Raw genomic sequence first — 57,671 nt, forward strand, 5'->3', positions numbered from 1 at the left:
ATACCTGCCTGATACAATGTCTTATCTCTTTCGTCTGCAAATCCTGGAAGACCTTAATAGCTGCAACAAACCTGCCTAATACAATGTCTTATCTCCTTTCGCCTGCCAGTCCTGGAAGACCTTAATAGCAGCTTCTGAGGGGAATGCAATAAACGGAATCCGCTTGTCTTCATGGGCGATGCCAATTTCATTGTAAATAAATGAATCATCGAAATCAATATTCGCTGCATCTTCCTTGGTATTGGCATAATACACCCGTTGCGGGCGCGCCCAGTAAATAGCACCGAGACACATGGGGCAAGGTTCACAGGAAGTATAAATCTCGCAGTCGTGCAATTGAAATGTACCCAGTCGCTGACAAGCATCGCGGATGGCAGATACTTCTGCATGGGCAGTAGGGTCGTTGGTACATAGTACCTTGTTCCATCCCCGCCCTACTATTTCATCGCCCCGCACTACAATGGCACCAAAAGGGCCTCCGTCACCATGCTCCATACCTTCGCGGCTTAGGTTAATTGCGATAGACATGAAGTGTTTTTCCCTTTCTCCTATCATATTTTCATTTTTATCAAATTTACATAAAATAAACCATCAAAATTGGAGGCTGCCCGCCTCCATAACCGGCCTGTTATTTTTAAAAGTAGGGCATTGACCAGGGCATGAAACCTGCAGTCAATAATCCTGCAATTATACAACACAAATAAAAGCGGCAACGATCCGGCAACAATTTCAGCACTAGGCAAACCCCCATTGTTGCCTGAAATTATTACAACACTTCTAAAAGCAGTCAATGTTCCGGCAACTATTCCAGCACCAAGCAAACCGCCATTGTTGCCGGCAATTATTACAACACTCCTAAAAGCAGTCAATGATCCGGCCACTATTTCCATCACTCCCCCATTATTGCCCGCAACTATTCCCCTCCCACAAAAAACACAACACAAAAAAACCCGGGCAAAGAATTACCCGGGTATTCGTAACTGTATATCGTCGTATTTGAATAAATGCTTTTTATAAAATTAAGCCGTCACACTCACCTGGTTCCTGATCACCACCACTCCATCAAACACATCTACCAGCACCGGCTTACTCTTATCAATATCCCCTGCCAGTATCTTCTTACTCAACAGGTTTATAATCTCTTTCTGAATCAACCTCTTCAAAGGTCTCGCACCAAACGTAGGGTCATATCCCTGCACCGCCAGGTACTCCAATGCATAGTCAGAGAATTCCAATATCATGCCATTCTGCGCCACCATGTCCTTCAACTGCTGCAACTGAATGTTAATTATTCCTTTAATTTCATTCCTCAGCAATGGCTGGAACATAATCACTTCATCCACACGGTTTAAGAACTCCGGCCTAATCGTCTGCTTCAGCAAATTCATCACTTCCGCCTTCGTACTTTCCACCACATCTTCCCGGTTCCGCTCATCTATCTTCTCAAAATTCTCCTGGATAATATTACTACCCATATTGCTCGTCATGATGATAATGGTGTTCTTAAAGTTCACCACACGCCCCTTATTATCCGTCAGGCGGCCGTCATCCAGCACCTGCAACAGGATATTGAAGACATCCGGGTGCGCTTTCTCTATTTCATCCAGCAATACTACGGAATACGGCTTACGTCTCACCGCTTCGGTCAACTGACCACCCTCATCATAGCCCACATATCCCGGAGGCGCTCCTACCAGTCTGCTTACCGCATGTTTTTCCTGGTATTCACTCATATCAATACGGGTCATCATCGTATCATCGTCAAACAGGTACTCTGCCAGTGCCTTCGCCAGCTCAGTCTTACCTACCCCGGTTGTACCCAGGAAGATAAAGGAACCAATCGGCTTCTTGGGATCCTGCAAACCTGCCCGGCTTCTCCGGATCGCATCGGATACTGCGATGATCGCTTCTTCCTGTCCTACCACACGCTTGTGCAATTCATCCTCCAGTTTCAGCAACTTATCCCTTTCACTCTGCATCATCCGGTGCACCGGGATCCCTGTTGCTTTCGCCACATTCTCCGCAATGTCTTCTGCATCTACCTCTTCTTTCAGCAGGCGCTTATTGTCAGTAGATATGCTATTCAGTTCCTCCGTATATTTCGCTATCAGCTCTTCCTGCTCTTTTACCTTACCATAGCGGATCTCTGCCACTCGTCCATACTCCCCGTTCCTTTCCGCCTGTTCTGCTTCCTGCTTCAGGTTTTCAATCTCCGCCTTTGCATTCTGCAGCTTATCTACAATTTCTTTCTCTGCCTGCCATTTCGCCTTGAAAGTGCTTCTCTGCTCTCCCAGTCTCGCGATTTCCGCGTTCAACTCACGCAGCTTATCTTCATCATTCTCTCTCTTGATCGCTTCCCTTTCTATTTCCAGCTGCCGGATCCTTCTTTCCAGTTCATCCAGCTCTTCCGGCATTGAGTTCATTTCCAGCCTTAATTTCGCTGCACTCTCATCGATCAGGTCAATGGCCTTATCGGGCAGGAAACGGTCTGTAATGTACCTGTGAGACAATTCTACCGCAGCTATAATCGCCTCATCCTTGATTAACACATGGTGATGGCTTTCGTAACGCTCTTTCAAACCACGGAGGATAGATATGGCATCTTCCACTCCCGGCTCATCGACCATTACCTTCTGGAAACGACGTTCCAGGGCTTTATCTTTCTCAAAATACTTCTGATATTCATTCAGGGTAGTCGCACCGATAGCTCTCAATTCGCCGCGTGCCAGGGCTGGTTTCAGGATGTTTGCAGCGTCCATCGCTCCTTCCATCGCACCGGCACCTACCAGGGTATGGATCTCATCGATAAAGAGGATCAGCTGTCCGTCACTTTCTGTCACTTCCTTGATCACCGCTTTCAGCCTTTCTTCGAATTCACCCCTGTACTTGGCACCTGCCATCAGGCTACCCATATCCAGTGCATAAATGATCTTTGACTTCAGGTTGTCAGGCACGTCGCCATTAATGATACGATGTGCCAGCCCTTCTACGATCGCGGTTTTACCAACACCGGGTTCCCCAACTAAAATAGGGTTGTTCTTAGACCTCCTGGAGAGGATATGCAGGGTACGCCTGATCTCCTCGTCACGACCAATCACCGGGTCCAGTTTACCGGCCTGCGCCAGCTCATTCAGGTTCTTCGCATATTTCTGCAAAGAATTGTACTGGTTACCCCCTGTCTGTGAGTTGACCGTACTACCTTTCCGCAGTTCCAAAATAGCTGCTTTCAGCCCTTTTTCAGTCAAACCTGCATCTTTGAGTAGTTTGGCGGTGTCATCGCTGCCACCCAGCAGTCCGAGCAACAGGTGCTCTACGCTCACAAACTCGTCTTTAAATTCTTTGATGCTGGAGCCAGCTCTCAGCATAGCATTGTTCGCGTCACGGCTCAGTACCTGTCCGGCCTCGCCGCTTGCTTTTGCATATTTAGCAATCTGGTCATCTATCTTGGCGGCCAGAAAATTAGTGTTTACATCGTTCTTCTTCAGCAGGTACTCGATCGCACTATCCTCATCATTAAGCAATGCCTTCAGCAAGTGCCCGGTTTCGATGGCCTGCTGCTGGTTATTGAAGGCCAGCTGTTGGGCCTTTTGCAGTATTTCCTGCGATTTAATGGTGAAGTTGTTAAGATTCATATAGTTATAGTTTCTCCTTTTAATTGTATTCATGCTCTTCGCATGTACCAGTTATGTATCAAATCCTGCTCCAAGTATTACAATGCGATATTTTGGCATAAAAAAATGCCCGGGACTGCTTTTTTAACAGCATCCCGGGCATTTGACTGCAATATTTTCAGGTTATTGCTTTACCAGCACCACCCTCGCCCTGTCGGCCTTATATACCGCGTTATTAAACGCCGCAAAGTTCACCCATTCACTGGCCGGGTAGATCCCTGCCTTATTGCAATAGCGCCTTGTAAAGATTACCTGGTTATCCTTCACCTGGATCCCGGACGTATATTCACCGAAGTTACTTTTTACTGTTACAGGCTGAGGTACTGATTCAGGCACATATCCCGCCGGTATAGCAATAGTCACAGTATCGATCTTTATAAAAGGAGAATAGATGTTAACCAATGCCACCCGTGGCTCACTGGTTTCCAATTTGGTAGTGATCTTACTGAGCAGGTTAGGTTCCAGGAACATGCGTTTACCACTCACGCTCGCATAGCTATGTGCCTTGATCTCAATTTCCTCATCCACGGCAGGCACCGCACCGGCTATTTCCTTTGCGTCGTATTTGTTTACATCATAACTCGGCATCAGTTGCTCTTCGCGTAGCTTTTCCAGGATTTTGTCATGAGAGAGGCTATGAATCATTTCCTGCACATAATCCTGCTGCATAGCAGTGGAATGCGTATTGATTTTCACCAGCATATCGCCCGTCTCTGCTACAGTCGCACTGATCCTGCGCACTCTCAGGTTCTGGTCCATGCCATAGGTAGGGGTGCGGGCCAGTATACTACCATGATCCGCTACAACCAACACAGGCCTGCCTGCAGTAAAGCTGCTCAGGTACCCCGCCGGCAAAGAATTGCTGGTACATTCCAGCCAGGTGGTATCGCCCTTGCCAGGTACACAGGCGATCATATGGTTGAACTGCGTGGAAGGAAAATCTTCCACCAGCTGCGTATTTGTATCGCCCGCCTGCACCAGAACATAGTTCGCCGGTACACCCGCTTCCTTCAGCAGGGCGACCATATAATTTGAAAGTGCCTTACAGTCACCATAACCTTTGGTGGCTACAGAATTGGCATCGTAGGTCTGCAAACCGCCAATACCCAGTGTGATCAGGATGTAACGGGTATGCTGCTGCAGGTAGCGGTAAAGAATCTCTATTTTTTCTTTGTCTGGTTTTCCATCTGTCAGTTCATGCACCGTTTTTTTGATATTATCCGGGAGCACATCCCGCCCCTGGTTCAGGGTATAGATAAAGTGCCCCAGCTCTTCCCAGCTGTTCATCGTGCCTTTGTAATCCTGCATCTCAAAGTTGGAAGGTGCCAGCATCACCGTTGTGGTCCTGTCATAATCTTCCGGCACAAAACTCTCCTCCGGCATAGCTGCCATATTTTTCACCTCCCAGGTATAAGTGCGGCTATCCTTCTCACTGGCTACCACCGGCTCCCCATTGTAACGAAAGGCCTTATAACGCAGCTTATAATCGGCAGGTACGGTCACCACCAGTTTTGATTGTTCTACGGCATAATTCTCATCTTCCTGCGGCATCCAGTCTGGCAGGTAAAACGCATGGTTGTATCTTACTTCCGTCTCTACCTCTACCGTATACGGGTATACCTTGTAACCGAAACGGTAAAATTTATACCGGGTGTCTGACATCAGGGCCTGGTCGCCCGTGCCACTCACATCAGAGACATCGCTCTGTTTCATTCTGGCCACCTCAAAGCCCAGGGGATCTATCAGCCGGCCCTTGATTGAGCGTACGTCTCTCAGCTTATTATAGAACTCGTGGATGCCAGCATATTTATCACCCTTGGCATCCAGCACGGTGATGACATAATGCCGGCTCACCCGTACTTCGCCGGGATTGACGAGTTTTACAGTCAGCTCTTCCATGCGTTTTACGGCATGTGCTTTCTCTTTTAGTTTTTCAGGTATAGTAAAGGCCGGGTATTCCGGATCCTTTGCCTGCGAAGGCAGCAGGTATCCCATGAAGAAAAGGGCCAGCCCGGGGATTTTATAGAACTTCATTATGCTTTCTTTTTCAGTACAATTTGTTCGGATTGTTTTTTCATGATCATATCAATGGTGAGCCCAAAGGTTTTACGCAGCGTCATTATGCTTTCTTTTTCAGCACAATTTGTTCGGATTGTTTTTTTATGACCATATAAATCGTGAGCCCAAAGGTTTTACGCAACGCCATTATGCTTTCTTTTTCAGCACAATTTGTTCGGATTGTTTTTTCACGATCATATCAAAGAAATCGCGAAGGGTAGAATAGTCTTCAGAAGTAAACACCGCCTTATTCAGCTTGATCCTGGAACGGAACTGCACCGTACCTTCGCTTTGCTGGATCAGGTATTGAAACAGGCCTTCTTCCTCATTCAGTTTTACCATGGTCGACTTAGGCAGTTCTTCTACCTGGTAGCCTTCAGGTACGATCAGGTTCAGGGTATACATTTCGTCTATCAGGTACGGCATCTCCACAGGATAACGACGCTCCAGTGACTTGAATGGGTTGCTCTTATAGGCTTCGGACAGCATAGGGTTGATGTATAACATACCTGCATCGTCCGGACTCATTTCAAAATCATACTTTACCTGCACCGGGATCTCGTAATCTTCTACATCGATTATTTCTCCATTGGATACGGTAGTTTCCATATTAAACCCTTTTGCCAGTGGTTTAAAGTACGCATCCTTGCCGTTCTTCACGATATCAGCCCTCACCTTGCAGGATTCATAATAAGTAGGCTTCTGCGAGAAAGAACCCTTGATCTTACCACTATCGCCCATCAGCATCACGTAAGTGCTCTTTGCTTCCACCAGGGTATTCGGGTCCATGTTGATTGGAATCACGTCCGGTGAAAGGATCCTTGCATGACCATTGTAGGCATTATAATCCAGGCGACCAAAGCCCAGGTAGGGTTCAGATGCATCCATGAAATACCAGGAAGAATCCGTATTCAGTGCAGCAATGGTATAGTTAAAGCGCCCTACCAGCGGGTACATTTCGTAGGTCACACCATTTTCACGGGTACTCAGGATCACAGGGTGTGCATTCAGCCCGGCCTTGCGCAGCATAGCCACGAGCAACAGGTTGATGTCCGCGTCGTTCCCGTTGTGAGAAGTGAAGGTGGTCTTCAGTGACTTGGACAAATACATGTCGTCGTGACTGGTACAGGTGAAATTACTTCTTACATAATTGTAGATGCGGCGTGCCTTTGCTGTATCATTGCTGACACCCTTCGTCAGCTCCTCCACCTTGTCGCTCAGGAAAGGATTGTTTTTGCTCAGGCCTTCCCCGAAAAATTCTTCCTTATTCAGTTCTTCCGCCAGTTTGAACCAGGTCCCCAATACCGGTTTCACAGGCTGGTCAGGATACCTGTAGGCAGACAGCTGGAACTGGATCATAGATACGTGGTTCCAGATGCTGGTAGTGAATTCTTCTTCGCGCAATGCAGGGATGTTCTCAGCTTCCCACTTATAATTAGTGGTGTTGGAATTGATGTTGTAGAACTGGGTATGTCCTGTTTTACCACCATAGGAATTCTCTTCTTCATAAGCGATGGTAAAGGATTGATGCCCCCCGGACTTATTCTCTTTGATAGGCACATACCCGGACCGGAGAAAGATGTATTCGTAAAACTCCGGCAGGACTACCTCATACCTGCTATATAAAGTAGGATATTCGGTATCCTGGAACTGCCAGGAATGCAGGTGTATTTTGTAAGGGGTTACGATCGTGTAAGTGTACTCAATAATACTTCCTTCTTTCACGGCAGGCAGGGTAAACTTCTGGATCACCCGCCCTTTTTTATCAATTTTATCTGTGAAAATACTTTTACTGTCCATCTTCGTCTCTACCACCTGGGTCCCTTCCAGGTTATAGGTAGTAGCTTTGATGTCTTTCAGTTTAATTTCGTCCGTCTCCCCCTTGTAGTAAGGAATTTTAATCGTGGCAGCTTCATAGCCGTTTTTGTCGACAATTTTGATGCGGGTATGGCGTTTGAACTGTAATACGATGCCGTTAGTTCTGTCCGATTCGAATGTTGTTTCGCCGATATCCGAAATGATCACTGCGTGGGCCCCAGTGTCTTGCTCAAAACCAGTTTTGCTGAAATCTTTTGGATCAACCCTCCCAAATTTTATTTTTTCCTGGGAAAACGTACTCAATGACAATAGACAGCCCAGGATAAGGGCGATGGGGAACGCTCCGACTTGTTGTGGTCGCATACTTTAGGTAGTAAAGGTAATAGGTTATAATTTACATATTGAAGATAGATAAAAAGCCAAATTTCCATAAAAATCATTTTTCTTTAACTTGCGGTTAACATGCAATCGGTAGAAACACATACAGCCTTCATTAAGGCCCAGGCAGCGGATTTGGGATTTGATCACTGTGGAATAGCGCGTGCTGTACAGCTGGACGATGATGCCAGGAGACTGGAACAGTGGCTACACAAGGGTATGCATGGGAACATGAAGTACATGGAGAATCATTTTGACAAGCGCATTGACCCCCGAAAACTGGTAGACAATGCGCAGTCGGTAATCACCCTCCTGTTAAATTACTATCCTTCGGAACAACAGGTTCCGGATGCTCCCAGGATCTCCAAATACGCTTATGGAAAAGATTATCATGAAGTAATAAAGGCAAAACTGAATACACTCCTGGTCAGGATGCAGGAGACTATCGGCGAAGTGAGCGGACGGGGCTTTGTGGATTCAGCCCCTGTGTTGGAAAGGGCCTGGGCACAAAGAAGTGGATTGGGTTGGTTGGGTAAGAATGGGAACCTCATCCACAAGCAGGCGGGGTCTTTCTTTTTTATTGCGACGCTGATTACGGACATTCCGCTGGTTTATGATGGTCCCGTGGGGGATTATTGCGGTTCCTGTACAAAATGCCTGGATGCTTGTCCTACGGGGGCCCTGGTGGCACCGGGAGTGGTGGATGGGAGTCGATGTATTTCTTACTATACGATAGAACTGAAGGAATTGCTGATTCCTGAGCAAATGCAGGGTCAGTTTGATAATTGGATGTTTGGGTGTGATACCTGCCAGGATGTATGCCCCTGGAACAGGTTTTCGAAGCCGAATAAAACGGTGGAGTTTACGCCGATACCGGAGATTTTGAATTTTTCTACCAGGGATTGGGAGGAGTTGACGGAGGAGGAGTTTAAGAGAATTTTTAAGCATTCGCCTATGAAACGATCGAAATTTGCAGGAATCAGGAGGAATCTGAACTTTTTGGAGTATTGAGGTGCTTTATTCCCCCCTTTTCCGTACATTGTATGACTTGCCAACAAACTCACTCTATCGGGGGTTACTAAAAAGAGTCTTATTGTATTATGGAAGAAGTACAGGTTTTAACTGCTCCGGGTTTGAACGGATCAGGCCCGCAACACTGGCAGACCATCTGGGAGAATTTGCCAGGTTTTAAGAGAATAGAACAGAACAACTGGGATCAACCCGAACTAAAAGACTGGATCAAAAACATTGAGGATGCCGTTGCCAAGGCAGGGCCTGATGTGGTGATTGCAGCACATTCTTTGGGATGCCTGGCCCTGGCTCACTGGGCACAGCATACGAAATTGAAGATCAGGGGAGCATTGCTGGTGGCACCGCCAGATGCGGATCGAACGGATTTTCCTACGGTGGCCAGGAGTTTTGCACCGGCACCTTTACAACCTTTACCTTTTAAGAGTATAGTGGTATCCAGCACGAATGATCAGTATGCGAGTTTGCAAAGGCAGAAGACGTATGCGGAATCATGGGGAAGCCGGTTTGTGAACCTGGGGGAAGCGGGGCATATTAATGCGGAGAGTAACCTGGGGGAATGGGAGAATGGGCAAACCCTGGTGGAGGAGTTGGTGCGGAATTGGGGAACGCTGTAGCCGTTTTCTTTTTATAATTATTTGATTCACTTACGGAAAAAATTGAAAGGCTGGAAGATTCCAGCCTTTGGTATTCCACGTCATCTATGGCGTTATGCCAATTTTTTTATTTCAGGCCTGTAAAAGGTGATTTTTGCCTTTCATCAGCAGGGCATTCTGCTTTTCAGTAGCAGGTACTTCTGCCCTTTCAATGACAAACTATTCCTGCCCTTTCAACAGCAGCTTATTTCTGCCCTTTCAACAGGTAAATCGCATCATTCCATCTCAGCTCATTCCTGAACTGATACAAATCAGTATTCTTCCCAATCTTCACATATTCAATACCCGCCATGTCGGCAAAGTCCTGCATATGTGCACTACCCAGGTTCTGGCTATACACCGTATGGTGCGCCCCGCCCGCCTGGATCCACGCTGCACATCCGGTACGCATATCCGGCAATGGTTTCCACAACACTCTTGCTACCGGCAGCTTAGGCAGTTCAGCCACAGGCTTCACAGCTTCCACTTCATTCACCAGCAAACGGAAACGGTTACCCAGGTCAATCAATGACGCATTGATCGCCGGACCTGCATCCACATTGAACACCAGCCTTACAGGATCAGCTTTACCTCCGATGCCCAATGGATGGATCTCACAGCTTGGCTTACCATCCGCAATTGAAGAACAGATCTCCAGCATATGCGCACCCAGTACCAGCCTGTTAGACGGATCGAAATGGTAGGTATAATCTTCCATGAAGGAATTACCACCAGGCAGACCAGCGCCCATTACTTTTGCTGCTCTTACCAGTGCCGCAGTCTTCCAGTCGCCTTCACCACCAAAGCCGTAACCATCCGCCATCAAACGTTGAACCGCGATACCTGGCAATTGCACCAGGCCATGCAGATCCTGGAATGTATCGGTGAATCCTTTGAAATTACCATCTTCCAGGAATGCACGAAGACCGAGTTCGATCTTTGCTGCATCGCGCAGGGAAGCATGTTGTGCCGCACCTTTTACCAGGGTCGCACCCAGTTTATAGACTTCAGCATATTCAGCCACCAGTTTGTCAACGGCAGCATCAGATACCTGGTTCACGAAAGCAACCAAATCGCCGATGCCATAACCATTTACGGAATAGCCGAATTGTAATTCCGCTTCTACCTTGTCACCTTCGGTCACAGCTACTTCGCGCATATTGTCGCCAATACGGGCAAATTTAGCCCCCTGCCAGTCGAACCAGCCGGCAGCCGCCCTGAGCCATGTAGCCAGTTCGCCAATAACTTCAGGATCCTGCCAATGACCGGCTATTACCTTGCGCTCAATGCGCATGCGGGACATTATAAAACCGAACTCCCTGTCACCATGAGCGGATTGGTTCAGGTTCATGAAGTCCATATCGATTTCACCCCATGGAATGTCCCGGTTGAATTGGGTATGGAGGTGTAATAAAGGACGTTGTAAAGATTTCAGTCCCCTGATCCACATTTTGGCAGGAGAGAAAGTATGCATCCAGGCGATGACACCGATACAGTTTTTAGCGGCATTAGCTTCCTGGCAGATGGCATAGATTTCTTCGGGGGTTTTTACAGTAGGCTTGAATACGATCTTAACGGGAATGTTCGGATCAGCGTCCAGCGCGGCTGCAATGGCTTGTGAGTGGGCAGCTACCTGCTGCAGGGTCTCTTCTCCATAGAGGTGCTGGCTACCGGTCACGAACCAGGCTTCAAGTTGCTTCAACTGTATCATATGCTATTGAATTTTTTGTGATTAGTATTGTTAGGTTTTCCTTTTTCTGGATTGGCCAACGGATAAAGTGAGTTTGTCTGCTTTCGGATTTACCCATAACACTGTGTGTTTATATTCTTTCGGGTTTGACCTTAGCACTAGTTTTTTTCATTAGCTAAAAATGCAGATCCCTAATGAAAACCACTTTCAACCTGCCAATTCCATTTCATTTTTTACTGCTGCCCATAATAAGAATCCGGACCATGCTTCCGCTCAAAATGCTTCTTAATCAATGAATCCTTCAAACGCGGACATGCCGGCCGGATCGTTTCCGTCAGGTAAGCCATTCTTGCCACCTCTTCCAGCACAGCCGCATTATACACCGCCTTGTCCGCAGTCTTTCCCCACGTAAAAGGCGCATGGTTCCCCACCAAAATCATCTCAATCTCCTCATAAGACAGCTTCCGCTCATTCAGGCAATTCATAATCTGGAAACCCGTCTCGTGCTCATAATTCCCCTTGATCATATCATCATGCATAGGCGGTGCACAAGGCACATCGCATGTCAGATGATCTGCATGGGTGGTTCCATAAATTGGAATATCCCTTTGTGCCTGTGCCCAGGCAGTAGCGTATGTAGAGTGCGTGTGTACAATACCGCCTACATGCGCCCAGTGCTTATAAAGGACCGCATGGGTTTTGGTATCCGACGATGGTCTTCCGTTGTTCGTGACATTGTTTGCATCGAAATCGACAATCACCATTTTCTCCGGTGAGAGCAGGTCGTAAGGCACCCCGCTCGGTTTGATGGCAAATACCCCGGCATTGTGGTCAGCAACGCTGACATTACCAAAGGTGAAGAGCACCAGTCCTAAGGCTGGAAGCTGCATGTTTGCGAGGTAAGCCTGCTCCTGGAGTTCCTTGTATGGATGGCTCATTTGTATAGTTTTTCGGTGAACGCTCCTATTTCCTTAAATTTCTCATACCTGTTTGCATAATAGGGTACATGCTGCTCCCTTGGGAACCAGGTCGTCTCAAAACCTGAAGTCATCGCTGCCTGTGCCGCATCAATATCGGGATGCACCCCTGCTGCTACCGCTGCAAACATCGCCGCACCCAGTGCACATGCATTTTCACTATTCACAATACGGATCGGCCTGTTCATCACATCGGCCAGTACCTGCATCGCATAGCCTGACTTCTTCGCCACCCCGCCCAGTGCAATCACTTCCCGGATAGGAATACCTTCATTCACAAATCGCTCGGCAATTGCCTTGGCACCAAAAGCGGCTGCTTCTACCAGGGTCTTGAACAGCTGTACAGCATCAGTACCCAGGTGTAAGCCTGTAATCGTACTCTTCACAGTATGATTCGCATCCGGAGTACGGCGGCCATTGAACCAGTCCATCGCTATCGGATCATTATCACGCAGGGGCAGTTGTTCTGCCTGTTTGGACAGGTAAGCCAACAATTTTCCTTCCACCCCGGCCAGCTTATCTTTTTCTTCCGGCATCAGGTCATATAGTGGTCCCATTACGAGTTTGCGGAGCCATGCAAAGATGTCACCGTAGGCAGACTGTCCAGCCTCCAAACCAAGCATGTCAGGTACCACGGAGCCATCTACCTGGCCGCAGATTCCTTTTACCAGTTTATCACTGGTTTCTTCCAGCGGCGCGATCAGGATGTCGCAGGTGCTGGTGCCTATCACCTTACAGAGAGAGTAAGGGCGGATCCCACCTCCTACCGCACCCATATGAGCGTCGAAGGCACCGGTACCGATCACCACATCAGCAGGCAGGCCCAGTTTGGCTGCCCATTCAGCACTGATAGTACCTGCAGGCACAGTAGCATCTACCGTGTCAGTATACATCTGGTCGTATTTATCGAGAACAGGGTTCAGTTTGTTGAGGAAATCCTTAGGCGGCAGCCCATTCCAGCTGGCATTCCACATTGCTTTATGGCCTGCTGCACAACGGCTGCGCAGTAAGGTGTGGATGCTGTCATTGCCGGTGAGCAGGGCCGGTATCCAGTCACAATGCTCTACCCAGGCAGCAGCAGCTGTTTTGACGGCAGGGTCTTCCTGTACCACATGCAGGATCTTGGCCCAAAACCATTCACTACTATAGATACCACCGCTGTAAGCAGTATAATCTTTGCCATTGCTATGAGCGATGTCATTGATCAGGGCCGCTTCAGCATTGGCCGTATGGTCTTTCCAGAGTACGAACATGGCGTTCGGGTTTTCTTCAAAACCAGGTAAAAGAGCCAGAGGGGTACCATGTACATCGACAGGACCGGGGGTAGAACCGGTCGTATCCACGGCGATGCCTTTCACCTTTGCGGCGGTGCCGGCATGGCATTGTTTCAGGGCATCTTTGATACTGTTTTCCAGCCCTTCCAGGTAATCTTTAGGGTGCTGGCGGTACTGCTGGATGCTGGGGTCACAATAAAGTCCCTGCTTCCAGCGGGGGTAAAAATACACGGCACTGCCGGCTTCCTGACCGGTCTGCGTATCTACAACAAGGGAGCGGACTGAGTCGGTGCCGAAGTCGACACCTATAACATATGAATGTTCCATAACGATCGGCCCTTTCCAACAGCTGGTGGCAGCGGAAAGTTGGTTTAAATTGAAAAATGATTTATTACTTTATTGTCAGTTTGACATTTATAAAACGTGGCAAAAAAAGACGATATGAGGGAGGCTCATAAACGTCATTTTTTGTGAATGAAAAGATTTTTGTCCTGAGGTACCGGTGGAACGGTGTACAGCTACTTGTTTAAGAGCAGGGCTGGATTCCCTGGTGGTCACCACTCCAACTCCTTCACTGAATGACCTGCAATTACCTACTTAAGATTTCCCGGATCGGAAACGAAGTTGAGGAAGGCGTGGAATTTGGCGCTGTACTTTCTCTTATCCAGCTTGTAATAGAATGCTCCCCTTTTGGAAGTAGCCCTCTCTTTCTCTTTTTGTTTAATCAGCAAACCCGTGGACAATACTTTTCGGCTGAAATTCCTTTTATCAAAGCCGGCATCATATACCGCTTCAAAGAGAATCTGCAGCTGTGGAATGGTAAACTTGGCCGGCAGCAACTCGAACAACAGCGGATGGATAGCTGCTTTGTATCGTAAGCGTGCCAGTGCTTCGGATACCATCTGTGCATGGTCAAAGATCAATTTCGGTGCCTCTTTCAGAGGGAACCATTCTGCCTTGTACTCCTCACTCAGTTGTTGTTTGTACTGGTTGATGTCGATCAAAGCATAATAGGCTACAGACAAGGTTCGCTCCGCCGGATCGCGGTCAGGGCCGCCATAAGCACTCAACTGCTCCATGAAGACGCCATCCAGTCCTGTCAGTTTGGTCAGTGTACGGGTCGCCGCCTCTTCAAGGCCTTCATCCGTCTGTACAAAACCGCCCATCAGGCTCCACTTTCCTTTTTCCGGTTCAAATCCACGCTTGATAAGCAAAAGCTTAAGATCCTGTCCGTCAAAACCGAAAATTATACAGTCTACTGCTATCAGCATCCGGGTTTGCCGGGAATAACGTGTCATATTTTCCTGGTGTTTAATTCCGCTAATATAAAACTCCCGGTTGATATTCCCAGCATTTAGTGATATTGATAGCTGTAATATAGATGCAATATAGAAAATTAAATGTCAATTTTACAATTATTTTTATCAACTTTTTTTAGGCTAATCATTTTAGCTACTACAGGGCGTTTGGGGGAAATTCAAAATGCTTTTGTGCTAAATGCACAACGCTTTTGCCGGGAAGCAAAAGCGTTGTGATGATAGTCATGGTATTTTTTTACAGCGCCGCAGGCGAAAGTTCCGTATAGTCGCTTATGAACCTGATAATGTTTGTATAGCCCGCAAACTCCTCCTTCGTATGCATTGTCGTGATCACAACCGCCTTCATACCCGCATTCTGAGCCGCTTCCACCCCCTTTGGCGCATCTTCAAATACGATACAATCCTCCGGCTGTACGCCCATCCTTTCCGCCGCCTTCAAAAAAGTCTCCGGATGAGGCTTGCTGTCCACCACATCATCGGCCGTTATAATTGTCTTAAAATACTCCCTTATGTGCAGATTATCAAGGGTGAAGTCTACATTGAATGGGATCGCTGCCGTACCGATCCCCATGGGAATTCCCAGCTCGCGGGCCTGGTCCAGAAATGCCTGCAATCCCGGTATCAGGCTGAGGTGTGGGCGGTAGGCCTCCTGGTAACGGCGTTCCTTCTCGATTGCCAGTTGATCCATTTGCTCGTCTGTAAATTTGCCCCTGCCAAAAATACGGATCAGTACTTCCTGGTTTTTGCCATACATTTCCCTTTTTACGGCCTCACGCGAAAGGCCCGCGCCAAGGTCGTCATTGAGGATGTTGTACCAGCCATGTACATGATACTCCATATCATCTATCATTGTGCCGTTCATATCGAAGATAAATGCCCGTTTCATATTCGTTCTTTGCCGCAAATGTAGAAAAATAAAAGCCGGGATTTATCGGCAAACGCTGTTTACTGATAAATCCCGGCCAGTTCAGGGATTAGGGCATCCTCCCGATGCCATCATCCATTATTAGTGATTTCAGGCTAAGCCTACCACCACCGCGGATCCCCCGCCGACCCCTTCCCCGCAAAGCCACTATCCTTTATTCCAAAATTCCCCTTACCCGGATCCTTCCATAAATCTGTCACCGTACCCCCGTACACCGTCAACCCCGGAATCGCATTCCCCGCCACCACATAGTCCGAAGTATTGTAACTGCTACTCACGTTTATCAGCGTCGCCGCATTCGCCCTGATACCCCTCACCGCCGTATTGCCGCTATTACTCCTGCCTGCCCCGATGATACAACTCTTCACAGTGATCCCCGCCGCCACATTATTCGTTGCCGACTGACTATAATCCACCAGGTAAGCTGATCCCCCACCCTGCGGTGCCTCATTAAACGTACAGTTACTCAACACCACGGCATTCGAATTCTGCTTACTCGTCACCACCTTCTCCAGCTTATACAAAGTACTATTCCGAATCGTAATATTCTGCACCGCGCACGCCACATTATCTACATTCAGCACCCCATAATTCGAAATACTGTCTACTACACAATTATTCACCACGAAGTCATTCACCTGCGTACCACCCGTCGCACCCGTCTGCAACCTTACCACTCCCCTGAAGATCTCCACATGACAGCCCTCAAACAATATCTTCCCGATCGTCGCCACATTGCCTGCATTGATCACATACCTGGCCGCATAATCATTACTTCTCAATGTCAGTCCCCTGAACACGATAGAATCTATCACACTCCCCGCCGTCACGTTGAAATTGTTTGTAAAATAGATCAATGGCAGCTGCGTATTAAAACTATTCTCACTCACAAACGATACCGCCTTCCCTATCTCCATCGCCAGGTCGATATGATAGGTCTCCCCTCTTTTCAGGATGATGATACTCCCTGCTCCCACTTTGGGCAGTGTATCCCGCAATATAGAAGGCAGCCCTGTGATGCCTGTCAGGTCTATCACATTCGGCCCGGTAGCCACTCCCGCCTTCGTTGTAAAGGTCAGGATTCCCTTGCTCTGCTCCCCCTTAAAAATCTCTACCGTGTATGTCGTCAAAGGCTGCAGGGAGTCTACCTGCAACTTAGCAGCCAGGCTCTGCTCCGCACTCAGGCCTATCGTACGCTCTACACCCCCGGTCATAAATACCAGTTTCGTCAGCCCTTCTGTGGGCTTCCATAAAAGGATGACAGACTTATCGATGAGATTACTATCGGCAATCGGCAGCAACAACTGCTCTCCCGTAAGAGTAAAGCCCCTGCTATATACCCAGTTCGATGAACTGGCCGTATCCTTACCATCGGTCCGCACACGGGCATAATACTTTTTGCGGGCCAGCAGGTAATGATCAGAAATTCGGATACCCGTAGTATCTGTCGTGAATGTATGCGCCGTAGTGGCAAACGTTGAATCCTGCGATATCGCTACTGTATAAGTCACCGCCGTTCCCGCGGTAAACAATGCCGCCTTCCAGCTCAGTGTCGCCAGGGTATCTATCGTAGTGACCGCAATTTCTCCCGAAGGCATGAACTGCCTGGACAAACTCAGTTCATCTTCTTTCTTCTTACAGGCCAACAGGCTGATGAACAGGAAAACTATTACATAACGCATATGAATCATTTTAGTAGCCTTGATTTTGTACCAGCTTGTAATTGGCATTCAGGGCATCCGTAGGAATAGGAAGCAGTTCTTTTTTATTGGGCTCAAAGTAAATAGCATAACCCTTTCTGGCCCCCGTCAGGTAGTCTTCATTCACCGCCATCCGCCAGTTTTTGACACTATAGCCGCCAGGCGCAGTGGATGTACCCAATCCGGGTTCAAACAAGACCTGGGATGCCGGTCCGCCATACAGGTCAAGTGTCTGTGTCTCATCCACTGAATTGGCCAGGTTATACGCCGCCGCTTTTGCATAGAGGTATAAGGGTACATTGGCATACCTGCCTTCGCCATTCATAAACTGTCTCAATTTATCCCTTGTCTCTGTTATTTTGGTCGCCAGCAGGTTCCAGCGGATCAGGTCATACTTCCTGATACCTTCCCCGCCAAACTCCAGCAGGCGCTCATGTACGATGGCATCAAAGAAGCCCTGCTTATCCACGGGCATAGCAGGCAGTCTGTCCAGGTGCCCCACATAGGCTCTTTTCTGCACCTGGAGCAATGCATCCTGCGCCTTAGCAGAAGGAGCTTCATTGAGTTCATTGTCTGCCTCCGCGTACATCAGCAGGATATCGGAAAAGCGCAGGATCGGCCAGTTGATCGCCAGGTTCTGCGAAGTACCGGTGATGCTTGTCCAGGAACGGCGATACTTACCATCCGTCAGGGCACCGGCTGCAACCCCGATTTTCTGACTATTCGCGTCTATTTCAAAAATATTGATCGTTACATCCCTGCGGCAATCCCCGATGGAATCAAATTCATAGAAGTACACGGGCAATGCATTGATACCACCACCACCGCCACCAAAGCGGGAAGAGGTATGATGCTTTAGCCCATTGTAGTAACCCAGCTTACTATCCGTACTCGCATTCCCTCCATAAGCCCCGATCTCAAAGATCAGTTCATGGGCATCATCTGTACGTGTAGCCGAATGCAGGGTCTTAAAGATATTTTCATAGACAGGATTCAGTGCATGCTGCTCAGGATGCGCCATGATATCCGCACATTCATCATAGGCTATCTGGTAAAACTTTTTATAGTCATCCCTTCTTGCCATCACATGCGGATTCGTGCGCAGGGAATAGCCGCCTGCCGCCAGGGCAATCCTGGCCCTGATGCCTTTTACCGCAGCTTTGGTAAGCCGCAGATTCTGATCGGGAGATGCCGTTCTCCAGGGCACTAATTCCTCCGCCACTGCCAGGTCATCGAGCAATTGCAGGTAGATGGAATCCTTGTCTGTTCTGGCCAGGTACATATCTGTCAGATCCGCGGCAGGCACCAGTTGCGCAGGCAGGTCACCCCAGTTACGCAGCGCCTCAAAATAAAACTGTGCCCGCAGGGTCAGGGCTTCTCCATACATCTTCTTCATCTGTGCCTGCTCTGAGGCACTGCCACCTGTATACAAGGGTGACAGTGGGATATATTTGATACAAACATTCGCACGCTCGATCCCTTTGAACAGCTGGTTGAAAGGATTGGGCAGGTCACTGTTGCCCGCGCTGGCACCATAGGTACTGATGCCCCTTCTGTCGTCCGGACTGTAATCACCGGATGTTTTGAAATCGTCGGCTGACTGCGGGAACAAACAGGAAATACGATTACCATACCCATTGTCCCCGATCAGCATGGCATAGACCCCAATCACGGCGGAATTGGTGTTGGATACACTGGTAAACACCGCATCCTGCGATATGGTAGAAGGGTTCTCGATTGTAAGGAATTTTTTGCAGGCACTAAAGGTGCTGGCAAAAAAGAATAGTATGATGAAAGAACGTATGTACGTATACATGTGCAATGAGATTAATTCATTAAAAAGAAACATTGACACCCCCCAGAATGAAACGGCTTCTGGGATAAGCGGCATAATCCACACCCGGGGTCAGCGGGTTTGTACGCCGGGTATTTGCCTCCGGATCATAGCCTGAATACTTCGTGAATGTATAGAGGTTATTCACGGTCGCATACACCCTGAAGCGGGAGAAAACATGTGTTCTCTTCAGCAATGATGGTGGCAGCGAATACCCAATGGTCAGGTTACTGATCCTGATAAAAGAGCCATCTTCAATGGCATAGGAATGCAGGAAGTAGTTACCTGCCGGTGCTGACCAGTACTTCGTATCCTTGTTCAGGGCTTTCAGTGCATCCGGATCCGTTACCATAGTGCCGTTATCATCATACCATTTCCAGGCATCCTTCATTTCCCGGAGCAGGTTATTGTCCTTGTATTGATAAGTGGTGGTAAACTCGATCTTATTTGCATTGTAGACTTTGTTGCCATAAGAGAAGTTCACGAACACACTCAGGTCAAATCCTCTCCAGGTAAACTGCTGGTTAAACCCGCCAAAAAACTTTGGCTGGGCATTGCCCAACACCTTCCTGTCATTGAGGCCAACGGCCATAGCGGTATCTTTGGTGAGCTTTTTCAGTTTCAGATCGCCGGGTTGTACTTCACGACTCCCCAGGGCTACGGCACTGGTGTTGGGCACATCTGATTTCAGGGTATAATGGCTGGTAGCCGCATCGTAATTGAAGTCGTCTACCTTGTAGTAGCCATCGCTGACATAGCCATAGAATTGCCCGATGGGTTGTCCTACTTCTACGAGGAAGTCGTTCAGACTATTCACCCAACCGGATTGTGCATAGTAGGATTTCAATGGTGCGCCGGTAGGATCTGTACCCAGGCTCACGATTTTATTTCTATTTGCCGCAATGTTGAAAGAAACATTGTAGGTCATTTTCTTCCTGTTGATCACAACTGCTGCCACCTGCAATTCAATTCCTTTGTTCTGCGTTTTCCCGATGTTCTGAATCTGGCTGCTATAGCCCGTTGTAGGTGGGATCTGTACACCCAGCAGCAGGTCGCGGGTATTGTTGTAATAGTAATCAAGCGATGCACTGATCCTGCTGTCGAGTATCGCGAAGTCAAGGCCTATGTTGCGGGATACAGTCGTTTCCCATTTCAGTTTCGGATTGGCGAGAGACAGTGGTGCGGTACCGGGTGTGACAGATTCATCAAATGCATAGGAACTGGTGCTGGTACCATACATAGTTTTGAACAGGTCTTCCGTAATGCGGTTATTACCGGCAGTACCCAGGGTAGCACGTAGTTTCAGGTCGGACAACCAGTGGATGTTCCGCATAAAATCTTCCTGGGTCACACGCCAGGCCAGGGCAACAGAAGGGAAGGCGGCAAAGCCGTTTTCATAACTAAAACGGGAAGAACCATCATAACGCAAGGTGAGTGTAGCCAGGTACCTGTTGTTATACCCGTAGTTTGCCCTGCCAAAGAAGGAGATCAGCCTGTTTTGCGTCAGGCTTGTAGTGGGCGGATCCTGTATTTGTCCGGTAGGCGGCGTGGCTTTCTGGATACCTGCAAAAGCCTGGTCAGGTGTGAGGTCTACGGGAATCCATTTCACAGTAGTGCTCTGGGTATTCCCTTTCAGCATATATATTTCCTGGCCTGCCAATAGGTCCACCTGGTGTTTATTATTGAAGTTCTTACTGTAGGTAAGGGTATTGGAGTTGGTAAGGGTGGTGGTCTCTCCGGCGGCAAGAGTGACCACCGGCATATCAGCATTGGAACGTGCTATTGAAGTAACGTAGCCATTGTAGGTATTGGTGCGGGTGCCTGTGCTTGTGAAACCGACCACACTGCGGAAGTTCAATCCATCCAGGATGGTAAAGTTCATATACCCGTTCAGGTTAGCATCGTTCCGGTAATCATATTTCAGTTCATTGTGCGCGAGTAATACGGGATTTGTCAGGTTCGTGAGATTGGCATATTCCGGGTCGAATACATCCACCACATCTTCATCGCCGGGAGCAATGAAAGGTTTATAACGCACCGCATTGCGAAGGCGGTTCGTACCCTGGGAACCGGTATTACTGGTACCTACCCCATCTACGCGCTGGCGGCTGTAACGGGTAGTGATGCCGACCTTCAGGCGTTTGCTGGCGGTATGGTCAAAACGGAATGCAACCATGGTGCGGCGATAACCTGACTCCAGCATGATCCCGTCTTCAGCAGTGTTGTTCAGCGTAAGGTTAAAGGAACTGGTTTTATTACCACCGCTTACTGCTACCGTATGTGTATTGTTCGTGGCATTACGGCCAAATACTTCCTGCTGCCAGTTCGTAGCCGGTACCTGTTTGTAAAGTTCCAGGTCGTCCCAGCGGCCATATTTATCCCTGAAGGAATTCTTTGTATCGTCATCGGTCTGGTAGTTGTACAGTTTGTACTGGTACTTTACAAAGTCGTACGGAGATAAAACAGGCAGTTCATTGACTATGTTGCGCACGCCCATATAGCCGTCATAGCTCACACGGGTAGGCATGTCTTTACCTCCTTTGGTGGTGATGATCACCACGCCGTTCGCCCCCCGGGCACCGTAGATGGCGGTAGATGCGGCATCCTTGAGCACATCGATACTTTGTATTTCTGTGGGGGATAGTAAGGACAAGGCATTTTCAACCTGGATCCCATCAACGATGTAGAGGGGAGAATTGTCTTGTGTGATAGAGCCGCCGCCCCTGACACGGATCAGGATATCTGCGCCGGGCCGGCCTTCGGTAGTGGTGACCTGCACGCCTGCGAGGCGGCCTGACAGTGCTTCGGCAACGGTATTGGCTGGAACATCTTTCAGTTCCTTCTGTGCATTGATGCTCGAAGCGGAACCGGTAAAGTTACTCCTGGATACAGATCCATAGCCTACCACCACGACCTCGTTCATGTTGGTATTGGCGAGTTGCAATTGTGCCTTCACGGTGTTGGAAGGAGAAGCGTTCACTGTGAGTGTCTGGTAACCTACAAAAGTAAATACCAGGGAGACCGTTTGCCCCTTGGGTACCTTGAGGTGAAACTGTCCGTCAGCATCAGTCTGGGTACCGGTATTGGTATCTTTAATACGGACGGTCACTCCCGGCAGTTTATCGCCGGATTCTTTGCTGGTGACAGTACCAGAGATCTGATTCGACTGGGCAAACACCTCCATACATCCCAGGAGGACGGTCATGAAGAATAATAATCCTTTCATAAGTGGAATTCAATGTTTAGAATCTTTTAACTATTTCATAGACGTGTGCTTGTGGTTGATATTACAATCGGAGAAAATCGGGTAACTGCTACAAAAATGTCCCTCCTTATTGTTCATGCTCCTTCAACAATTTTAACGGCTAATTTTCTAATGAACAACTAATTGTGCGTGTTTATTTACGCAATCGTTCCCGGAACCCGGGTGGCAGGGAATACCCTGGCAGACCTTCCTTTCCCTTACCTCAATTTGTTATCCAAAACAACATTTCAAGTTCATCATAAGTACACCACAAGTACACTTGCATATCAATTCGATATTGAGGTGCACTTATAGTGAAGTACTAGTACTTAATAAATGCTCTATTGGAGAAAAAGAGCTTAGCAAGTTGACCCGAATAATGTAAATTGTTGTATACACTTAAAAATTGTTTGTTATGGCCATCATTAAAGACAATATCCTCTTCTACGCCGTCAGCGGTTCGCTGGGCGATCAGATCACGATTTACAAAAGGAACGGGCAGATTATCATGGCCAAAAAACGTGGCCGCACGAATAAGAAGCCAACAGCAAAACAGCTGGAAGCACGGTATAAGATGCAGGTAGCTGCTGCCTATGCAAAAGAAATGCTGCAGGATCCTGAACTGAAAGCCTATTATGCATCCAAAGCAGGTCCGGGCCAGAATGCCTATAACATGGCGATCAAGGATGCATATAATGCTCCCGAAGTGCAAAATCTTCGCATAGAAGATACCACTATAATAGTGACTGCGAAAAATGACTTCAGAGTAGCTGAAGTGACCGTGCGTATAGCAGATGCCGAAGGCGTGATCCTGGAAAGCGGAAAGGCCGTCCTGGGCAGGAATGGTGTGGATTGGTATTATAAAGCGGCCGCTTTGCCGGCCGGAGGCCTGGTAGTGGCAACGGCGGTAGACCTGGCTGGAAATGAGACCCTGCGGGAAGTAAAATTGGAATAGACTACAGCAGCATCATACAGCGCCTCCTTTAAAATTTTTACAAGTCTCCTTTTTGCGGATTTACATAAGCTTTTTTGCGAAAAACACCATCGCAATGCGGCATGTACGTGTCCTTAAAGATCACAGTTATCAACGAAAGGAATAAGAACATTTCTGAAAAGGGAATTCACCACCGGGAATGAACACTCTTTTCAGAATAAAAAAAAGGTCGAATGAATTCGACCTTCGTATATCATAGTTCACGTTATTGAATAGCTGTAATCTGCAAAAATTACTGAGAGTTCATACAGCTTGTAGAGACCATTTAAAACTTACCAGAAGCGGATGTACAGCGCACTCAGGATCAGCAATGTCATGACAATCAATACGATTGTAGACGGTGCTAATTTGAACATAGCTGTATCAAGCTGGAAGGCCTTCGGATTGATCCTTGGTCCTGCCAGGCTCATTGCCACCATCACCACAAGCGTAAAGAAGAATGCCCAGCCCATACAAATCTGGAAAGGAATTTCATATACGCCTTTGCTGTTCAGGAACGCAGTATACAACCACGTTTCATGACCAAACCACTCCGCTGCATAGTTATTGAAAACGATGGAAAGTACAAACCCGGTCACGATACCTGCTACTGCCGCTGCACCAGTCGTGCGCTTCCAGAACATCCCCAGCAGGAACATCGCGAATACACCCGGGCTGATAAAACCCGTGTACTTCTGGATAAAGGTAAAACCACCAGCACCACCGATCCCCAGGAGGTCATTCCATGTAAAGGCAATGGCCAGCAGCATGGCAGCCACGATCGTGAGACGACCTGTCCATACCAGCTTTTTCTCATCGGCTTCTTTATTGATATATTTCTTGTAAATATCCAGTGTAAAGATCGTGGAAATACTATTCGCCTTACCCGCCAGTGACGCTACGATAGCAGCTGTCAACGCAGCGAGGGACAAGCCTTTCAGGCCATTCGGCAGGAATGTCAGTACTGCGGAATAAGCATTGTCTGCATTGAACTGACCCCCCGGGGCCATTTCGCCCTGCAGCCCTCCGTTCTTGTATAATACATAAGCGGCGATACCAGGCAACATTACAATCACAGGCATCATCAGTTTCATGAGCCCCGCAAAGAGAATACCATTGCGGGCAGTCTTCAGGTCCGCACCCAACGCTCTCTGCGTGATGTATTGGTTACAACCCCAGTAGTTCAGGTTAATGATCCACTGACCCGCAAAGTAAATCGTGATACCTGGCAACAAAAGATAGCGGTTGATGTACTCCTGTGAGGCACCGGGACCAGGCTTCTTAAGAATCATCTCGAAGTGATCAGGTGAATCCTTCATGAGCGCATTAAAGCCAGCCAGTGCATCCTTGCCAAGTCCAAAGTGCTCACTTACCATCGTGAGTGCCAGCCAGGTTGTAGCCAGGCCACCAATGATGAGCACAATCACCTGGATTACATCTGTATACCCGATCACTTTCATACCACCTAAGGTGATCACCAGTGCAAATACAGCAAGGGCCACCATGATGATGTGGAAATGCTCAGCACCCACCAGGTTGTTGATGGCCAGCGCACCGAGGAAGAGAATAGATGTCAGGTTGACAAATATATAAAGGAACAACCAGAATACAGCCATAATCAGTGCCACCGTTTCATTATAACGGGTTTTGAGAAACTGTGGCATGGTGTAAATCTTGTTTTTCAGGTAAACGGGAATAAACCAGACCGCCACGATAATGAGGGCTACGGCTGCAATCCATTCATAGGCAGAGACGGCGATGCCGACAGAGAAGCCGTTGCCACTCATACCAATGAATTGTTCTGCTGAAATGTTAGAGGCAATGAGGGAAGCGCCTATGGCCCACCAGGTGAGCGATCCTTCGGCCAGGAAGAAGTCTTTCGTACTCATGGTGGCCTTCTTCTTCCGGAGGTAAATCCAGTAACCATAAGAAGCGACTACCAGAAAATAGACTACAAAAATGATATAGTCAATGTTGGCTAGTTTATTCATATTATGTGGAATGTTACGGTGTCTTGTTTCACAACGGGTAATCTTTCATCGGTGAGCAAGATAGTAATAATTGTCAATTTTACATTTAAAAATAGAAATATTTTTTCTCCGGTATAATTTTAACCCCCGAATGATCTGATTTTGTCCCTCCTGTTTTTTTTATAAATTACATCCTTATGCGCCAATTATTAAAGAATTATAGCAGCATCCTGCTTTTGCTGGGAGGGATTATTACCGGTAGCATCATGGGACTCACCCTTGGCAGGCAGGTACTGATCCTGAAGCCCATCGGAGATATTTTCCTCAACCTGATCTTTATCGCAGTGGTACCCCTGGTATTTTTTGCCATTAGTGCAGCGATCGCCAATATCGACCCGGGCCAGAAACTGGGGAAGATAATGTCGGCTATGGGACTGGTATTTCTCTCTACTATATTAATATCTGCCTTCTTTACCATTGTCGTGATCTGGTTCTTTCCCCTGGAAGCAGTGGTGACGGTACCTGGTTCCCTGCCAGACCTGAAGGATGCGGGTAACTGGGGGGATCAGCTGGTGCGCCTGCTGACCACGGAAGAGTTCTTTTCCCTGTTGTCGAGGAAGAACATGCTGCCATTGCTCATATTTGCAGCTATTACGGGCTTTGCGGCCCTTAAAGCAGGTGATGCAGGTGAACCATTCAGGAAGTTCCTGGGCTCTGCCAATGCGGTTATGAAGAGCTTCCTGGACATCATTATGGTAATGGCTCCATTGGGACTGGGCGTTTACTTCGCCTGCCAGATTGCCGAGCTGGGACCGCAGTTATTTATTACCTATGCCAGTTCCATGAAGATCTACTATGGGTTTGGTATCGTATACTTTGCGGTCGGGTTTACGCTCTATGCTTTTATAGCGGGTGGATGGAAAGGAATTCTTTTTTTCTGGAGATATAATATTGTGCCGACCCTGACTGCCCTGGGGTCTTGCAGCAGTATTGCCACGATACCGGCCAACCTGGAGGCGGGGAAGAAAATCGGGGTACCGGAGGCGATTAATAACGTGGTGGTACCGCTGGGTGCGACCCTGCATAAAGATGGATCGAGTATTTCGTCTATTGTGAAGATCGGCGTAGTGTTTGCCCTGTTTGGCAGAGATTTTTCAGGGCTGGATACCGTCCTGTTGGCGCTGGGCATTACGGTGATCGTGAGTATCGTGGAGGGAGGGGTGCCAAATGGTGGTTATATCGGGGAGCTGCTTGTCATGTCTGTATATGGATTCCCGGTAGCAGCCCTGCCCGCGGTGATGATCGTGGGAACCCTGGTAGATCCGCTGGCTACGGTGCTGAATGCCACGGGTGATACAGTGGCGGCGATGCTGGTGACCAGGGTGTTGAAAGGGAAGAAATGGATGGACGAAGGGGAGATAAAAAAAGAAATTCCTGCCTGATCAGGTAGATAAGCAGGCAGGAATGATCTCAGGTACCAGGAAAGAATCAGACCAGGGATCAGACATGCCCTGAAGATTTCTTTCCTGGAAAAATTTATGGTTACATCATGGATCCAGCGGATCATTGGGATCCTCCTGCCATGCCTTTTCATCCGGCAGGAACCTGTTCGTCGTTTCGTCCAGTCTTTCCAATGACTTATAAGGCACATACCCTATTTCTTTAACAAACCGCGGTGCCATCTTCTCAATCATCAGCGACTGCATCGGATCGGTTATAATCAGTCCCGGTTTGTTAGCCGGCATATTAAACAAATACATCAGCCTTTCTGTATTCCGGATATTCGTGGTCGTATGCCTCGCATGTGGTTCTATAATGATCGCACTATCCGGGATGCCCAGTTTAGTCATCAGGTACTTCTTCATTTCCACCGCTTCGCAGAAGGGTGTCTTGTACGGATGTACGTGTCCACCTGATACTACGATATAGGGTGCCAGCTTATTATTATAGGCTTCCACCGCCATTTTACAACGATACACACCTGTACTGTCCATACTCTGGCCTTTCTTACCAGGACCTGCCCCAGGCACCAGGATCACACTATACTTATATGCATTCCAGTAAATCAGGCGCGAACTTTTAAAAGCCGCCGCATTACTACCTGCATACAATGGTTCATAGCGGGTAGCTTCATCCCTGCCATTTACTTCCAGTGCTGTCAGTGCTGCCTGCAATGGCTGGCGATAAAATGCACCGCCTACATTGCGCTGTACACCTGTTTTCACTTTTGGCAGGTCAGATGGTAGCAGGGAGGCACTGTCTATCGCTGCATAACGGGGCCGCTCACCCTGTAAGTACACCTCATAAATGTGGTTCATACCTGCCACCACATCGCCCCATACTTTACGGATATACGTCGTATCATTGTCCTCATTGTATACCGGGTAGCGGTTCACAACTTTAAGGCGTTGTACCATTTCAGTCATCTCGCTGTTGCTGCCCGCCAGCCGTACAAACTCATCTCCCACCCTGCTGATCTCGTCAGGTGTCCATTCCAGCGCCCTGCCTATACAAGCCGCATCTGTACAGGTACCGAGTGCTGATTGTAAGCGGCTGGCTCTTTCTGCAGCGATAGTATTGAATACTGCATCTTTCTGGACAATATCATGCGGTTCTCCTTTCCTTTCCAGCAGGTAAAGAAAGTAAAAAGACTTCCTGATTTGAACCTGCTGTGTAGCTGTAAATGCGAGGCCGGCCGGCACGCTGGTCCTGGTTTTCGCTACCGGCTTGTGATAATGTTTGCTCTTGTGTTGTGCAAAGGTCATTGTGGCGGCCAGGAGCCCTGTGCAGAGGCCCGTGGCAAAGATCTTTCTGTTCAATTTCATTTTATTTCCTTTCCATTTTTCCAAATTGCGATGATACTGCGTGTAGCCTTGATATCCTCTGCAGGATTGCCATCGAGTACCATAAAATCTGCTTTATTTCCTGGTTGTAAAGTTCCTTCATGGTGTGCGCCGTCCAGGAGTTTTTGTCCATTGGCAGTTGCACAGGTAATTACTTTTAGCGGACTTAGTCCGGCTTCGGCCATCAGCTGCAATTCCAGGTGTTCGGAGAAGCCCTGTGCCCGGGTAGGCTGTGCACCGGAATCCGTACCCATGCAAATAGGAATGCCTGCACTATCCAATTTACGCAAATTGGCAGATGCAATCCTGAAGGCTTTTATTTTTTTGTCCCTGTCTTTATCATTTTTCTGGGGCATATTTTTTAATTCATCGTATACACCGGGTTCGAGGGAGTTGATAAAAAAAGGATCATTGATCCAGTCAGGCACCTCCGTGCCGTAAGCAAAATTGTACCTGTCTAAGGAGAGCGTGGGAATGTAGAAGGTACCTTTTTCTTTCATCAGGGTGATGAATGCATCATCTACTTCCTGGTCGCGGATACTGTGTGCCAGCAGGTCGATGCCATTCGCGACGAGGTCCCGGGCATCCTGGAGATAATAGACGTGTGCCGCTACTTTAATACCGTGGGCATGCGCTGATTCGATGATGGCTTTATAAAGATCAGGTGTCACTTTAGGATTGCCGTCTACCCAGATCTTCACGAAATCAGGGTGAAGGGCTGCCAGCTGTTCCATAGCGGCAGTGGCCGCTTCAGGGGTGAGGGGTCTTTGTATATGCTTGCCAAATGCGCCGGGAGGTACGCCACCGTTAGCCCCGAAACCGTAGCCGGCTGTGTAGATGGTGGCACCCGGGATGATCCCTTTTTGCGAGGAGTCGCGGAGGGGCCAGATCAATGGCTGATCGGTTCCCATGCTCAACACGGCACCGATGCCGTAGTGAAGATATTGTTCCAGCTGCCGTTTTACATTTTCTTCCGTGTAATTATTGGCGCTAGCTGTATTTCCTTTTATTAGTCCGAGGTGCCCGTGGGCATTGATCAGCAGTGGCATGACCGTTTTACCGTTCATGTTAACGCGCCTGGCATTCTTAGGCAGGTGTTTGGTATCAGGAAAAGAGATCACCTTATCTGCCTGGATGACCATATTGGCGTGTTGGCGTACAGCCGCGCCACTGCCGTCAATTAGTGTGATATCTTTCAATACCGTCAGGGAGCCTTGCTGCGCGAAAACTAAGCAGCTTTGAAAGATCGTCCCCATGGCCAACAACAGATAATTCTTCATTCAATATGGTTTGCAGTATTGCAAACTACGAACTATCAGTTAAAAATTGCGACCGCTGCGGACTGAATTTGATGAAAGGCATGTGCAAGGTCTGCCAGCAGGTCCTCCGGCTCCTCCAATCCAACGCTCAAACGGATGAGGCTATCCGCTACACCAGCGGCTCTTCTCTTCTCGTCAGGGATGGATTTGTGGGTCATAGCAGCCGGATGACATAACAAACTTTTAACACCACCAAGGCTTTCAGCGAGTTTGAAGTACTTAGTGCCGGTTACGAATCTTTGTGCGGCTTCCGCTGTGTCATTTTTCAGGGTAAAAGAAACGATGCCTCCAAAACCTTTCGACTGCTTTATTGCAATGTCGTGGTGAGGATGTGATGAAAGGCCGGGATAAAATACCTTGTCAACGAGGGGGTGCTGCTCCAGGAACAAGGCTATCTCCCTGGCGTTGGCACAATGCTGGCGCACACGGAGGTGAAGGGTTTCAATGCCACGAATGAGCAGGAAACTGTCGAATGGAGAGAGGATGGCACCACAGGCATTCTGGTAAAATTTAATTTCAGCGCCCAATGCCGGTTCTTTGGTCACAACAACACCGGCTATGAGATCGCTGTGACCACCCAGGTACTTGGTGGCGCTGTGAATTACGATGTCTGCGCCCAGGGCCAGTGGCTGCTGCAATACGGGTGTGCCGAAAGTATTGTCTACTGCAAAAAGGATCTTGTGTGCCCTGGCAAGTTGTGCTATGGCACCTATATCCGAGATCTTTAAAGTTGGATTGGTAGGCGTTTCCAGCCAGATCAGTTTCGTAGCAGGTGTGATGGCATCCAGCACATTTTGCACATCGCTCGTGTCTACATAGGTGACGTTGATACCGAATTTCCTGTACACCTTATCGAAGAGGCGGAAAGCACCACCATAAATGTCATCTACAGCAATGATCTCATCTCCGGACTGCAAAAGTTTCAGGACCGCATCGATGGCTGCGAGGCCACTGCTAAAGGCGATGCCGGTGCTGCCGCCTTCCAGGCCGGCTACGATCTTTTCCAATGTTTCACGGGTTGGGTTGTTGGTACGGGCATAGTCGTAACCTTTGTTTACTCCGGGTGCATCCTGCACGAAGGTAGAGGTCTGGTAGATTGGAACAGCAATAGCACCTGTTAATGGATCTACCGGAATGGAATGGAGAAGGTTGGTGATGTTACTCATCGGTTTGTTTTTTAGTTGATGAAGAAATTGGTAAACAGGGTTCTTGTGGAAGCTTATCAGAGAGGAGGGGACATAAAAAAACTCACCTGGATAGTCAGGTGAGTTTAAAAGTATATTGAGTAATATCGATCAAATCTACTGACTTATCTTTCCTGGTGTTGAGCCAGGATGGATGTAGCACCTTTCTTGTCTGGTGGAACAAGATGGTTGCTAAGGCTTCGCAGGGCCATTTCCCTCTGCCTTTCTTGATAAGGTATCTTAAAGAACTGTTGCAAAGATATGGCGGTTTATTCTGGAATTCCAAATATTTGTAGCGAAAAATTCTTCATTTACCTTCAACCAAAGATGAATTTTTCAGCCTGGCTCAGGTCTGCAGCCGGCTTCAGCTAATTGTTGGGAATTTTACTAAGTTTTATTTGCTTTACTGAACACCGTTCAGTAAGTTTGCATCGTAAAGAATTTAATTATGGGCATTTCTGACAGGAAAGAAAGGGAAAAGCAGGAGATGCGGAAGTTGATTATCAACGCCGCTATGGAGATGTTCGTCAAAGACGGATATGAGAAGACTTCCATCCGGAATATAGCTGAAAAGATTGAGTACTCTCCTGCTACCATATATCTCTATTACAAGGATAAGGACGAATTGTTTTATGAAATCCAGCGGGAGGCTTTCGACCAGCTGCATGCCTACTTCGAGGCCAATGTTCTTTCTTCCGACCCGGTTGAACGCCTCCGGGAATTGCTGAAAGCCTATATTGAATACGGCATTGCAAATCCGGACCTCTATGACCTGATGTTTATTCTCCGCTCACCTATGAAAGCTGTGCAGGACAATGATTATTGGGAAAATTGCCATAATGCCTACCAATTCCTGCATGATACGGTGGGTGCAGCCAAAGACCAGCTACGCTTCGCAGATCCTGCCAACGCCGGGATGATCCTTTGGAGTTTAGGTCACGGCATTATCTCTCTCACTATTCGTGGCAGAATGAAAGTGACCAGGTTAAGCGAAGGTGAACAGGCAGACCTTGTCCAGGAAGCATTACAGGAATTGATGCAAATAATTCAAAAATAACTTGTCTGTGTCAATTTTATAGTTGACACAGGCAAACTAGCCACGCTTTTTCACTGACACTCAAGGTGTCTTTTTTTATACCACTTTACTAAACAGTGTTCATTATGTCAACACACATTAAAAAAAGACTTTTGTTCATTATAGCTGTCCTGGGCGCATCTTTCCGCCTTTCCGCCCAGGATACGCTGCTTGAACACTACATCCGGGAAGCATTTACACGCAACCAGGGGCTGCAGCAGCGCAACTTCCAGCTGGACAAATCGCTCTATGCATTGCAGGAAGCCAAATCACTCTTTTACCCCAGTGTAAGCCTGGTGGGTGATTATACCCGGGCAGACGGAGGCCGTACCATCGACATTCCTATCGGCGACCTGCTGAACAATGTATACTCGAGTCTGAACCAGCTCACGGGGACGAACAACTTCCCGCAGTTGAAAAATCAGTCTGTACTCCTGAACCCCGACAATTTTTACGATGCCAAACTGCACACTACCCTCCCACTCATCAACACTGAAATCTGGTATGCCAATAAAATCCGCAGGGAAAATATCTCTTTGCAGGAGGCAGCCGTGCATGTGTACAAACGCAAACTGGTGAAGGATCTCAAAACTGCCTATTACCAGTACTACCAGAGCTGCCGCGCTGTAGAGATCTATCATGCTGCGATGCTGCTGGTGGATGAAAACATCCGGGTAAATAAGAGTTTCATTGCAAACGGAGTGACCAATACAACTGCCCTGACACGGTCACAGGCAGAACAACAGAAGATTATCACCAACATCACCAGTGCCGAAAATCAGCGCACATTGGCGAAGGCCTATTTTAATTTCCTGCTCAATAAACCCCTGAATGATACGATCCTGCTGGACAGCGCCACTTTTGCAGGTGCTTCCCTCCTGCCCCTGGCGGATACAGGTACTGTTTCAAAGAGAGAAGAATTGACACAGCTGGAACAGCAGAGAAAAATAGCGACCCTGCAATACAAGCAGTCCAGTTCTTACCTGGTACCGAAACTCAGTACTTTCCTGGACCTGGGTTCACAGGGCTTCAACTTTGCCGTGGATAACAAGAGTCGTTATTACCTGTGGGGAGTACACCTGCAATGGGACATCTTTACGGCCGGCCAGCAAAAGCACAGGGCGCAGCAGGCTGCGATGGAAATAAAGACGGTGGATGCGGCTTATGCAGAGACTTATAGTGCTTTGCAGTTTGCACTGACTACGGCTTATAATAATTATCATACTGCTGTGGCCAATTACCAGAACGCACAAACGCAATTGGGACTTTCTGAAAAGTATTACCGCGATCAGTTTAAAGTATACAAAGCCGGTCAGCTCCTTTACCTGGAACTGCTGGATGCTCAAAATCAATTAACAAATGCACGTCTGCAGGTGGCTGTTGCTTTTGCAGGGGTACAAACTTCTATGGCCGACATTGAATTACAGGCGGCTGCTTACCAGTTATAATAGGTAGTTATGGCCTTCACTGTTGTCGGAACCTTCGGGGTTGACATGATGACACGGGCCGCTACTTACCAGTTACAATAACAATATTAAACGTAGAAATATGAAAACTATTCACGCCATCTTATTGCTCCCTTTTCTCGCTGTCTTCGTCGCCTCCTGTGGAGATAACAAAGCGGCTGAAAACAAAACTGCTACTGAAATCATTCCTGTAAAACTCCTGCCTTTGAATAACCAAAGCCCGGGTGTAGCTACGATAGCCGTTTCAGGACAATTTACTACAGACGACGAAACCATGCTTTCTTTTAAAACAGGTGGGATCATTCAAAGCCTGCTTGTGAAAGAAGGCGATGCCATCAGGACGGGGCAATTACTCGCCACCCTCAACCTTACTGAGATCAATGCACAGGTCACACAGGCACAACTGGGCTTTGAAAAAGCACAGCGCGATTACAACCGTGTACTGCATTTATACCAGGATAGCGTAGCTACACTGGAACAATTGCAGAATGCGAAAACAGGGATGAGCATTGCAGAAGAACAGTATAAATCAGCTGAGTTCAACCGCAGTCATTCACAGATCCGTGCAACTTCTAATGGCTATGTATTGCGCAAGCTGGCCAGCGAAGGGCAACTGGTGCAGGCAGGTACCCCGGTTTTCGAAACGAATGGTGCACAGTCTGGCAACTGGTTGCTACGCGTAGATCTGAGTAATAAACAATGGGCAGCTATTAGGCAGCAGGATAAGGCAAGCGTTGAAATTGAATCGGTGGCCGGGAAGACTTTTGAAGGTGTTGTAGTGCGGAAGACGGAAGGATTGAACCAGAGTTCCGGCACTTTCAGGGCGGATATCAGGCTGACAGGTGCGAAGCCGGATGCCATTGCCTATGGTATGTTTGGGAAAGCAGTGATTCAGACAGGGAATACTAACGGTATTGGAAGGGGCGCCGGTACTTCTGCAAAAGTTAATGATGCTGCTGCAAAAGGTAATAGCAAAAGTGCACCTGTTGCTTCAAACGGAGCCGACATCCCAACAGGTAATAAGGGTCCCTGGGCCATTCCCTACGATGCACTCATGGAAGGCGACGGCAGCACCGGTTATGTATTCGTCACCAACGACAACAAAACAGCAAAGAAAATAACCGTCACTATCGGCGGTATGGAGAAAGGCCAGGTAATCGTCACCCAGGGTCTGGAAGATGCCCACGCACTTATTATTTCCGGCAGTGCTTATCTCACTGATGGCAGTCCGATCAGTGTAAAATAAGTTTAACCGTTTCAAATTCAGCACATGAAAATTTCAACATATGCGGTAAAGAATTACCAGTTCACCCTGGTCATCTTTATCATGATCATCACACTGGGCATCACGACCATCTTCAATATGCCCCGTTCCGAAGACCCGGAAATGCATGCCCCTACTTACTCGGTAGTGGTAGTTTACCCCGGTACCAGTCCAAAAGATATGGAAGACCTGGTCGTGGATCCACTGGAAAAAGAACTCTATGCACAGGAGAATGTAAAAAGACTTCGTACCTCTATCGGCGATGGGCTGGCCGTGATCAGGGTTGAATATAAATACAGCAGCGATGTGAATGAAAAGTACCAGGAAGTGCTGCGCGTGGTAAATGGTAAACGCGGGGAGCTGCCGGAAAATATACGCATTGACGTGATGCGCTTTCAACCCAGTGATGTGAACATTCTGCAACTGGGCCTGGTATCAGAAAATGCGCCGATGGATAAACTGCAATATTATGCAGAGAAACTACAGGATGAACTGGAACGCCTGAAAGAGCTGAAGAATGTAGAGATCCATGGAGTGCCTGACAGGCAGGTGCGCATTGAACTCCAGATGGAGAAGATTGCACAGATGGGCATCTCTGTCAATAGTGTGATCAGCAGTTTACAGGGTGAGATGGCTAATATACCTGGTGGTAGTATTGATGCCGGTAACCGTACTTACAACATCAAGAGTAGTGGCAGCTACAAATCCCTGGACGAGATCAGGAATACGGTGATCAATGTGAACAGCAATAAAAATATTTTCCTGAGAGATATTGCGAATGTATACTATGGATTTAACGATGAAACCTATGCTACCCGCCTGAATGCACACCGCTGCGTATTCCTGGTGGCTGCACAGAAAGAAGGTGAAAACATCAGTAAGACGGAGAAAGTGTATAGTCCGGTGATAGCGCAATTTAAGAAAACCCTGCCTGCGAATATAGACCTGGTGCAAAATTTTGACCAGGCAGAAAATGTAAACCGGCGACTGAGCGGATTGGGGGAAGACTTTATTATTGCGATCCTCCTGGTTGCTGTCACCCTGCTCCCACTGGGTTTCAGGCCGGCGCTGATCGTGATGATCTCTATACCATTGTCATTGTCCATCGGGATTATATTGCTGAATGTATTTGGGTATAACCTGAACCAGCTGAGCATCGTAGGTTTGGTGGTGGCCCTGGGTTTGCTGGTGGATGATAGTATTGTGGTGGTTGAGAACATAGAACGATGGATGCTGGAGGGGCATAACCGGATGGAAGCAACATTGAAGGCCACCAAACAGATTGGATTGGCAGTGATCGGGTGTACGGCCGCATTGATTATTGCATTTATGCCGCTGGTCTTTATGCCTGAAGGTTCTGGTGATTTCATCAGGGGTTTACCATTGGCGGTGATTTTTAGTGTTCTGGCCTCTATGCTTGTCTCCCTGACTATTATTCCATTCTTAAGCAGCAAGTTACTGAAAACGCATACAGGTCATCCGGATGGTAATATCTTTATGCGTGCCCTGAAACGTGTGATTCATGGAAGTTACAGTAAACTCCTGGATGCTGCGCTGAAGCGCCCTGTGATGACAGTAGCCGCCACCGTGATCATCTTTGGCGGAGCGATCTACCTTTTTAAAGTGATTGGATTTAGTTTATTCCCGGCTTCGGAGAAGCCCCAATTCCTGATCAATATTACAACACCGGCACAGTCGAACCTGCCCTATACGCATACCATTGCACTTGAAATAGAGAAGGTATTGAAGACGGAGAAAGATGTAGCGTATTTCTCTACGAACATAGGCAGGGGAAATCCCAGGGTGTATTACAACATCATCCAGGAGCACGAAAGGAGTGATTATGCGCAGATCTTTGTGCAGTTGAAACCCGAGACGGCTCCTGATAAAAAGCTGGAACTGATTGATAAGTTACGTAAGCAATGGACCCCGTATCCCGGTGCGAAGGTGGAGGTAAAGAACTTTGAGCAGGGTCCTGCATTACCGGCACCGGTGGAGATCAGGTTGTTCGGCGATAACCTGGATACCCTGAGAGAACTGGCAGGCCGTGCAGAAGAGCTGTTGAGAAAGACACCGGGCACTATATATGTAGACAATCCGGTGAAGTTACTGAAGAGTGATATCAGGGTGGTGATCAATAAGGAGAAGGCGCAGCAGCTGGGTGTACCGAGTCTGAATATAGACCGTACGGTAAGACTGGCGGTAGCGGGGCTCAACCTGGGGCACTATGCAGATAATAATGATAATGATTACGACATTTTGCTCACGAGAAATAAGACTGGCCGGCCTACGATGGATGTGTTTAATAGCCTGTATGTGAATGCGAATGACGGAAAGGCTATTCCACTGAGCCAGGTGGCGGATTTGAAGCTGGAGAATTCACCTATCAGTATCAGTCACCAGGAGAAAAGAAGAGTAGTATCTGTGACGGCTTTTGTGGACAAGGGTGTGTTGTTGGATAAGGTGCTGAATGATGTGATAGCGAAGATGGATGCGATGCCGAAACCGAGGGGCTATTCTTATGAGATGGGTGGAGAGATTGAGTCCAGGAAGGATTCGTTTGGAGATTTTACCAGTATTATCATCCTGACGGTGTTTATGTTTATAGCGGTGTTGATATTGGAGTTCAGGACGTTTAAGAGCACTTTTATCGTATTGTCCGTGATCCCGCTGGGGGTCGTTGGTGCGGCCGTGGCGTTGTGGATGACGGGGAATACTTTGTCTTTTGTGGCGATCATCGGGATGATTGCGCTGGCAGGGATTGAGGTGAAGAATACGATCCTGCTGGTAGACTTTACGAACCAGCTGCGGGAGCAGGGAAAATCGCTGGATGAGGCGATCCGTGAGGCGGGTGAGATCAGGTTTCTGCCGATAGTGCTGACATCGCTGACGGCGATTGGTGGCTTGATTCCGATTGCGGTGAGTACGAATCCATTGATTGCGCCGCTGGCGATTGTGTTGATTGGCGGGTTGATTAGTTCGACGTTGTTGTCGAGGATTGTGACACCGGTGGTGTATAAGTTAATGTATTAAATGATTGAAGGCCCTTCGTATGAGGGGCCTTCAATCATTTAAAAACTATTTTACGGCTTCCAGCCAACTGCTGGCCATCAGCTCCGCCCCGGCCAGGCTGGGGTGTACCCCATCCCCTGTCCAATAGCTTCCCGGGGCAGACTTCTGCGCTTTATCAATAATGTCCTGATACGGAATAAATACCGCCTCATACTTGCCGGCTATCTCTCTGGCAGCTGCACGATAATCATTAAAAGCCGGGAACCATTTATCATCCACCGCTTTCACATGGTTTACAGCAAAAGGCTCCCCTATGATCAGCTGTACATTTGGTAATTTCTGCTTCGTACGATCCAGGAGGGCTGTAAAGTCATCTTTATAGGTCTTAATGGTGCCGGTATACCCGCCTGTCAGGGTATGCCAGTAGTCATTAACACCAATGAGAATACTGAGTACATCCGGCTGCAGGTTCAGGCAGTCGGCATCCCAGCGTTCTGCCAGCTGGTAAACTTTATTGCCGCTGATGCCCCTGTTGTAGATCTTCAGGTTACGATCAGGAAATTGTTTCAGGAGGGCGGCAGCAGCCAGAAATGCGTACCCGGTACCCAATGCACCGCCATGGTTTGCTTCCGCCTGATCTCTTTTACGGCCGGCATCGGTGATTGAATCGCCCTGGAACAGGATAACGGCATCCTTTTTCAGGGTGATTTTTTTGGCTCTTTCACTATGAGCAGCGGCAAAGGACATATCAGGGAGTGCGGCTACCGCCAGGGTTCCAAGTGATAAGTTACGGAGAAACTTTCTCCGGGGAGAATGAGTGGATTGTTCCATGGAATTTTTAAGTTAATAGTATATACATTGCAGTTAGAAGGGTCTGAGGACCTGTGGAATAAAACTAAGGAATTATTTAAATAAAAGGAAACGGGGAGTAGGAATGGTAAGGGGCGGGTAGGGAAAAAACAACCCTGGCCAGGGAAAATGCCTTTGGGTACTACTAAAAATGCCGCCCAGGAATGGGCGGCAAGCTAGTTATCTATCCTATGAAAACCTGTGTATTAATATCTTTGCTTATTAATTTTTAAGCGCGGGGTTACACAGTACTATGCAGAGCCTGGTATAAAGGGGAATAGGGCATTTCGCCTTTCATTCCCAAATCTGCCGCAGTTGCCTTGGTACCAAATACACATACCAAGGCTTTGCGAGAGTTTGGCTTTATTATGGATATGGCTCTCCGGTTACAATGCCTGTCATATTCCATCTCTTTCACTTTAATATCCTTTCCCGGAAATTAAACCAATGATATAAGACATAAATTTTATACCTTATTGATATTAATTTTTACACTGAATATAACTAGTTTTAAATGCGTTATGCATTTGCTGCTGTAAAGATGGCTAATGTTGGCGGCACGACTATATTTATTGGCATGCTTTTTTATAAAATGAGTAAGGACACACATATTTCTAGGTGCTAACACTTATTTTAAGCGCCGGCCACAGCTGAACACGCAAAAGGGGCGGTTATTTGACGCATATTTACGTGCAGGTCAGCCGTTGGAACCCACACCTATCTTCTTGAAAAACCCCACAAGGAAAAAGACATTATTATTAGACTAAAAAAAAATGAGTATGGTCATTAGTACATTACCTGCAACTTTGGAGAAAGGAACCAACAATCATTCATCGCTTTCACCAATCAGAGAGGGAAATTTTATTCAATTCAAAAGTGGTATCTGTCAGTCCCATTAAACCACGTCAGCAGGAGATATGCGTTCTTATGAGAACTAGCGAACACACAGGCCGGATGCAGAGAACACAGGCCTAACGAGAACGTATAAACCAGCTCAAACCAAATTGAATGAAAGCACCGATCTATAAAATTTTACTTTTAGAGGAAGACACTGCTTTAATCCGTAAAATCCAGCAGCTGCTAACCCTACACAACTACGACCTGATTACCAGTACGACTCCTGAAGAAGGGATGTACATGAGCCGTCAGTTTAAACCAGACCTCATAGTATGTGGCGTGAAACTGAGAGGTGGCAGTGGCTACCATTTTCTCATGGAACTGCGAAATGACCCCACACTGCAGCATCTGCCCTTAATTCTGATCAGTGGCAAAGAAGGTAAGGAAGACATGCGCATGGGCATGAACCTGGGCGCAGACGATTTTCTGACCAAGCCTTTTAAGAGCAAGGAATTGCTCATGAGCATCAAATCGAGGATCACAAGGTTTACGGTTTTCAACCTGCAACAGCGGGAGAAGAAGCACACGACTATTGTGTCTATGCCTGTAGTTGCCCCGGAGATACACAGCAAACTGAGTAAAACAGAACTGCGCATTATGCAGATGATCGCAGAAGGATTGAGCACTAAAGAGATTGCACAGGCACTCAACATCAGTATTAAGACAGTGGAAAATCACCGACACAACATCTCCAAAAAGCTGAACCTGACAGGGCATAATTCCCTGATCAAGTATGCTATCCGTAATCTGCAACAGCAATACCGGATCCTGAGTTAGTGCGAAGGGTATTGATTCAATTTGCATTTATTCCAAAAAAAATCAGCCGATCTTTCATGCATGCGGCATTAAAGATCGGCGATCAAAAAAGTGGCTTAAATAAGCAGGTATGAGTGAGTACCTTTTATTTTAACTGAATCTATAATTGTCTGGCAAACAATTATTTCTTCAGTTTCAGGTGCAATACGTCTTTGTCGTAGTAATGATCTACATCTCCAATGATCTGTAGTGTTTCAAGGAAGTAATCGAGGGTCTGTGCTTTTTCCAGTCCGCCGGTAAATTTCTTGCCAGCGAGGGAAGGGTCGTCGAACACCACTTTCACACCATACCAACGCTCTATAACAGCAGCGATATGTTCTAAAGATGTGTTGTGGAAGACATAAAGGCCCCGCATCCATGCCAATACTTCGTCAGTGTCGAAATTGTCTACGCTGACCTTGTTGCCGGCAGTAAATGCGACTTCCTGGCCGGGTTTCAGGGTTACTTCCTTGTCACCGGATTTTGTCAGCACCTTCCCCGTCACCAGGGAGGTAGTGGTCACGTCTTTGTTGTATGCATTGACATTGAAGCTGGTACCGAGTACGGTAATGTCAGTATGTGCAGTGTGTACGATGAATGGCTGTCCATCTTTCTTTGCTACATTGAAGTAGCCCTCGCCTTCCAGGTAGACTTCTCTTTTATCGCCATTAAAGGCAAAGGGGAAGCGGAGTCTGGAGGTGGCATTCAGCCACACTTCAGTACCGTCTGAGAGGGCGAGTTTATAATCCATTTTGGGGGGCACCGTCAGGGTATTGAAGCCCTCTCCCATTTTTGCATTGGCGGAATATTGTAATTGTTTGGCACCGGCGCTGAGCTGTACGTCGCCCGCAGCGATTTGCTGACTGGGTTGATTGTATGGCAGGGCTACGGTCGTACCATTGGCCAGCTGCAGTTGCAAGCCGGGTGCCCGATTGCCCGTATTGGTAGTGGCCAGTGGCAGCGGGGCATCTTTTTCCCAGATCCCGGAACGCCAGATGACACTGATGGCCAGGGCTGCCAGTACTATAATGGCTGCTGCCATCATCAGGGTGCGGTTCATCTTTACCCTGCGGGAACGTATGGTGAGTTGGCTTTTGACATTGTTCCAGGCGGCGTTTTCATCAATTTGCTGCCAGAAAGCGTCTTCTCCGGGAGTGATGTAACTATGCCGCAGGGCCTGCCACATCAGGGCAATCTCTTCGTGAGTGTCGATGAGACTAACTACCCAGGCATCATCTGCTTCGCTGATTGTACCGTTTCGTTTTTCCAACAGGAGCTGGTAAATATGCTCGTGGTTCTCGATCATCATATAATTCCTTGTTAAATAAGACGGTTGGCTTCCGCACGTGAATTTCTACTGCAATCTATTGCATCGAAGCTACGTTTATCTGTTTGATAATTAAGTTAACTACCAGTTAATGATTTGAGATAACAAGTTGTTTTTCTTACGCTTATTCAAATGCACTCCATACTATTTTCTCAAATTTGAGTATTATTTTAACAAAATAATTGTGATTCCTTTGCTTTAATAATACCCGGAAATGAAAAAGTCGCTCCTGCCAGGTGGCAAAAGCGACTTTCAAATCAGAAGTATAAAAACTAGTATTTAGAATCCGGACGGTTTTCAGGTGCCTTACCGAAATCATAATTAGGCTTTGGGCCCATTGTGATTTTCAAAACGCCCCCTTTCACTATATCTGCATGGCGGATATAGCTGTTCTTATATGCTTTACCATTCAGCGTAACACTTTGGATATAAATATTCTCAGCGCTGTTATGGATCGTCTGCACGGTAAAAGTTTTACCAGCGGCCAGTTTCAGTACGGCTTTGTCAAACAGGGGGCTACCCAGTACATAAATCCCTTTTGCGGGATTTACGGGATAGAAACCCAGGGAAGACATCACATACCAGGAGGACATAGCACCGCAATCTTCATTACCAGCCAGGCCTTCCGGCGTAGTGGTATAGAATTCATTAATAACCTGTCTTACTTTTTCAGCTGTCTTCCATTGCTTGCCAGCGTAAGTGTAGAGGTAAGTCACGTGGTGGCTTGGCTCATTTCCATGGGCATACATACCGATCAGACCAGAGATGTCGCTGCTTGCTTTATCACCCATGTCACCTTTTGCAGTGAAGAGGCTATCCAGTTTTAATGTAAACGGTTCATCGCCTCCCAGCAGTTTAATTAAGCCTTCCGGGTCCTGGGGTACCAGCCAGGTATACTGCCAGGCATTACCTTCTGTAAAGTCACCGAATTCATGGATAGAATTGAAGGGATCGAAAGGAGATTTCCAGCTACCGTCATCCATTCTTGGACGCACAAAGCGCACGGACGGGTCAAAGTAGTTCTTATAGAAAGCAGCTCTTTTAGAGAAGTATTCGAAATCTTCCGTACGGCCCAGTTTCTTTGCCATTGCTGCGATACACCAGTCATCGATCGCATATTCCATCGCTTTGGATACGGATTCTTTCTCATGTTCTGAGGAGATATAGCCTTTTGCCTTGATATCCTTCATACCATAATCATCCCTGGTAGCGGAGGCTTTCATGGCTTCGAAGGCTTCGTTCGGGTCAAAACCAGTGTATCCCTTCAGGTAAGCATCTGCAATGAAAGGCACGGCATGATAACCCACCATACAATCAGTTTCATTGCCTGCCAGGTGCCATACGGGCAGTTTGCCCTGTTGCCTGTAGATAGCCAGCATGGTATTGACAAAACTACTTACACGCTCAGGCTGCAGCAATGTATACATTGGCATATCTGAACGGTAGATGTCCCAGAGAGAGAAGACGGTGTAGTTGTTAAAGCCGGGATTGGCATATTCTTTCTTGTCTGTACCACGGTAGGCACCATTGTGATCATTGAACAATGAAGGCGCGATCATGGTATGATATAATGAAGTATAGAAGATTGTCTTGGCGGAGTCGTTCCTGGTGCTCAGGCTCACTTTAGACAGTTCTGTATTCCATTTTTCAGTAGCGGCCTTGTTGACCGTTGCGAAATCCCATCCTGGAATTTCTGCTTTGATATTCTCCAGGGCATTTTCGCTGCTTACAGGTGAGATGCCTACTTTCAGCAGGACGGTGCCGGGTGCTTTATCAAAGGTAATCACCCCTTTCACCTGTTGGCCTTTGAGAGCGGTGCCTTTCTGCAGGTCATTGCCATCGTACACGCTAAAGTTCTTCAGCGGCACATTACTTTTGATGGCGAACCAGAGGCGCTGGTCTACAGCCCATCCTTTCGAATAGCGGTAACCTTCCAGGGTATAATCATCTTTTTTGGAAATGTAGGTTTCAACGGGTGCGTCCCAGCCGATACCTTCTTTCAGGTCTACAATGATATGCCCTTCCTGGTTGGCAGGGAAGGTATATTTATGAAAACCTACTCTTTCAGAAGCGGTCAGTTCTACCTTGATCTTGTAATCTTCCAGGGTTACAGCGTAGTAGCCTGGTTTGGCAGTTTCATGTGCGTGTGTGTAATGCGAGCCATAACCGCTGGTTGGATCTTCCTGTGTCCCGTGGTTCGTACGTACCTTACCGGTATAGGGCATGATCAGTACATCTCCCAGGTCACCGATACCGGTACCGCTAAGGTGTGTCTGCGAAAAGCCGATCAATACGCTGTCGGAATAGTGGTAGCCGGAGCACCAATCCCAACCTTTTACAATATTGTTTGGGCCGACCTGTACTGCACCGAAAGGTACGTTTGCCCCAACAAATACGTGCCCGTGGCCGCCCGATCCGATGTATGGATCCACATAATCCACTGGTTTGTAAACTTTAGTGCCTGTAACACCTGTCTTTTTTGATTGACCGTTTAATTGAATGCCGGTAGCCAGCAATGCTGCTGCCAACATTGGGTAATGCATGAGTCCCAATTTCATATCTCGAAATCCTTTAGAATTCCCAAGATACGTTGCTCCTATCAGAAAGTAAAGCCCGGTGAAAATGACATCAGTCAGGGTTAATATGTTACAAATAAATGATATTCAGGCAATCCATTAGGGCTACTTACTATTTCCGATAATTTAATAATCGGCTAAAATCCTTGACCATCAAGAAATACGGTCCCTGAATTCGGCCATTTTTACATACATCCGGGGATAAAGGCTGCAAAAAAGACACTTTCGCGGGGTATTTTAAAATATTAATACTATCTTTACTATATTTAAGTTAATATATAATAATATCTTTTAAATTGAGATATTCTATATTTTTAGCGCAGGCCAAATATCCTATGAGATGAAAGCAATTTTACTCATTTTACTTCCTTTATTATTGTGTGTAAGCAGTGTAAACGCCCAAATTCCTAATACGGGTATTACGGGTTTACAGGGTATGAACTATCAGGCGGTACTGAGAAAGACCAGTACGCAGGGTGTAGCAGCGAACCAATCTGTACTGATTAAGTTCTCTATTTCCGCTCAATCTGGTGGTACTCCTGTATACGAGGAGGTACAGTCTACTGTAAGTTCCCAGCAGGGTATTATTTCTGCTGTAATAGGTAAGGGAACGGTTGTGACCGGGTCATGGAGTGCAATACCCTGGAGCAGTGGCTATGTTTGGTTGCAGGCTTATGCGGATATGACGCAGACGGGTGCTTACGAGGTAATTGGTAACCCTGTACAGATGTTTGCCGTACCCTATGCCATGTATGCAGCGAATGGCGGAGGCAGTGGCTCCGGCGGTACAGGAACAGGAACCGGCACCGGCATCAGCTGGAAAGGTACGCTGACAACGGCACCTGTCACTGCTATCACGGGTGATGCTTATTATAATAGTACTGACAAAAAATCTTATATCTACGATAGTCTGGGGGTATGGCAGATCATGACACAGGATGGTTATGGTATTAGCTGGCTGGGGGAGTTTACGACTGATCCTGCTACCCCGGTTCAGAACCAGGCTTATTACAATTCTGCCGACAGGAAGTCCTATATTTTTGATGGTACTGCATGGCAGATTATGAGCCAGGATGGAAGCGGGATGACCTGGCTGGGCCAGTTTACGACCGATCCTGTTGGTCCTTCTGTAAACCAGGCTTATTATAACATGACGGACAGGAAGTCTTATATCTATGATGGTACTGCATGGCAGATCATGGCCCAGGATGGTAATACGCTTGTGTGGCTGGGAACACTTACTACTGCTCCTGCGACTCCTGCTGTTAATGACGCTTATTACAATTCTACTGATAAAAAATCTTATATCTACGATGGCACTGCATGGCAGGTCATGGCACAGGATGGTAATATGCTTAAGTGGCTGGGAACACTTACTACTGCTCCTGCGACTCCTGCTGTTAATGACGCTTATTATAATTCTACTGATAAAAAATCTTACATCTACGATGGCACTGCATGGCAGGTGCTCACGGAAGATGGTTTGCAGGGTGTAGGTATATCCTGGTTAGGCTCTTTTGCTACTGCACCGGCCACGCCTACCCTGAACCAGGCTTATTACAATACCACTGACCGTGCTGCCTATATTTATGATGGCACAGCATGGCAGATCCTGGCAGAAGGTGGTACCGGCTGGACATTGAAGACGCTGGATTACGAAACTTCCGGTCTCCTGGGTCTTGCTACTACAGCCAGTCCGGATACACTGAAAGCGACGAAGAAGGTATGGTTGACGACAGGTAATACAGGAACGAACAGTAACTCTGAATTCATTGGTACCCTGGATACAGCTGCTTTTGCTATCAAAACAAATGGTAATGGTACACAACAGGAAAGAATGCACTTTACCAAGACTGCGAGGATCTTTGTGAATGGTAGTGCGGATACAGCATCTTCCCAGGGGCAGGCGGTATTTACGGTATTTGGTGGAGGTGCACCGCTGGCACTGAATCCAAGTGAACCAAGTACTGACCACGCGATTAACGGTTATAACTCTAACAGTACTGCTGCTATCTATGGCCGTAACTATAGTAATGGTTATGGTATACAGGGGGTATCATCCGCAGGTGCCGGCGTATACGGCTGGTCCAACACGAAGAGTTCATTGCCGATAAAAGGTGAAAACTACTCCAGTTCAGGGGGCTACGGGATCTTTGGATCTTCCCGCTCTCCCTATTTATATAATGGCGCGAGCTACGGTGCAGGTGTGATTGGCTGGTCCCAGAGTACATCGGGTATTGGTTTGATGGGAATCGGGAACAACCTGGATTATACAAATGGCAGCCTGTTGCAGGGCCCTACAAACGGTGCAGGTGTACTAGGCAACGGTCTGAACTACGGTGTGGTAGGTATTGGAGGGGTTTCCAATACTACGCTGGGGGTGGGTGTAGCAGGTGGTGGTAATAATATGCCTGTCGTTGCGCCTGCTTCAGGTGGTGCGGGTGTATCAGGTGTAGGCTATATTGGTGTAACGGGTTATGGTAAGAGTACCGGTAACTCTGGTGGTGATGCCGGTCGCTGGGGCGCTTATTTTGAAAGCCGTTATAACAGTACGCCGATCGGTTATATTTATATAGCGGGTCAGTCCACTGCAGGTACCTTTGTTGGTTTTGCCACAACAGGTACGAAGTCCACCATTGTAAAAGATGAAACAGGTACAGGCAGAATGCTGTATTGTCCGGAGGCACCGGAAGTGCTGTTCCAGGACTATGGTACTGGTGAACTGACAGATGGTAAGGCGCACATTGATCTCGATAAATTATTGACCCAGCATATTCGTGTAGATGCAAAGCACCCGCTGAAGGTCTTTATCCAGCTGGAAGGCGATTGTAATGGTGTATTTGTGACTAACAAATCAGCGAGTGGGTTTGATGTAAAGGAATTACAAAATGGTAAATCAAATGTTGCTTTCACCTGGCAGATTGTGGCCAGCAGGGCGGATGAAGTGAGTGCTACGGGCAGTCAGCTGAATTACTCAGATCAGCGCTTTGCAGTAGCGCCGGGCGCGCTGCCAACGATCGAAGATGTAAGGCCAGGAGTTGATTCTGCAATAGCAGCGGAAGATGCGGCAGCGGCGGCAGCGGCAGCCAAGGCTGATGCAAGAGAAGCTGCGGAGGCGAAAGTAGCAGCAGGAAAAAAAGTGGCACTGAAGACAGCAGAAGCCACCATTGTAAACAAAGCATTTTCCAACCTCCAGTTCGCAAGTGCGAAAGCAGAGATAGCTAAAAGTTCATTGTCATCCATGGACAAGCTGGCTACGCTGCTGAAGACTCATCCTGAATGGCATGTGACACTGAGCGGTCATACAGACAACGAGGGAACCCCGGCATTTAACCAGACACTTTCAGAAAAAAGAAGCGAAGCGGTAAAGACCTACCTGACCTCAAAAGGAGTGATTGCAGATCATATCACGACTATCGGTTACGGACAAACTAAACCCCTGAGCACAGAAAATACCCAGGTTGCCAAAGAGAAGAACCGACGCGTAGAAATCGCAATTTATTCAGAAAGACCTTAGGAATGATAAATCTGAGAAGAACCATATTTGCAGGCCTGCTAATGACTGCCATGATGATGGTAGCGGGGCTGTCGTATGGGCAGACAGCTACGGATACGACCCCTGTAACAACCGTCAACTGGCAGACCAAGCAATATACGATCAGTTCTGCCGGAGAGGCTTTGCTGGTCCAGGGTGCTTTTTACATTGCTTACAATATAGGTGAGCCTATCATTTTTGCAGATAGTAGTCTGAACTATGCACTCTGGTTTGGTTTTGAACAACCATTGGGCGATACGATTGCTTACAAGAAGGATGATATGACGATTTATCCCAATCCTGCCTATACGAGTACAGCCACAGTGAAGTATGTGATGAGTGATGGCAACGGGAGTTCGGGGATTTCGAAGATTGATATCAGGATTGTGAATCTGTCTGGTCAGCTGATGTTTACAGATTCGCAGACGGTGGATGAAAAGGAAAGTATTTTTGTTTACCAGTTTGATACAGAAAAATACAACCCAGGTATATATGTAGTCACCCTGTTTATGGATACAGGGATCAAAGCCAGCCGAAAATTTGTACGAGTGAGATTATAAAGAATATGCCTTATCTTAAAGGTATGAAAAAGATAATTCCACTCTGCCTGCTGGCAATTGTTATGATGACCCGTATTCGCGCCATTGCCCAAGAAAAAAGCCCGGTACTGAACCATATCGCTGTATATGTATATGATCTTGAAAAAACCACTGCATTCTATCGGGATATACTCCGGATAGATACGATTCCAGAACCTTTTCATGACGGTAAACATTCCTGGTTTAAGATCGGCGAGCATAGCCAGCTACACCTGATTCGGGGAGCTGCGGCGGTGACTGTGCATGATAAAAACGGGCATTTGTGTTTTAGTGTGCCGGATATGGCGGCTTTTGTAGGCAGGTTGCATGCGAATAAGATTCCGTTTGAGAGCTGGCAGGGTGTGGCGGATACACCGACTAAGCGGGTGGATGGTGTGCAGCAGGTGTATTTTAAGGATCCGGAGGGGAACTGGATAGAGGTGAATGATGATAAGTATTGAGGGGGTGTTGGTTTTATTGAGGGAGTTGGTTTTATTGAGGAGAGTTGGTTTTATTGAGGGAGAGTTGGTTTTATGAGGGAGAGTTGGTTTTATGAGGGAGAGTTGGTTTTATGAGGGAGAGTTGGTTTTATGAGGGAGAGTTTTCTATTGAGGGAGGATTGGTTTTGGGAAAAGGGAATTGATGGAAGCCTGAGTAGGACTCAGGCTTATTGGAGAGTTGGTTACGCAGGCTTGTTCAGGGATTAATTTCCCAGAATTGTTCCGCAGTTGGTTACTCAGGCTTGTCCGGGAATTTCGAAGGGGTTGATATCGTTCTTTTGTTTGACACCTTCTTCCAGCACAGCGCGTGTTTTAGGCAGGCAATAAGGATGATTGTCCCGCAGGAAAACAAGCATCTTTTCCCTGATATCACAACGGAGATCAAAGGCCTTCCCTGAACTGTTGGCACTTACCAGGAAGCGGACTTCAATCACCCGGTCTTTAATATCAGTCACCTGTACGGCCTTCACTCTTCTATCCCATAGCGGATGGGTTTTGAGAATCCTGTCAAACTCCTCCCGCATGGCATCGAAAGGTGCAGTATGATCCAGGTATAGAAAAGCGGTGCCAAGGATGGCGGAACCTGTGCGGGTCCAGTTCTGGAAAGGCTTTTCAATAAAATAATTAATGGGCAGAATCAGTTTACGCTGGTCCCAGATCCCGAGTACGACGTAGGTAAGGGTAATCTCTTCTACCCTGCCCCACTCCCCTTCCACGACCAGTACATCGTCGATACGAATGGGTTGCGTAAAAGCGATCTGCATGCCGGCGAGAAAATTGGACAGGGAACGTTGGGCGGCAAAACCGATGATGATACCGCTGACCCCTACACCGGTGAGTAAACCGGCACCGATCTTCCGGAGATTGTCGAAACTGAGTAGTACTGCACAAAGTGTGAGAACTAAAATGGTGCTAACGGCGAATTTACGGACGAACTGTAATTGGGTCCTTAATTTACGCTCGCGGAGATTGTCTTCCTTACTCAGATCGTAGCTGTGGTACATATAGTCTTCAAAGACTTTGACCAGGCCGGTGAGTGTAAATCCGAAGGCAATGATGAGGCAGATTTCAGCTGTTTTATTGAGGAAGTTCATGGGTTTCCGGGAGAGCTCCATGAAAGGAAGAACCATATTAAAAACCAGCAATGGTAGCAAATAATTCACAGCCAGGCCCAGGCGGTTAAGGATGGAACGGATTAAAGAATAGCTGGTATTTTTCCTTGTCGTCAGGCGAAGAATAAATGCCAATAAGTATTTGATAATCAGCCCAGTAATGAGTGCCGAGGCACCCAGCAAAATATTCCATAAAAATGGAGGCAGGTTAAGGTTTCTCTGTAAAACATCGAGCATGGTCACGTAGTTTGTCATGAAAAGCCTAATTTCCCGCAAAGAACATACCGGGATGAGCCGGGATAGCCGGGCCAATTTAGGTGCTTATAATCTGAGGTAGCCGTTCATACCGGGATGAGCCGGGATATTCGGGTCAATTTTGGTGCTTATAATCTGAGGTAGCCGTTCATACCGGGATGAGCCGGGATATTCGGGCCAATTTTAGTGCTTATAATCTGAGGTAGCCTTTCATACCGGGACGAGCCGGGATCTTCGGGTCAATTTAGGTGCTTATAATCTGAAGTAGCCTTTCATACCGGGACGAGCCGGGATATTCGGGCCAATTTTTGGTGCTTAACCTGAGGTAGCCTTTCATACCGGGATGAGCCGGGATATTCGGGTCAATTTTGGTGCTTATAACCTGAGGTAGCCGTTTTTGGCCGGATTGTGCTATCTTTAAGAAATATTTAATTATTTTAAACAGTACATCGCTTTGTATTTTGATGAATTTGACCTGGATGACAGGGTACTAGACGGAATTGACGCAATGGGATATACCACAGCAACGCCTGTACAGGAAAAAGTTATACCCCCCATAATTGCCGGTAAGGATATCCTTGCCTGCGCACAAACAGGCACTGGTAAAACTGCCGCTTTCCTGCTCCCCATTATTCATAGGCTCCTTACCGAGCATCACGATAACCATAAGATCAATTCCCTGATTATTGTTCCTACCAGAGAACTGGCGGTACAGATCGCGCAGACGCTGGAAGGGATGTCATATTTTACCAATATCAGCTCTATTGCTGTGTATGGAGGTAGTAATGGTGCATTGTTCTCCGCCGAAAAGAAGGCTTTGACTTCCGGGGTAGACATGGTGATTTGTACGCCTGGTCGTATGATTGCGCACCTGAACATGGGGTATGTGAAACTGGATGCAGTAAAATACCTGGTTTTGGATGAAGCTGACCGTATGCTGGACATGGGTTTTAGTGATGACATCATTAAGATCACCTCTTTCCTGCCCAGGCAGCGACAGAACCTGTTGTTTTCTGCAACTATGCCAGATAAGATCCGCAAATTGGCTTTGAAGATCCTGCATCAGCCGGAGGAGATCAATATTGCGATTTCCAAACCACCGGAGAAGATCGTGCAGGAAGCTTTCGTGGTGTATGAAGAGCAGAAACCTGCCCTGATCAAGGCTTTGCTGAAGCAGAAACAGTTTGAGAATATCATTATCTTCTGTTCCAGAAAGCAGAATGTGAAGCAGCTGACGTATGAGTTGCAGAAGGCTAAGTTTACAGTAGAACAGATTCACTCAGACCTGGAGCAGGATAAGAGAGAGCAGGTACTGATGGATTTTAAGTCGAAGAAGCTGAAGATCCTGGTGGCAACGGATATTTTGAGCAGGGGCATCGATATTGAAGATATCAACCTGGTGATCAATTATGATGTGCCGAATGATGCGGAGGATTATATTCATAGGATCGGACGTACGGCAAGGGCTGCTACGGATGGTACAGCTTATACTATTATATCAGAGAAGGAGCAACGCAAGTTTGCCAGGATTGAGGAAGTACTGGGTAAATCAGTGACGAAAGCAGTGGTGCCTGAGGAATTGGGCCCGGTACCGGAGTATACGGCGAAGCCCGGAGGTGGTGGAAAGAAGCGGCCTGGAGGGTATAAGCACAGAAATAATAATAACAATAATAAGAGTAAGTATAGTAATAATAAGCGCTAGGCTTAATGACAAGATATAGGGAAAGGCCCTGGTCAGACGACCAGGGCCTTCTTTTTTTTCCATTTTTTGGAAAAACTTCTAAAATAGAGACCTTTTTCAGGGTGTGCCAATTTACAAATCCGCCACCATGGCCGCTTTCAGCCGTGCCATTTTTTTGGTCTCAAAATGGTTTCTACTAAATCAAACGGCAACAAAATGGCAACAAAAACAGACAGCAAAATATACGTCGTAGATGATGATCCATTTTACCTGGCGACTTACGATAAGCATCTGAGAGCACAGGGTTATACCAACATCTCCTGTTTTCTTTCAGGTAAGGATTTCCTGGAGCAGCTGGCAGATGAGCCTGAGATTGTAATCCTGGATCATGACCTTGGTGATATGACTGGCCTGGATGTGCTGAAAGAAATCAAACGGTTCAACACTAACATCTTTGTCATCTTTGCCAGTGCAAGACAGCAGCCCGACATCGCGACTGCTTCCCTGAAAAACGGTGCATTTGATTACATTATGAAGGACGATAATGTCCTGGAGCATATTACCTCTACCCTTAGCAAGCTGTTCGTAGTGCAGGATTACCTGAAGAAGAAAAAACGTAATAACCGCTTCTTCTTTTTCTTTAGCCTGATTGTAGCGACACTAATGATAGTAAGCTTTCTTCACGACATGTTAAGTCATTAATACTATGTTCTATTTAACTACCTAACCTACGATTGCTTACACCTAAGGTCCTTTTATCCCTATACCTGTAGAACTTATTTATAAATCACGCAACACATGAAAAAGATTATAGCAGTTCATTTATCAAACGACCGGAGTGGCCACACACTGATCTTCCGCGAATCGCTGGAAGCATTGGCTGAGAAGGGAATGGATATCCATTTGATCACGAACGGCAATGCACATACACCAGGATACCTGACCGATTTATCGGACATACAGTATCACTACATAAATTATATAGAACGGGGGAACAAAACGCGTTTATTCTTCAGCTTCCTGCTGGCGCAGATGAGTATCTTCTTCAAGGTGCTTTGGTTGAGTAAAAAGGGGGACAAGGTATATGTAAATACTTTACAACCTTTTGGGGCCGCATGGGCCAGCAGGCTGAAGGGAGCGCACCTGACCTATCACATTCATGAGACGGCGATACAGCCGGCAGCATTTGGAAAGGTGATGCTGAAAAGTGCACAGTTGATGGCAAACCAGGTCGTATATGCTTCGAGGTTTGTACAGTCTCAGTTTGAATTTAAGAAAGCCGAGAAAAGAGTGATACATAGTTGTCTGCCGAGTTCATTTGTACAGGAAGCGATCTTACATGCGAATCATGGCAGTCGCAAGACGATACTCATGGTGGCTGGCCTGGAAGAGGAAAGCGGTGTGGATGAATTGATTGAGCTGGCGATTGCGATGCCTAAGATGAAGTTTGAACTGATCATTAAGGCTACATATAAAGAAATTGCAGATCATTTTAAAGGTCTGAGGGTACCGAATAATTTGATGATTTATGATACACAGCTGAATATGCACCCATTTTATCAACGTGCGGCTGTGGTACTGAACCTGTCTCATGCGTCACATTACCAGGAGACGTTTGACATCAGTATTCTCCAGGCGATGAGTTATGGCCGTCCGGTAATTGTACCGCTGGCTGGTGGAGCGAATGAGCTGGTGGCACATGGCTGGAATGGATATCGCATAAGTGGGCATTATGTTGAGCAGGTGCGCAAACATGTGGAGCAGTTATTAAACAACAAGCCATTATATGCGGATATGAGTTGTGCGGCGCAGCTGGTAGCAAGTCAGTTCAAGCCTACACATTTCAAGCAGCAGGTGGAGGATGTATTTTTGGAAGGGACCTGCTATACACCTACTAAGAAACAAGAGGTAGCTGAAGTATTGCTTTATCCTGCGGCTTTGCAGGAGTACCTGAACACCGCGTTGAATTAATTTGAAACTTTTTGTTGCGTGTATCAGTATCGGGGCCCCAGGTGAAGGTTGAGGGGGACAAGCGAAAGGTAATGGGGCCCGCGGATACTGGATTTGTAAAAAGATATTTTGTTTGAGTATGTGGAACTTCACATCCCGGCTCCGGAGGCGGAGAAAGTGAGGAAGTTTGGATGGAGCCAGGTGATGGGAGGTTTTTAGGAAAGAGATTTTGTTTTGGGGGGATTATTTGTTTTGCAGAGATTATTTGTTTCGGGGGATTATTTGTTTTGAGGATTATTTGTTTTGAGGTATTATTTGTTTTGAGGTATTATTTGTTTTTGAGGTTTGTTCAGGGGTTTGTTTATAAGGCTTTTTTTGGGGTAAATTTTGTTAAGAGCATGTGAGACTTCGCATCCTGGCCCCGGTGATAGAGAGAGAGGGATGTTGATGGGGCCAGGAGATGGGAGGAATTTTGAAGAGGCATTTATTTGGGGGGGATAATTTTTCTGTGACGGAACATAGAGCGGGAATTAAAGTTTTTAATTTTTTAGAGCGGGAGAGAAATGGCAATGGTTTTTTTGAGGGGAGAGAGAGGATTGAGGAGAGAGATGGGGGTGCTGAGAGATGTGAAAGGGATTGGGATGATGGGGAGATGTTTTGGAGAGGTGTGATTGAGTTTGTGAGAAGGATTGGAAAGTGTAGAGATTTGGAAGGGTGTGATTGAGTTTGTGAGAAGGATTGGGAGTGTAGAGATTTTGGGGAGGTGTGATCGAGTTTGTGAGAAGGATTGGGAGTGTAAAGATTTTGGGGAGGTGTGATCGAGTTTGTGAGAAGGATTGGGAAGTGTAAAGATTTTGGGGAGGTGCGTTCGAGTTTGTGAGAAGGATTGGGAGTGTAGAGATTTTGGGGAGGTGTGATCGAGTTTGTGAGAAGGATTGAGAAGTGTAGAGGTTTGGAAGGGTGTGATTGAGTTTGTGAAAAGAATTGGGAAGTGTAGAGATTTTAGTGTTGAGAAAGAGACATGTGCAAATGAAATGGGATAGTGAGTATGAAAGGTGAAAGCGATCATCAAAGTGAGTGTGAAAAAAACTATTGCCAGTGCAGTTGAAACTGTGAACAATGAAGGTGCAGACCGAACAAGTGTAGAAGATCATAGCTTATGCCGACAATTGAGTTAAATTAACAAGACTAGCGTTTCGATGCTAACGATAGAGTCAAAGCTAACAATGGAGTTTTTTGAACATAACTTATGCTAACAATAGAGCTTGTCATTTTAGAACTTTTTAGATAACTAGTGAACATGTGAGAATGTGTCATCCCGGCCCCTGGTGTAAATGTAGAGAGGGGAAGTCAGCAGGGGCCTGGAGATGATTCATCAATCAGTGAATTGTTGAATTATTGAGAACAAAGACATTTAGAAGAATTAGCGTGCTTTTTTCATAACCGATTCATCCAGGCCCCATGTGAACAGAACTTGTACGACAGAGTGGGGCCAGGGATGGGTCATCCTAAAACCTCAGCTCTGATATAACGAAAAAAACCTTCTACTTAAAAAATTCAGCTCGGTGTAACGAAAAAACACCTTCTACTTAAAAAACTCAGCTCCGGTGTAACCCAAAAACACCTTCTACTTAAAAAATTGAGCTCGGTATAACGAAAAAACTCCTTCTACTTAAAAAATTCAGCTCGGTGTAACGAAAAAACACCTTCTACTTAAAAACTCAGCTCCGGTGTAACGAAAAAACACCGTCTACTTAAAAAATTCAGCTCGGTATAACTAAAAAAAACCTTCCACTTAAAAAATTCAGCTCGGTATAACGAAAAAACACATTCTACTTAAAAAACTCAGCTCCGGTGTAACCCAAAAACACCCTCCACATTAAAAACTCAGCTCTGGTATAACGAAAAAACACCCTCCACATTAAAAATTTCCACCACTGGTGTAAAAATGAACTAAACTGGTCAGCAACTGCATCGATCATGATTGGAAAATTTCCTAATTTAACGGAAAATTCCATGAATGCTCGATTTTAAGATTTTTATAGTTGAAGACGACAAATGGTATGGTAATTTGTTACATCATTTCCTAAGTCAGAACCCCGATTACGAAGTAACCCTGATCGGCTCAGGTAAGGAATGCCTGGCCCAATTGCACCGTAAACCAGATCTGATTACTATCGATTTCGGCCTTCCCGACATGAACGGCGAAGAGCTATACCGTAAGATAAAGCAGGCTCAACCTAACGTTCCTGTCATCATCATCAGTGCCCAGGAAAAGATCACGACGGCTGTAGACCTTCTTAAAATGGGTGCTGAAGATTACCTCGTAAAGGATGAGAACACCCAGCAGTTACTCTGGAAAGCCATCATTCGTTTACGGGAAAATCAATCCCTTAAAAATGAAATTACACAGTTAAAAGCGGAACTCAAGACCCGTTATGACTACTCCACTTCCATCGTGGGGAAAAGTCCTGCCCTGCAGGCTGTATTCCGCCTGATCGATAAGGCAGCCGGCTCCATGATCAACGTATCTATCACCGGCGAAACCGGTACGGGTAAAGAACTGGTTGCCAAGGCTGTCCATTACAACTCCAACCGCAGCGGTCATCCATATGTGGCTGTGAACATGGCGGCTATTCCAAAGGAACTGGTGGAAAGTGAATTGTTCGGGTACGAAAAGGGTGCTTTTACGGGGGCTCAGAACCGTAAAACCGGTCGTTTTGAGGAAGCTAATGGCGGTACACTGTTCCTGGACGAAATCGGGGAAATGGATCTCAATATTCAAAGTAAACTCCTTCGTGTACTGCAGGAAAAAGAACTGATCCGCCTGGGCGGCAACAGCAAGATCAAGCTGGATTTCCGCCTGGTAGTAGCGACCCATAAGAACCTGGCAGATGAAGTAAAGAAAGGTAATTTCAGGGAAGACCTCTATTACCGTATCGTAGGTCTGCCTATCGCATTACCTCCCCTCCGGGAAAGAAAGGATGACCTTTTACTCCTTACGCAGTTCTTCCTCGCTAATTATTGCAAAGAGAACAAAATTCCGGAAATCAGGGTCTCCCCTGCCTCCAGGGAAAAGCTCTTGAGTTATAATTACCCGGGTAATATCCGTGAACTTAAATCCGTCATCGAACTGGCAGCAGTAATGTCCGAGAACAATGTGATTGAACCGGACGACATTACCTTCCTCTCAGGAAATAATCATGATGTAGACACCGTTCTCAATACTGAGTTAACGCTCAGAGAGTATACCAGACTCATTATCAGGAACTACCTGAAACGGTACAACGATAATGTACTGTTGGTAGCAGAGAAGCTGGATATTGGTAAATCTACTATTTACAAAATGTTACAGACTGGCGAAATTGAAGGCGCCTGAGTCAATAAGCGACAATCTTTATGCGAGCAGATCATGCACTTTATTCATATAACTACCTGTATAAAATATCCGACAACCCTGCGTTCATCCACAAGATGATTTCCCTCTTCATTAATTCTGTGACGGAATATGCAGGCGACCTGCAGCAATTGCAGGAAACGAAGGTTTTGCATGACCTGAAAAGGACGATTCATAAGTTAAAACCAAGTGTATTGAGTATGGAGGTAACAGGGGCAAGAGAGATTATCCTGATGCTGGAAGAAAAATCAGTATGGGATGAAGACCTGGAAAAACTGGTGGAGCAGTTAAAAGGGATCTTTCAGCAGATAAAGCCTATGATGGAAGCAGATTTGACGGAACTTAAAATATAAAGACTTCCTCCATGTGGAGGAAGTCTGCTAAAAAATAGACTAAATGAGAAGCCTAAAAATTATTATTTTGACGCATCGCGCAGTGCTTTGATTTTGTCATGAGAGCGTTTTAATGTCTGCTGTTGTTCAGCCACCATTTCTCTCAGGTAAGCAGGCAAATCTTCATCTTCCAGCGCGGTATTATACGCGTTCTGCGCAGCATCTTCCC

At 47.0% G+C, this 57,671-nt stretch carries 40 protein-coding genes and 1 riboswitch (1 of these 41 running past the window's edge); of the genes, 18 read left to right on the top strand and 22 right to left on the bottom strand.

The features are described 5' to 3' along the window. Positions 1-75: 75 nt before the first annotated feature. The 5 genes from DXN04_RS20520 to DXN04_RS20540 form a co-directional block, all read right to left on the bottom strand. Positions 76-555 (bottom strand): nucleoside deaminase, encoded by a 480-nt coding sequence (locus DXN04_RS20520; RefSeq protein WP_116855274.1) that lies wholly within the window; start codon positions 553-555, stop codon positions 76-78. Beyond that, on the bottom strand, positions 552-890 hold the full coding sequence (locus DXN04_RS20525; protein WP_147320008.1) for a hypothetical protein: 339 nt from the start codon (positions 888-890) through the stop codon (positions 552-554). The genes DXN04_RS20520 and DXN04_RS20525 overlap by 4 nt, the downstream gene beginning before the upstream one ends. Before the next feature lie 129 nt (positions 891-1,019). After that, a complete protein-coding gene (clpB, locus tag DXN04_RS20530) occupies positions 1,020-3,632 on the bottom strand; it encodes an ATP-dependent chaperone ClpB (RefSeq protein ID WP_116855491.1) in 2,613 nt (870 codons plus the stop codon). A 162-nt stretch (positions 3,633-3,794) separates the two neighbouring features. Continuing rightward, a complete protein-coding gene (locus DXN04_RS20535; RefSeq protein WP_116855276.1) occupies positions 3,795-5,705 on the bottom strand; it encodes a DUF3857 domain-containing transglutaminase family protein in 1,911 nt (636 codons plus the stop codon). Positions 5,706-5,876: 171 nt separating this feature from the next. After that, complete coding sequence (locus DXN04_RS20540) at positions 5,877-7,910, bottom strand: transglutaminase domain-containing protein (RefSeq protein ID WP_116855277.1); 2,034 nt, start codon at positions 7,908-7,910, stop codon at positions 5,877-5,879. 99 nt (positions 7,911-8,009) lie between these two features. Here DXN04_RS20540 and queG point away from each other — a divergent pair, with 99 nt between their 5' ends. Then, the gene (queG, locus tag DXN04_RS20545; RefSeq protein ID WP_116855278.1) at positions 8,010-8,936 is read left to right on the top strand and encodes a tRNA epoxyqueuosine(34) reductase QueG; all 927 of its coding nucleotides are present in this window, start codon (positions 8,010-8,012) and stop codon (positions 8,934-8,936) included. A gap of 89 nt (positions 8,937-9,025) precedes the next feature. Continuing rightward, positions 9,026-9,571: an RBBP9/YdeN family alpha/beta hydrolase gene (locus DXN04_RS20550; protein WP_116855279.1), complete on the top strand. Its 546-nt coding sequence runs from the start codon at positions 9,026-9,028 to the stop codon at positions 9,569-9,571. 223 nt (positions 9,572-9,794) lie between these two features. Here the strand turns inward: DXN04_RS20550 and araA are convergent, their stop codons facing one another. The 8 genes from araA to DXN04_RS20590 all read right to left on the bottom strand — a co-directional run bounded on the left by araA (position 9,795) and on the right by DXN04_RS20590 (position 22,534). Next, on the bottom strand, positions 9,795-11,300 hold the full coding sequence (araA, locus tag DXN04_RS20555; protein ID WP_116855280.1) for an L-arabinose isomerase: 1,506 nt from the start codon (positions 11,298-11,300) through the stop codon (positions 9,795-9,797). 212 nt (positions 11,301-11,512) lie between these two features. Next, positions 11,513-12,217 (bottom strand): L-ribulose-5-phosphate 4-epimerase AraD, encoded by a 705-nt coding sequence (araD, locus tag DXN04_RS20560; protein ID WP_116855281.1) that lies wholly within the window; start codon positions 12,215-12,217, stop codon positions 11,513-11,515. Then, positions 12,214-13,857, bottom strand: a complete 1,644-nt coding sequence (locus tag DXN04_RS20565; protein WP_116855282.1) for a ribulokinase — start codon at positions 13,855-13,857, stop codon at positions 12,214-12,216. The genes araD and DXN04_RS20565 overlap by 4 nt, the downstream gene beginning before the upstream one ends. A 266-nt stretch (positions 13,858-14,123) precedes the next feature. Further along, positions 14,124-14,828, bottom strand: a complete 705-nt coding sequence (locus tag DXN04_RS20570) for an NUDIX hydrolase (protein ID WP_116855283.1) — start codon at positions 14,826-14,828, stop codon at positions 14,124-14,126. A 256-nt stretch (positions 14,829-15,084) separates the two neighbouring features. After that, positions 15,085-15,735, bottom strand: coding sequence for an HAD family hydrolase (locus tag DXN04_RS20575; RefSeq protein ID WP_116855284.1), 651 nt, complete (start codon positions 15,733-15,735; stop codon positions 15,085-15,087). A gap of 140 nt (positions 15,736-15,875) precedes the next feature. Further along, positions 15,876-17,456 carry a DUF5123 domain-containing protein gene (locus DXN04_RS20580; RefSeq protein WP_158569093.1) on the bottom strand — a complete coding sequence of 527 codons (1,581 nt, stop codon included), beginning with the start codon at positions 17,454-17,456 and terminating at the stop codon, positions 15,876-15,878. Between the two features lie 10 nt (positions 17,457-17,466). After that, complete coding sequence (locus DXN04_RS20585) at positions 17,467-19,290, bottom strand: RagB/SusD family nutrient uptake outer membrane protein (RefSeq protein ID WP_116855286.1); 1,824 nt, start codon at positions 19,288-19,290, stop codon at positions 17,467-17,469. Positions 19,291-19,309: 19 nt separating this feature from the next. After that, the gene (locus DXN04_RS20590) at positions 19,310-22,534 is read right to left on the bottom strand and encodes a SusC/RagA family TonB-linked outer membrane protein (protein WP_116855287.1); all 3,225 of its coding nucleotides are present in this window, start codon (positions 22,532-22,534) and stop codon (positions 19,310-19,312) included. 433 nt (positions 22,535-22,967) lie between these two features. On the opposite strand from DXN04_RS20590, the gene DXN04_RS20595 reads away from it, so the two are divergent. Further along, positions 22,968-23,507, top strand: a complete 540-nt coding sequence (locus DXN04_RS20595) for a hypothetical protein (protein WP_116855288.1) — start codon at positions 22,968-22,970, stop codon at positions 23,505-23,507. Positions 23,508-23,818: 311 nt separating this feature from the next. Here DXN04_RS20595 and DXN04_RS20600 read toward each other — a convergent pair whose 3' ends face one another. Next, the gene (locus tag DXN04_RS20600) at positions 23,819-25,516 is read right to left on the bottom strand and encodes a sodium:solute symporter family transporter (protein ID WP_116855289.1); all 1,698 of its coding nucleotides are present in this window, start codon (positions 25,514-25,516) and stop codon (positions 23,819-23,821) included. Positions 25,517-25,692: 176 nt separating this feature from the next. Here DXN04_RS20600 and DXN04_RS20605 point away from each other — a divergent pair, with 176 nt between their 5' ends. Continuing rightward, positions 25,693-26,937, top strand: a complete 1,245-nt coding sequence (locus DXN04_RS20605; protein ID WP_116855290.1) for a dicarboxylate/amino acid:cation symporter — start codon at positions 25,693-25,695, stop codon at positions 26,935-26,937. 105 nt (positions 26,938-27,042) lie between these two features. Here DXN04_RS20605 and DXN04_RS20610 read toward each other — a convergent pair whose 3' ends face one another. From DXN04_RS20610 to DXN04_RS20620, 3 genes are read right to left on the bottom strand one after another with little or no spacing between them, the layout of a single operon-like run. Further along, complete coding sequence (locus tag DXN04_RS20610) at positions 27,043-28,320, bottom strand: YdcF family protein (protein ID WP_116855291.1); 1,278 nt, start codon at positions 28,318-28,320, stop codon at positions 27,043-27,045. Then, on the bottom strand, positions 28,317-29,618 hold the full coding sequence (locus DXN04_RS20615; protein ID WP_199415093.1) for an amidohydrolase family protein: 1,302 nt from the start codon (positions 29,616-29,618) through the stop codon (positions 28,317-28,319). Before DXN04_RS20615 ends, DXN04_RS20610 begins: the two co-directional genes overlap by 4 nt. Positions 29,619-29,653: 35 nt before the next feature. Then, positions 29,654-30,823, bottom strand: coding sequence for a trans-sulfuration enzyme family protein (locus DXN04_RS20620; RefSeq protein ID WP_116855292.1), 1,170 nt, complete (start codon positions 30,821-30,823; stop codon positions 29,654-29,656). Between the two features lie 140 nt (positions 30,824-30,963). Then, positions 30,964-31,078, bottom strand: a riboswitch (SAM riboswitch). Positions 31,079-31,289: 211 nt separating this feature from the next. Between DXN04_RS20620 and DXN04_RS20625 the strand changes: the two genes are divergently transcribed. From DXN04_RS20625 to DXN04_RS20640, 4 genes are all read left to right on the top strand, one after another. After that, the gene (locus DXN04_RS20625; protein WP_116855293.1) at positions 31,290-31,898 is read left to right on the top strand and encodes a TetR/AcrR family transcriptional regulator; all 609 of its coding nucleotides are present in this window, start codon (positions 31,290-31,292) and stop codon (positions 31,896-31,898) included. Positions 31,899-32,002: 104 nt separating this feature from the next. After that, positions 32,003-33,364, top strand: a complete 1,362-nt coding sequence (locus DXN04_RS20630) for a TolC family protein (protein WP_116855294.1) — start codon at positions 32,003-32,005, stop codon at positions 33,362-33,364. A gap of 100 nt (positions 33,365-33,464) precedes the next feature. Continuing rightward, complete coding sequence (locus tag DXN04_RS20635; RefSeq protein ID WP_116855295.1) at positions 33,465-34,628, top strand: efflux RND transporter periplasmic adaptor subunit; 1,164 nt, start codon at positions 33,465-33,467, stop codon at positions 34,626-34,628. A 24-nt stretch (positions 34,629-34,652) separates the two neighbouring features. Then, entirely contained in the window at positions 34,653-37,679 is a 3,027-nt protein-coding gene (locus DXN04_RS20640; protein WP_116855296.1) for an efflux RND transporter permease subunit, read from the top strand. Positions 37,680-37,724: 45 nt separating this feature from the next. Here DXN04_RS20640 and DXN04_RS20645 read toward each other — a convergent pair whose 3' ends face one another. Then, positions 37,725-38,489 carry an SGNH/GDSL hydrolase family protein gene (locus DXN04_RS20645; protein ID WP_116855297.1) on the bottom strand — a complete coding sequence of 255 codons (765 nt, stop codon included), beginning with the start codon at positions 38,487-38,489 and terminating at the stop codon, positions 37,725-37,727. Positions 38,490-39,515: 1,026 nt separating this feature from the next. Between DXN04_RS20645 and DXN04_RS20650 the strand changes: the two genes are divergently transcribed. Beyond that, positions 39,516-40,181 carry a response regulator transcription factor gene (locus DXN04_RS20650; protein ID WP_116855298.1) on the top strand — a complete coding sequence of 222 codons (666 nt, stop codon included), beginning with the start codon at positions 39,516-39,518 and terminating at the stop codon, positions 40,179-40,181. A 160-nt stretch (positions 40,182-40,341) separates the two neighbouring features. Here the strand turns inward: DXN04_RS20650 and DXN04_RS20655 are convergent, their stop codons facing one another. Both DXN04_RS20655 and DXN04_RS20660 read right to left on the bottom strand, forming a co-directional pair. Then, on the bottom strand, positions 40,342-41,508 hold the full coding sequence (locus DXN04_RS20655; RefSeq protein WP_116855299.1) for a FecR family protein: 1,167 nt from the start codon (positions 41,506-41,508) through the stop codon (positions 40,342-40,344). Positions 41,509-41,798: 290 nt separating this feature from the next. Next, entirely contained in the window at positions 41,799-44,069 is a 2,271-nt protein-coding gene (locus DXN04_RS20660) for a GH92 family glycosyl hydrolase (RefSeq protein WP_233525645.1), read from the bottom strand. 373 nt (positions 44,070-44,442) lie between these two features. Between DXN04_RS20660 and DXN04_RS20665 the strand changes: the two genes are divergently transcribed. From DXN04_RS20665 to DXN04_RS20675, 3 genes are read left to right on the top strand one after another with little or no spacing between them, the layout of a single operon-like run. Beyond that, positions 44,443-47,619 (top strand): OmpA family protein, encoded by a 3,177-nt coding sequence (locus DXN04_RS20665; RefSeq protein ID WP_116855301.1) that lies wholly within the window; start codon positions 44,443-44,445, stop codon positions 47,617-47,619. Positions 47,620-47,621: 2 nt separating this feature from the next. After that, positions 47,622-48,197, top strand: coding sequence for a T9SS type A sorting domain-containing protein (locus DXN04_RS20670; RefSeq protein WP_116855302.1), 576 nt, complete (start codon positions 47,622-47,624; stop codon positions 48,195-48,197). 23 nt (positions 48,198-48,220) lie between these two features. Continuing rightward, complete coding sequence (locus DXN04_RS20675) at positions 48,221-48,676, top strand: VOC family protein (protein ID WP_116855493.1); 456 nt, start codon at positions 48,221-48,223, stop codon at positions 48,674-48,676. 275 nt (positions 48,677-48,951) lie between these two features. Here the strand turns inward: DXN04_RS20675 and DXN04_RS20680 are convergent, their stop codons facing one another. Then, positions 48,952-50,082 (bottom strand): mechanosensitive ion channel family protein, encoded by a 1,131-nt coding sequence (locus DXN04_RS20680; RefSeq protein WP_233525646.1) that lies wholly within the window; start codon positions 50,080-50,082, stop codon positions 48,952-48,954. Positions 50,083-50,536: 454 nt separating this feature from the next. Between DXN04_RS20680 and DXN04_RS20685 the strand changes: the two genes are divergently transcribed. The 6 genes from DXN04_RS20685 (at position 50,537) to DXN04_RS20710 (ending at position 57,463) form a co-directional block, all read left to right on the top strand. After that, a complete protein-coding gene (locus tag DXN04_RS20685) occupies positions 50,537-51,784 on the top strand; it encodes a DEAD/DEAH box helicase (RefSeq protein ID WP_116855303.1) in 1,248 nt (415 codons plus the stop codon). A 195-nt stretch (positions 51,785-51,979) separates the two neighbouring features. Continuing rightward, positions 51,980-52,465 carry a response regulator gene (locus tag DXN04_RS20690; RefSeq protein WP_158569094.1) on the top strand — a complete coding sequence of 162 codons (486 nt, stop codon included), beginning with the start codon at positions 51,980-51,982 and terminating at the stop codon, positions 52,463-52,465. A 96-nt stretch (positions 52,466-52,561) separates the two neighbouring features. Then, the gene (locus tag DXN04_RS20695) at positions 52,562-53,734 is read left to right on the top strand and encodes a glycosyltransferase family 4 protein (protein WP_116855305.1); all 1,173 of its coding nucleotides are present in this window, start codon (positions 52,562-52,564) and stop codon (positions 53,732-53,734) included. Positions 53,735-54,173: 439 nt separating this feature from the next. Next, positions 54,174-54,437 (top strand): hypothetical protein, encoded by a 264-nt coding sequence (locus tag DXN04_RS20700; RefSeq protein ID WP_116855306.1) that lies wholly within the window; start codon positions 54,174-54,176, stop codon positions 54,435-54,437. A gap of 1,296 nt (positions 54,438-55,733) precedes the next feature. Further along, a complete protein-coding gene (locus tag DXN04_RS20705; protein WP_116855307.1) occupies positions 55,734-57,092 on the top strand; it encodes a sigma-54-dependent transcriptional regulator in 1,359 nt (452 codons plus the stop codon). A 20-nt stretch (positions 57,093-57,112) separates the two neighbouring features. Then, entirely contained in the window at positions 57,113-57,463 is a 351-nt protein-coding gene (locus tag DXN04_RS20710; RefSeq protein ID WP_116855308.1) for an Hpt domain-containing protein, read from the top strand. A 62-nt stretch (positions 57,464-57,525) separates the two neighbouring features. On the opposite strand, the gene DXN04_RS20715 is transcribed toward DXN04_RS20710, so the two are convergent. Beyond that, positions 57,526-57,671: the 3' portion of a PA2169 family four-helix-bundle protein gene (locus DXN04_RS20715; RefSeq protein ID WP_116855309.1), read on the bottom strand. It continues 310 nt past the right edge of the window; only the last 146 of its 456 coding nucleotides appear in the window; the start codon falls outside the window, past its right edge; its stop codon occupies positions 57,526-57,528.

Source organism: Chitinophaga silvisoli, assembly GCF_003412465.1.
GTDB lineage: Bacteria > Bacteroidota > Bacteroidia > Chitinophagales > Chitinophagaceae > Chitinophaga > Chitinophaga silvisoli.

Bases quoted from the DNA above. Each gene is read 5' to 3' on its own strand.
- DXN04_RS20630 (WP_116855294.1), top strand. From the start codon at position 32,003: ATGTCAACACACATTAAAAAAAGACTTTTGTTCATTATAGCTGTCCTG.
- DXN04_RS20640 (WP_116855296.1), top strand. From the start codon at position 34,653: ATGAAAATTTCAACATATGCGGTAAAGAATTACCAGTTCACCCTGGTC.
- DXN04_RS20540 (WP_116855277.1), bottom strand. From the start codon at position 7,910: ATGCGACCACAACAAGTCGGAGCGTTCCCCATCGCCCTTATCCTGGGC.
- DXN04_RS20600 (WP_116855289.1), bottom strand. From the start codon at position 25,516: ATGAATAAACTAGCCAACATTGACTATATCATTTTTGTAGTCTATTTT.
- DXN04_RS20615 (WP_199415093.1), bottom strand. From the start codon at position 29,618: ATGAAGAATTATCTGTTGTTGGCCATGGGGACGATCTTTCAAAGCTGC.
- DXN04_RS20710 (WP_116855308.1), top strand. From the start codon at position 57,113: ATGCGAGCAGATCATGCACTTTATTCATATAACTACCTGTATAAAATA.
- clpB (WP_116855491.1), bottom strand. From the start codon at position 3,632: ATGAATCTTAACAACTTCACCATTAAATCGCAGGAAATACTGCAAAAG.
- DXN04_RS20665 (WP_116855301.1), top strand. From the start codon at position 44,443: ATGAAAGCAATTTTACTCATTTTACTTCCTTTATTATTGTGTGTAAGC.
- DXN04_RS20570 (WP_116855283.1), bottom strand. From the start codon at position 14,828: ATGACACGTTATTCCCGGCAAACCCGGATGCTGATAGCAGTAGACTGT.
- DXN04_RS20650 (WP_116855298.1), top strand. From the start codon at position 39,516: ATGAAAGCACCGATCTATAAAATTTTACTTTTAGAGGAAGACACTGCT.
- DXN04_RS20620 (WP_116855292.1), bottom strand. From the start codon at position 30,823: ATGAGTAACATCACCAACCTTCTCCATTCCATTCCGGTAGATCCATTA.
- DXN04_RS20655 (WP_116855299.1), bottom strand. From the start codon at position 41,508: ATGATGATCGAGAACCACGAGCATATTTACCAGCTCCTGTTGGAAAAA.
- DXN04_RS20595 (WP_116855288.1), top strand. From the start codon at position 22,968: ATGGCCATCATTAAAGACAATATCCTCTTCTACGCCGTCAGCGGTTCG.
- queG (WP_116855278.1), top strand. From the start codon at position 8,010: ATGCAATCGGTAGAAACACATACAGCCTTCATTAAGGCCCAGGCAGCG.
- DXN04_RS20635 (WP_116855295.1), top strand. From the start codon at position 33,465: ATGAAAACTATTCACGCCATCTTATTGCTCCCTTTTCTCGCTGTCTTC.
- DXN04_RS20525 (WP_147320008.1), bottom strand. From the start codon at position 890: ATGGAAATAGTGGCCGGATCATTGACTGCTTTTAGGAGTGTTGTAATA.
- DXN04_RS20550 (WP_116855279.1), top strand. From the start codon at position 9,026: ATGGAAGAAGTACAGGTTTTAACTGCTCCGGGTTTGAACGGATCAGGC.
- DXN04_RS20605 (WP_116855290.1), top strand. From the start codon at position 25,693: ATGCGCCAATTATTAAAGAATTATAGCAGCATCCTGCTTTTGCTGGGA.
- araA (WP_116855280.1), bottom strand. From the start codon at position 11,300: ATGATACAGTTGAAGCAACTTGAAGCCTGGTTCGTGACCGGTAGCCAG.
- DXN04_RS20705 (WP_116855307.1), top strand. From the start codon at position 55,734: ATGCTCGATTTTAAGATTTTTATAGTTGAAGACGACAAATGGTATGGT.
- DXN04_RS20690 (WP_158569094.1), top strand. From the start codon at position 51,980: ATGGCAACAAAAACAGACAGCAAAATATACGTCGTAGATGATGATCCA.
- DXN04_RS20575 (WP_116855284.1), bottom strand. From the start codon at position 15,735: ATGAAACGGGCATTTATCTTCGATATGAACGGCACAATGATAGATGAT.
- araD (WP_116855281.1), bottom strand. From the start codon at position 12,217: ATGAGCCATCCATACAAGGAACTCCAGGAGCAGGCTTACCTCGCAAAC.
- DXN04_RS20700 (WP_116855306.1), top strand. From the start codon at position 54,174: ATGGGAGGAATTTTGAAGAGGCATTTATTTGGGGGGGATAATTTTTCT.
- DXN04_RS20610 (WP_116855291.1), bottom strand. From the start codon at position 28,320: ATGAAATTGAACAGAAAGATCTTTGCCACGGGCCTCTGCACAGGGCTC.
- DXN04_RS20565 (WP_116855282.1), bottom strand. From the start codon at position 13,857: ATGGAACATTCATATGTTATAGGTGTCGACTTCGGCACCGACTCAGTC.
- DXN04_RS20670 (WP_116855302.1), top strand. From the start codon at position 47,622: ATGATAAATCTGAGAAGAACCATATTTGCAGGCCTGCTAATGACTGCC.
- DXN04_RS20520 (WP_116855274.1), bottom strand. From the start codon at position 555: ATGATAGGAGAAAGGGAAAAACACTTCATGTCTATCGCAATTAACCTA.
- DXN04_RS20675 (WP_116855493.1), top strand. From the start codon at position 48,221: ATGAAAAAGATAATTCCACTCTGCCTGCTGGCAATTGTTATGATGACC.
- DXN04_RS20645 (WP_116855297.1), bottom strand. From the start codon at position 38,489: ATGGAACAATCCACTCATTCTCCCCGGAGAAAGTTTCTCCGTAACTTA.
- DXN04_RS20625 (WP_116855293.1), top strand. From the start codon at position 31,290: ATGGGCATTTCTGACAGGAAAGAAAGGGAAAAGCAGGAGATGCGGAAG.
- DXN04_RS20580 (WP_158569093.1), bottom strand. From the start codon at position 17,456: ATGCGTTATGTAATAGTTTTCCTGTTCATCAGCCTGTTGGCCTGTAAG.
- DXN04_RS20535 (WP_116855276.1), bottom strand. From the start codon at position 5,705: ATGAAGTTCTATAAAATCCCCGGGCTGGCCCTTTTCTTCATGGGATAC.
- DXN04_RS20585 (WP_116855286.1), bottom strand. From the start codon at position 19,290: ATGTATACGTACATACGTTCTTTCATCATACTATTCTTTTTTGCCAGC.
- DXN04_RS20695 (WP_116855305.1), top strand. From the start codon at position 52,562: ATGAAAAAGATTATAGCAGTTCATTTATCAAACGACCGGAGTGGCCAC.
- DXN04_RS20680 (WP_233525646.1), bottom strand. From the start codon at position 50,082: ATGACAAACTACGTGACCATGCTCGATGTTTTACAGAGAAACCTTAAC.
- DXN04_RS20590 (WP_116855287.1), bottom strand. From the start codon at position 22,534: ATGAAAGGATTATTATTCTTCATGACCGTCCTCCTGGGATGTATGGAG.
- DXN04_RS20660 (WP_233525645.1), bottom strand. From the start codon at position 44,069: ATGCATTACCCAATGTTGGCAGCAGCATTGCTGGCTACCGGCATTCAA.